The sequence below is a fragment of the Zoogloea sp. genome (assembly GCF_028693495.1).
GTDB lineage: Bacteria > Pseudomonadota > Gammaproteobacteria > Burkholderiales > Rhodocyclaceae > Zoogloea.
This window is the reverse complement of sequence record NZ_JAQUVG010000010.1, coordinates 1-53929: the sequence shown is the minus strand read 5'-3', so window position 1 is coordinate 53929 and position 53929 is coordinate 1. Positions and strand designations below refer to the sequence as shown.

Sequence of the window (53929 nt, the reverse complement as noted above, 5' to 3'; positions counted from 1 at the left end):
ACGAAGAACTGCAACGCGAGCGCAGCATCGCTGCACTCAAACGCCGAGCCACCGCGCTCGGGTTCCAGATCAACCCCATCGGGGCAGCCGCATGAAAACCGCCCAGGCTAGTTTTGTTTCTTGAGAGACATGGGCAGGGTCCATGCCGGCAATTCGCCACCCTGCACGTACCTGGAGCCAAGGTAGACATGCTGAGTGGAAGCCCTGCCTCCGTCAAGTTCGTATGTGGTGCCTGGTATGTGGCAAAAGTCATTGGTGGCTTGAGGTTGCCCCCCCAGGGAGGAATCAAGCCCCCGGGCTTCGAGGTGGCCGGGCGTGAGGAGCGCATGCGCCTGCACTGGCAGCTCAGTGCGTCAAGCGGATCCGCGCACCATTGACCGGCCCGGAACGAGCGGTGGAGGAGTGACGCAGTTCATAGAGCCTGTCCTGAACCATGCCATACCCTTAAGATTCGTGGGCTATGGCATGGTTCAGGACAGGCTCCAGGCGGGTATCGGTGACGAGCCCCTGGAGTGCGGGCAGATTTGGACGCTCAGCCCCGGGGGCCAGGATGAGCATGCCGGGTTGTTCCGGCTGGAAGTGACCGAAGGCCCGGGCAGCGGGGTCCGCGTGCTGAACAACCCCGTCCCGCCGGCGTTCAAGGAGTCAATCCGCTGCGCCGAGCAAAACCTGTACGCACGAGCCCCGCAACTGGTGGGCGACCGTGACCCCAGGGCCCATGAGTTCTCGGTGCAGCTGCGCGGCTTCGATGCGGCCAAGAGCGGCGCCAAGACTTCGGTAGCGTGCCTCATCGCGCTGGCCAGTGCGCTCCTCAGAAAGTCGGTGCGTGGCGGCCTCATCGTGGTGGGCGAAGTCACGCTCGGTGGAACCATCGAGCCGATACACAACGCGGTCACCCTGGCCGAGCAGGCCGTTGAGAAAGGGGCGAAGTCCTTGCTGCTGCCGGTTGCCTGTCGGCGCCAGCTCTTCGACCTCTCGGATGACATGGCCACGAAGCTCGATATCGAGTTCTACCAGGATGCACGCGATGCGCTCCTGAAGGCGCTGACAGAGTAAAAGGCCTACCCGATGACCTACTTTGTCGATGTGTTTTCTGTCGCCACCTGCGCGGAGGCCTCCTGCCCCGCCAGGGCCCAGGCGGGGCTGCTCCTTCCACCGGGCTGATGGAAGGGAGAGGGCGCAGGGGCGCCAGGATTTTTCAGAGCATCATGACCACGGACTTGGATTCGGTGTACAGGTCGAGCACGGCGCGGCCCATTTCGCGGCCGATGCCCGATTGCTTGTAGCCGCCAAAGGGCATGGCGTTGTCGAGGATGTTGTGGCAGTTGATCCACACGGTGCCGGCCTTGATCCTGGGGATGAGGCGGTGCACGCGGGAGAGATCGTTGGACCAGATGCTGGCGGCGAGGCCGTAGGGGGTGTCGTTGGCGCGGCGGGCGACTTCATCCAGGTCCTCGTAGGGGAGGGCGACCACGACGGGGCCGAAGATTTCCTCGCGCACCACGCGCATGTCGTCGTGGACATCCACGAGCACGGTGGGCCGGACGAAGTAGCCCTGGCCGTCGCCGGTGCTGCCGCCGGCGGCGGCACGGGCGCCTTGCTGGTAGCCGCTGTCAATGTAGCCCATGACCCGCTGCTGCTGGGCAGCCGAGACGAGGGGGCCGATCTGGGTGTCCGGGTGGATGCCAGGGCCCATCTGCATGCTGTTGGCGATACCGGCGAGCCCTTCCACCACCTGTTCGAAGCGGCTCTTGTGGATGAAGAGGCGGGAGCCGGCGGTGCACACCTGCCCTTGGTTGAAGAAAATGGCCTGGGCCGCGCCGGCAGCGGCCTGGGTGGGGTCCGCGTCGTCGAGGACGATCACCGGACTCTTGCCGCCCAGCTCCAGGGAGACCCGGGTCATGTTGTCCAGGGCGGCCTTGCCCACGAGCTTGCCCACTTCGGTGGAGCCGGTGAAGGCAACCTTCTCGATGCCCTTGTGGCCGGCCAGCGCGGCGCCGGCCGTGTGGCCTAGGCCGGTGATGACGTTGAGCACGCCGTTCGGGTAGCCGGCTTCCTGCACCAGCTCGGCCAGGCGCAGGGCGGAGAGGGGGGTTTCCTCGGCGGGTTTGAGGATCATGGTGCAGCCCGAGGCGAGGGCGGGGCCGAGCTTCCAGGCGGCCATCAGCAGGGGGAAGTTCCAGGGAATGATGGCGCCCACCACGCCCACCGGTTCCCGGCGGGTGAAGCCGAAGAATTCCCGGTCCCGTACCAGAGGAACCGAGACGTCCATGGTGGCGCCTTCGATCTTGGTGGCCCAGCCGGCCATGTAGCGCATGAAGTCGATGGAGAGGGCCACGTCCACGGCGCGGGCCATGCTCACCGGCTTGCCGTTGTCGATGGCTTCCAGCTCGGCCAGCTGCTGGGCGTTGGCTTCCATCAGGTCGGCCAGGCGCAGGAGCAGGCGTTCCCGGTCGATGGGGCGCATGCGGGCCCAGTCGCCCTGCTCGAAGGCCCGGCGGGCGGCCTGCACGGCCCGTTCGATGTCGGGAGCATCGCCGGCGGGGACGTGGCAGAAGACGTCGCCGCTGGCGGGGTCGGTGACGGGGAGGGTCTGACTGCTGGCGGCGTCCTGCCAGGCGCCGTCGATGAGCAGGCGGCGGGGCCGGGCCAGGAAGTCGGCGGTGCTGGCATGGAGGGCGATGCCGTGGAAGGTGTTCATGGGGTGTCTCCTGTTGTGATGGGTGTGGGGCATGAAAAGGGGGCTGGGGAAATCACTGTTCTCCCGGGGTGCCCCGGAGTACGCCGGCGCGGGCACTGGCGGTGGCCCGGGCATCGGCGATGGCGTGTTCGTCCAGCTCCAGCTGGTGGGCGATGCGGCTCATGAGACGGTCTTCCAGGCGTTCCAGCCCGTCGGCGTAGGCCACTTCCCAGAGCAGGGTGAGGATTTCCTGGCGTTCTGCCGGGCCGAAGCCGACCCGCACGGCTTCGGCGAATTCCCAGTCGTCGAGGGCTTCGGCGTAGCGCTGGTCTGCGATTGCGAGGAGGGCGGTCACCTCCTCGGGGGGCAGGTGGAAGTGGGCTGCCAGCAGGCGTCGGACGGCCTGGTGCTCCACCGGGGAGGCCACCCGGTCCACGTACATGGTTTCGAGGAGCAGCGCGGCCACGGCAATGAGGCGCCGCTCGAAGGGGCCCCGCTCGGTGGCTTCTGCCTGCAGTTCGCCCCGCAGCAGGTCTTTCAGTCGTTCCAGCATGGTGTCTCCCGGGTGGGCTCAGGGGGTGGGGGTGTCAGAGATGAGGCCGCTCTGGCCGAGCAGGATGCGCTGGCCGCCGGCCAGGGCCACGGCGGCGAGGTTCTGCCGGTCGTCGCGGATGCGGGTACGCAGCGTGTCGCCCTGGCCTTGCACGACGGTGCCGCCGCTGCCCACCAGGAGCAGCGCGCCGTCGGGGGTTTCGAGCCCGCCGGTGAGGGACTGGCTGGTGCCGCTCTCGAGCACCTTCCAGTGGGTACCGCCGTCGGCGCTTTCCAGAACCCGGCCGCTCATGCCGAGCAGCACGATGCGTCCGTCCTGGCGCGCCAGGCCGCTCCACAGGGAACCGCTCACCCCTGTGTCGAGGCGCGTCCAGTGCTCGCCCCCATCCCGGGAGCGGAAGGCGGCGCCTCCTTCTCCAGCGGCAAACAGGCTGCCGTCGGGGCCCTGGAACAGGTGGTTCAGGTGCAGATCCGCATCCCGGCCTTCGCCGACGGTCATGGGGGTCCAGGTCTGGCCGCCATCGTCGGTGCGCAGGGCGGAGCCGTAGGCGCCGACCGCGTAGCCGGTGGTGGCATTGCTGAAATGCACACCCAGCAGCACGGGTTTTTGCTCGGCCACGTGCTGGAGACGCCAGGTGTCGCCGCCATTGGTGGTGGCGAGGATCACGCCGCCGTGGCCCACGGCCCAGCCGTGCTGGGCGTCGATGAAGCTGACACCGGTGAGCAGGGTGCTCACGGGAACGCGCTGGGCCTGGGACCAGTGCCGGCCGCCGTCGGTGGAGCGGATCACGGTGCCGTAATCGCCGACGGCGATGAGGGCATCGCCGGCCTGGGCGACAGCCACCAGGCTGGCCTGGGTTGCCAGGCGGGCCTGCATGGCAGGCACTTCGCCCGGGGGATCGGCGGGGCGGGGGGTGGTGGCCACCGCGACCCCCACCATCAGGGTGGCGGCGGCGCAGGCCGCAGTCAGGGTAGGGAGTTTCATGGTCGGGGTCTCCGTCAGTGCATCATCAGGGGGGCCCGGACCGGGCCACGGCGGGGGATCAGCACGTCGATGGCGACGGCCAGGGCAGGCAGCAGGGTGATGGCCATGATCATGTTCACCATGAACATGAAGGTGAGCAGCATGCCCATGTCGGCCTGGAACTTGAGGGCCGAGAAGGACCAGGTGGCCACGCCGATGGACAGGGTCACGGCGGTGAACACGGTGGCCACCCCCACCTCGCGCAGGGCCTGCTTGAAGGCGGTGACGATGTCCTCCCCGTGAGAGAGGTGCATCTGCAGGCGGTTGTAGATGTAGAAGGCGTAATCCACGCCGATGCCCACGGCCAGCACCATCACCGGCAGGGTGGCCACGGTGAGGCCGATGTCCAGCGCTTTCATGAACCAGTAGCCCAGGAAGGTGGCCAGGGTGAGGGGCACGCAGCAGGCGATCATGGCCCGCCAGTCCCGATACACCAGGAACACCAGCACCAGGATGGTGGCGTACACATAGAGCATCATCGGCAGCTCTGAGTGCTCCACCACTTCGTTGGTGGCAGCCTGCACGCCGGCGTTGCCGCTGGCCAGGCGCACCGTGACCCCGGGGAAGGGATTGCTTTCGCGGTAGACCTTCACCGCTTCGACCACCTGCTTGATGGTGCTGGCCTTGTGATCCGTCAGGTAGAGATTGACCGGCAGCAGGGTGCAGTCGGCGTTGTAGAGGCGCAGGCCTTCGGGCACCTGGCGTACCGCTTCGCCGAGGGTCAGCTCCTCCTGGGGCAGGGAGGCCCACTTGGGGTTGCCTTCATTCACGCCGGAGGCGGCGAGCTTGGTGAGGGTGGGCAGGGACTGGGCCGAGAGCACCCCGGGCACGTTGCCCAGATACCAGGTGAGTCGATCTGCATAAGCCATCACCTCGTGCTGGTAGCAGCCGTCCCTGGGGGTTTCCACCACCACCGTGAGCAGGTCCAGACCCAGCCCGAAGCGGCTCACCACGGCCTCCACGTCCTGATTGTAGCGGGCGTCGTCGTGGAGCTCCGGCGCGCCGGGGAGCACGTGGCCCACATGGCGGCCCTGGCTCTGCCAGACCGCCACGCCCAGCAGCGCCAGGCCGATGAGGGTGCCCAGGAGGGCATTGCGGGGGTTGGCGATATGCACCCCGAGACCCGCCATCATGCGGTTGCGCATGGCTTCCATCCTGCCGGCGCGGGCCACGAAGCGGGCGTCGAAGGAGAAGTAGCTGGCCAGCACGGGCAGCATGATCAGGTTGGTGACGATCTTGTAGGCCACGCCCACCGAGGCGGTGATGGCCAGCTCGCGGATCATCGGGATGGGAACCAGCACCAGGGTGGCGAAGCCCACGAAGGCGGTGATCAGGGCCAGGGTGCCGGGCACCAGCAGGCCGGTGAAGCTGCGGGTGGCGGCGGTGAAGCCGTCGGCCCCGTTGATGACCTCCTTGGCGATGTAATTCACCTGCTGGATGCCGTGGGAGACGCCGATGGCAAACACCAGGAAGGGCACCAGCACGGCCAGGGGGTCGAGCCCGAAGCCGAGCAGGGTGATGGTGCCGAACTGCCACACCACCGAGACCAGGGAGCAGGCCATGGGCAGGAAGGTGAGCACCCAGGAGCGGGTGTACCAGTACACCGCGGCGGCGGTGAGCAGGAAGGCCAGGGCGAAGAACTCGACGACGCTGGTGGCGCCTTCGGAGATGTCGCCCATCTGCTTGGCAAAGCCGATGATGCGGATCTGGGTGTCTCCGTCGGCAAAGGCGTCACGCAGTTCCCGTTCCAGCTTCTGGCTGAACTCGAAGTAGTCCAGACGCTGGCCGGTGGCCGGGTCCGGGTCGGCCAGTTCGGCCAGGACCATGGCGCCGGAGCTGTCGTTGGCCACCAGGTTGCCGATGAAGCCGCCGATCACCGTGCGCTCCCGGATGGCGGCGATGTTGTCGGGGGTGAGGGACTTGACGGTGACGTCGCCGCCAATTACGTCCTCGGCCTTCATGCCTTCTTCGGTGATCTGCACCGCGCGGGTGTTGGGCGTCCACAGGGAGGTGACGGTGCGCCGGTCCACCCCGGGCAGGAAGAACAGGGCCTGGGTGACGTCGTGGAGCTTGGTGAGGGTCTTTTCGTTCCAGATGTCGCCCTTCCGGGCCTCCACCACCACGATGATGCGGTTGGCGCCGAAGAGCACGTCCCGGTACTGGTTGAAGGTCTGGACGTATTCGTGGTCCTGGGGGAGCTGCTTGTCGAAGCCCGCCGACATCCGCAGCTGGGCGGCAAACACGCCCATCAGGGCGGTGAAGGCGAGCAGCACGGCCAGGGTGAGAAGCCGGTGGCGGAAGAAGAAGCGCTGCAGGCCGGTGACCAGTTTCTCGATCATGATCGGTTTCCTGTCCGGGCCCGGATGCGCAGGGGCATCCGGGCCATGGGGGGTCAGAAGGAGTAGGAAATGCTGGCGGCCAGGAAGTCCCGGTCGCGCATGAGGTTGTTGTCGCCGCCGCCGGAGAAGTTGGCGTACTGCAGGGCGCCTTTCCAGCGGTCCCGGTAGTTGGCGAAGAGGGACAGGGTCACCGCCTTGCGGCCTTCCACGAAGGGCAGGGCGTTGGGGGCGGTTCCCTTTACGTCGTGGGCGAAGTCGATCTGGGGGGTGAGGGTGATGCCGCTGCCCCCCACGTTGGGGTAGTTGAGCCCCAGTTCGGCCACGTAGCCCCAGGAAGTGCGGTTGGGGATGCCGTAGTTGGGCAGGAAGTAGGGGATCGCGCCGCTGCGGTCCAGGTCGGGGTAGTGGGCCACGGCAGCTTCGGCCAGGATGAAGCCGTCGGTGGCGCCCACGGCGGTGGCCAGGCCGCCCAGGGGGTCGTTGCGGGAGAAGGTGTAGAAGGCGGTGGCGTGGTACTGCCACTTCTTGTGCTCGACGAAGCCCGGGTGGCGGCCCATGTCGTAGACGCTGTTCTTGTCAAAGCGCCCGGCCAGGGAGCCGAAGGGGACGGTGGGATCCACGCCGACGCTGTCCCGGGGGCGGTAGGAGAGCTCCATGCCCACTGCCACGTCGCCCAGCTTGGTGTTGGCGGACACGGCAAACAGGTCCCGGTCTTCCCCGTAGGCGAGGAAGTAGCCGGTCACCGCACCGGCAGCGTTGCCGGTGTAGCCCAGGAAGGGCAGCTTGTCGTGGTAGCGCTGGTAGGTGAAGGCGAACTCGGTGTCGATGGCGTCGGCGTTGTAGCGGAAGTTCACCCCGTACTGGCCGCCCTGCTTGGGTTTTTCCTGGCCCAGGTAGGGTACGGCGGTGCCGTTGGCAATCCGCTGCCGGTCGCTCAGGCCGCTGCGGTCGCCGCAGGGCAGGGGCAGGGCGAAGTCGCGGCAGATGGAGGTGGGGTAGTAGGCCGGACGGGCGCCCTGCCCGAGGACGTCGGCCCCCGAGAAGAAGGTGCCCACCGGGTCGAACTTGAAGCTGTTCCAGGCGAACTGGTAGTAGGCCTCCATGCCCAGGTTTTCGTTGAGGCTGCCCGACCAGGACGCCATGGGGGCAGGGATGAAGACTTCCTTGATCTGGGTGCCGGGAACGTGGAACTTCTGCAGGTCGATGGCGTTGATCTGGTTGACCCCCCCCAGGATGAAGATGTCCTCCCCCCAGGAGATCACCTGGTTGCCCAGCTTGAGCTTGCCGCGCTGCTCCCCGATGCGGAATTCCTTGGCCACCCAGGCGTCGAGCAGGTTGGCCCGGGCAGTGGCGGAGGATTCGGTGATCTCGGTGCGGCGCCCCTGGTCGGCCCGCAGGTCGTGCATCCAGTAGAAGCGGGCCAGCGCGCTCCAGCCGTCCGGTGCCTTGAGGGCCAGATCGTGGGTGCCCTTGAGGGCCATGGAGACGATGTCGCCCTTCTTGAAGTTGAGGTTGCCGTCGTCGAAGTTGGTGTAGTTGAAGTCGGCGTTGGCGTAGCCGCTGCCGCCCTGGGCCGCGTGCAGGGCGGTGTTGGTGCCCCGGTTGCTGCCGCCGCTGTCGTTGCCGATGATGCGTGCGTCTGGCGAGGACATGCGGCGGATCACGCCGAAAGACACGATCGAGTCGAAGCTGCCGGAGAGGCCTTCCTCGCTGCCGAAGCGGAAGGCGTGGGAGGGGTCGGACCAGGCGGTGAGGGCCGCTGCAACCGCCAGGGTGGCCGGCGCCAGGCCGAACACGGCCCGGCGACGGGAAGTCGCCATTGTCTTCATGATGGGAATCTCCTGGGAAGGAACGGGCGGATCAGCGCTCGCCGCGGCGGCGCAGTTCGTCCTGGCTGAAGGTGCCGGCGTTGACGCGGCCTTCCTTGCCGGCGGTGAGGTCGAGCACCTCGCCTTCGGCGGTCCAGTTGTCGGTCACGTAGCGACGGGCCACCAGGTCATAGCTCTGGTATTCGTAGGACATGCAGGCACCCACTTCGGGGGCGGCCCACAGGCTGCCTTCCTGCACCCGCCAGAGATTGCCCTTGGCGTCGTACATGTCTACATGCAGCAGGGCCCAGGAGTCCTCGTCGATGTGGAAGACCCGCTTGGCAAAGCTGTGGCGCTTGTCGCCCTTGACCGTGGCTTCGACCACCCAGACCCGGTGGTTCTCGTAGCGCAGGTAGTCACGCTTGACGTACTCGGGGCCGAGCATGTCCTTGAACTTGTTCTTCTTGTCGATGAGCTTGTAGGAGTTGTAGGGGACGAGCATCTCCTTCTTGCCCACCAGCTTGAAGTCGTAGCGGTCGGGGGCGCCGGTGAACATGTTGATCTGGTCCACGAAGTACAGGTTGTCGAAGCCGGCGATGGGGTTGTCGTAGGCGAAGGTGGGGGAGCGGCGGACCCGGCGCTGGCCGGGGAAATAGATCCAGGCGTCCTGGGGCTTGTCCAGATAGGCGTGGATCAGGTAGCCCTCGCCGACGCGGGAGGCCGGGCTGAGCACGTCGAAGAGGAGCTTGGCGTCGACGCCTTCGATGTCCTTGAGGGTGCTGGTCTTGGGGTCGTTGTAGGGGTAGAGCTCGAAGGACCACTGGCGCAGCTCGACCAGGCCGCCGTCCTTCTCCGGCATCAGTCCGGCAATCTGGGCGCGACGGCCCAGGCCGGTGTAGCGGGTCTTGTAGTTCCAGATCACCTCGATGCCGCTCTTGGGGATCGGGAAGGGCACGCCGGCGGTGTGGGCTTCGGCCAGGCGCCAGCCGTCTTCGCCGATCCTGGCGGAGGTGGCGTTTTTCCGGGTGCGCTCGGCCACCAGATCGGGCACCGGACAGCTGCGGCGGGTGGGGTAGACGTCGAGCCGGTAGCCTTTGTAGGCCTTGATCAGGGCGACCTGGCCGGCGGGGAGCTTGTCGGCGTATTTGTCCACGTTGCTGGCGTCCACCGAGTAGAGGGGCTTGTCGGCGGCGTAGGGGTCGAGCCGGCCGGGTTTCCAGCCGGCGGGGGCCTTGGTGAGGCCGCCGTCCCAGGCGGGAATGCTGCTGTCCTTGCTGGCGGCCTTCTCGGCGCCGATGGGGGTGAGGTCCTTGCCCAGGCGCGCGGCGTCCTGATCGCTGACGGCGGCCTGGGCGGCAACGCTGAAGGCCAGGGTGAGGGCGCAGCCGAGCAGGCTCGGGCGCAGGCGGAGGTGGGGCGTGTTCTTCATGGTGTGCGACTCCCTGTCGAGGTGGATTGGATCGGTGTTACTGGACCGGCAGGCCCTGGGCCTGGAGGCGCTGGATCACCGAGGCCCGGGTGGCGGCCACGTCGTCCAGGGGGGCCGCGCGCAGGCGCGTCACTTCAGCTTCAGTGAAGGGGGCGAACTCTGCCGGGAGGGTGGCTGCAGAAAAGCTCCGCAGCATCCAGTTGAGCAGCCGGGCCGTGTCGGCGTGGTTGAGGGCCGAGTTGGAGACCCCGGGCACCTTGACCAGATAGGCACGGCCCTCCGGATCGTGGGCCATGTAGCCGATGAGGCTGCGCATGTCGGGCACGTCGGAGCTGGGTGCGCCCCGGCCGTCGGCCTGATGGCAGCCGGTGCAGTGGAGCAGGTATTGCCGGCGGGCGGAGCGCTCGCCGTCGGCCAGGACATTGCTGGCCAGGAGCAGGCCGGCAAGGGCAAGGGTGGAGGGCAGGCGGGTCATGATCCGCTTCCTGCCCTGGGGGGGCCGTCCCGCAGCTTGCGGACGGCGTGGGGTGCCAGCCGGGTTTCCCGGGCCTCCGCCAGTTCGGCGGGGGTGTAGGCCTGGTGGCCCTCCGGCAGGGTGCCGGCGTTGAAGCCCTCCAGCACATGGTTGAGCACGGCAGCGAGGGCCTCGTCCGGCAACTGGGTGCCGAACGGCGGCATGGCGCCGGTGTAGCGGGCCCCCTGGACGGTGATGGGGCCGGTCATGCCATGCATCACCACCCGGGGCAGGTAGCCCCGGCCGGCGATCTTCAGGCGTTCCCCCAGGGTGCCGGCGAGGGGAGGCGCCAGGCCGGGCAGGCCGACCCCGCCCGGCTGGTGGCAGGCCGCACAATGCTGTGCAAACAGCGCGGCGCCATCGGCCGCCACTGCCGGGAGGGCAGCGGCGCACAGGAGTGTGGCGAGCAGGGTACGCATGGCCGCTCGTCCTCAGCTTTGCCCGTCGGCCAGACCGACGACGGCGGCCAGGGTGCAGTGGAACATGGTGGAGTCGTTGGACATGCACCAGTTGATGTCGTTATGCACGCCCATCCGGTAGGCCGGACGTTCCCGCTCGTTGGTGTTGCACAGGCAGCGGCCACAGGCGGTCTTGCCGCAGCAGTCGTTGTAGCTGATCAGGTAGTCCTTGCCGTCGTCCGGGTTGCGGCAGGTGCCGATCCAGGCCACCTTGGACGCCTCGGTGCCCGGCGGGCAGGTGTTGGCATCCCCGCCGCAGCAGTTGCACAGGTAGCCGTCCTGGGCGCAGTAGCGCCAGTATTCACAGTCGGTCTCGCCGGGCTTGGCGTTGGCGGCCTTGCGTGCCGCACCGGCGGCGGCCTGGGCGGTACGGTCGAAGGGCAGGACCGGCAGCACGAAGGCGGTGCCGACCATCAGCTTGCCGATCCGGATGAGTGCGCCGCGGCGGGAGCTGTGCTGCGCCACCTGGCGGGTCTTCCGCTCGAACAGGGCATCAAGCCATTTCATGGGTGTTTCTCCTTGGGGTGGGGGAAGGTCAGGCGTGCTGGTGTTCGATGTAGTCCTGCACCGAGGCGACGCCCATTTCCTTGGCGGTGAACAGGCTTTCCAGCTGCTCGCGGGAATTCACCAGGCCCTTGGCGACGATGCGGCCGTGCTCGTCCAGCAGGACGGCGTAGGGCAGCTTGGCCACGCGGTAGGCCATGCCCGGTTCGCTGGACAGGAGGTAGGGGAATTCCTTGAGGTCGGCCTTCTCGTAGAAGGCCAGGTGTTCCGGCTGTTCGCCGTCGGAGGTGAGGACGACCCGCAGCCAGTCCCTTTCGGTGGTGTTGACCGAGCGGAGGATGGGCAGCAGCTTCTTGCACACCGGGCAGGTGGGGGACAGGAAGAACAGCAGGGTGCTCTTGTCGCCCGGCCGGCCGATGGTCACGCGGGTGTTGCCGACCAGGTTGGGGAGTTCGAACACCGGTGAGGGCTCGCCGACCTTGGGGCCGGTGTCCATCATCAGGGCGCCCATGGGGGCGACCCGTTCGTAGAGCACGCCGATCTGGCGGGCGAGTGCAAACAGTCCGACGAGGGCGGCCAGGACCGCAACCCAGAGCAGGACGTTCGAGATGAGCAGGGCATCGTTCATGATCAGTTCCTCAGTTGAATCAGGCGGGGGTGGTTGGCAATGAGCTGGTTGGCAGTGGCGTAGAGGCCGAAGAGGGCCAGGGTGCCGCCGGCCACCGAGAGGGTGTCGATCCACATCAGCTCGCGGCCGCTGCCGTCCTGGCTGCCCACCACGGCCAGCAGCATCAGCACGGTGTTGCGGGCAGGCAGGGCCCAGGAGAGGGTGGTGTGGCCTTCTGCGCCGCCACAGCCACAGTCGATTTCGGTGTGGCCCCGGAGCAGGTTGATGAAGACACCTCCGGTGGCCACGCCGAGCACGGCGAGGGCCAGGAGCAGACCGATCCCCCGGGTACCGTCGAAGAGCAGGGCCGCGCCGGCCAGGGCCTCGAGCACGGGGAAGGCCCGGGCAAAGAGGGGGACCAGGCTTTCCGGCAGCAGGCGGTAGAGCTCCACCGAGGCCTCGAAGACCGCGAGGTCGCGGAGCTTCTGCCAGGCCCCGGTCAGCAGCACCACCGCCAGCGCGGCGCCGCAACTGCGGGCCAGTACGGGGTCTAGGGCGAGGACGTCCATCAGTGCAGCTCCATCTGGGTGGGCGTCTCGCCGACCGCTTCCAGGCGCTTGGCCAGGGTCAGCTTGCGGTCGGCCTTGAAGCCCTGGAGGGCCAGCTTGATCCCGTCGTAGGCGAACAGCCGGGGGCTGTCGCCCTGGCTGACCGCGAGGGCGATGGCGTTATGGCCGGGGGTCCGGTCGATGCGCTTGCGGGCCTTGAGGTCGATGGTCCAGATCTCCTTGGCAGGCGTCTTGTGGCTGCCTTCGGCGCCCTTGTCATGCATGCCCACGAAGAGACGGCCGCTGGCGTTGTGCTGGGCAATGATCTGGTAGCCGCCGGGCCGCCAGCCCTGCTTGCGGTCTGCCGGTGTGAGGAAGGACCAGGTGGGTTCGAAGCGGGCGCTCTCGCCGTCCAGATGGGCGGTATGGACCTCCCCGTGGAAGGAGATGAAGCGGTAGCTGTCGCCGTCCTGTTCCCCGTGGATGAAGATCGGATCCTTGTCCGGGTCGAAGAACCGGGCGCTGCGCTTCTGGGTGGCGACCTTGCCGCTGTCGTCGAGGGTGACGGTGAGCAGGGTGCCGTCCCCGCAGACGGTGGAGAGGCGGCCGCCGACGCTGGCCGAGGGCAGGATCGCCCAGCAGCCCGGTGTCGCCACCTCATTGACTGCCTGGCGTGTCTTGAGGTCGATGATGCCGATGGAGGTGGCAGGGGTGGCGTACTGGACGAACAGCCAGCGCCCGTCGGCGGAGGGGCGGATGGTGCCCTTGTAGTGGAGGGACTGGGCATGCCGCGGCGGGATGGGAATTTCGCCGGTCTTGGTCAGGGTGTTGGCGTCATGAACGTCCACCACGTCGGTCCGGGTGCCGTGGTTGAGGCGGGTGTAGTAGGTGGTCGCCACGAAGATTTCCTGCCGGTCGGCAGACAGGGCCGCCTGGCCGGTGAAGCCGGTGGCGAGCATGCCCCGGTACTCCATCCGCTCTCCGTCGACGACGTGCAGACGCCCATCGACGATGTGGCTGATGGAGACGTCGTGCAGGTAGATCCGGTAAGGGGTGGCCGGCGGCAGCTTGCCGGTGGTGATCGTTTCGGGAGCCAGCTCCGCCAGCGCGCCGGCACTCGTTCCGAGCGCAAGGGCGGTGGTCAGCAGGCTGCCCGCAATGGTTTTTCGAAGCACGCTTTCCTCCTGTCTGTTGCGGTGCCCGATCCAGCCATTTTTCTCTGCAGGGGCACCTGCCAATCGTTCCCTGGCCGGGTTCGGCCGCAGGGGTTCCGCAGGTCCGGCGGGAAGGGCCGGAGAGCGGATGGCTGGATCTTGCGGCCGGCGTAAGGAGTTCCGTTATCCGAAATTGGCAATGCTGTTTTGGTGCAAGCCATTGTCCAAAAAGGGGAATTTTGTGTGCGGCGCACCATTTTTGTGCGCTGCGGGAAATAGGATCCAAAGCTCTTGCACAGCTGCCCGTAATGGGATTACCGTAAAAAAAGAGAGCCGTAAGGCCGATGTGCCCACACCGGAACCGAAGGAAAAACATGACCGATGCCGCCCTGCCCGGTGCAGAGACAGCAGGATGTTCGTATGCCCAGGCCTTGAGTGATGACGCGGATGAGCACGCCCGTGCGCTCATGCGCTGGACCCAGCGTTACGAGCAGCTGTCCGCCGGCCGCTTCAGCGGTGAGCTCGAGGAGATCTGGCTGGGGGATGTGCAGGTCTTCCGGGAATGCACCAACCAGATCGTCCACGAGGGGGGACTGGCCTGGCAGGGCTCCCTGACTTTCGGCATCCCCCTGGAGACGGAGGGCCAGGGCTGGTACTGCGGCGAGATCTTCGACCAGCGCTCCATGCTGACCCTGAAGGGGGGTGAGGAGCTGGATTTCCGGACTCCGAAACGTCTCGACATCCTGGGGGTGACGGCCAATGAGGCGGCTTTCCGGATGTATGCCAAACGGGTCGAGGGGCGTGACATCGAGGCGGAGATCGCCGGCCAGCGCGTGCTCCGTGGCGATCCGGCGCAGGCCCAGGAGCTGCGCGCCTTCCTGCTCACGGCGATCAATACGGTGAAGGCCAGCCCCCAGCTGCTCGGCCATGCGGCCATGCGGAAGGCATTGGAGCAGGCGATCTACGGCAGCCTGCTGGCGGCCATCGGGAATCCCAACGAGTGTCCCCGCCCCCCCTCCACCAGCGAGACCCGCCGCCAGATCGTCAACCGGGCCCGGGACTACATGCGTCAGCATGTGGAGGAGCCGATCACCATTGCCGACCTGTGTGCCGAGCTCAACGTTTCCCGGCGTACATTGCAGTACAGCTTCCAGGATGTCCTCGACCTGAACCCGGTGGGTTTTCTGCGGGCCCTGCGGCTCAACGGGGTGCGCCGGGCCCTGCGCCGGGCCGAGGAAAGCAGCTCCGTGGCCGATATTGCGGCGAGCTGGGGCTTCTGGCATCTGTCCCACTTTGCTGCCGATTATCGTGCCATGTTCGGTGAGCTGCCCTCCGAAACCTTGCGTGCCAGCCTGAGCCGGCGTGGCGAACGGCCTTTCTGAGGTCCCCATGCCGGTGCATCGCACCCGGTATGTCCCTCCCCTCCCTGCTCCGATTGCGTCTTCAGATGCCCTCAAGGGGGGCACGCAGCGCCATAAGCGTGCCTGAGGCGTCCCGCCATGGCGCATACCGGACCTTCCCTGGCAGGGGGGTCTTGCCGATTCAGGCTGCCCGACCCGCGGATTGGCCCATTTTGGCAACCGGCAACAACCGTGCCCTGAAAACTTCTGCCCCTGATACCAGGCGCACACGGCGTGAGCCCCTGTTTTCGGGCTGCCGGCTGCAATCTGACTGAATTCTGTTTGTTATCGGTGTGTCACACGGGCCGTCTATTCTCGGCGGGCTATGCCTGCCCCGAACGCCCTTTCTTCCTGTCCGTCTTCCCGTCCCCGCCGCCCTGCCGGCTTCACGCTCCTTGAGCTGCTGGTGGTGATGACCATCATCGGTCTCCTGGCGGGCTATGTGGGGCCCAAGTTCTTTGCCCATGTGGGCAAGTCCGAGATCAAGGCGGCCCGGGCCCAGATCGACGGGATCGAAAAGGCCCTGGACCAGTTCCGTCTGGATGTGGGCCGCTACCCGAGCACCGAAGAAGGCCTCAAGGCCCTCACCGAGAAGCCGGCCGATCTGGCCCGCTGGTCGGGGCCCTATCTCAAGAAGGCGGTGCCGGAGGATCCCTGGGGCAAGCCCTATCAGTACCTCCAGCCGGGGGCCCACGGGGAGTTCGATCTGCTCTCCTTCGGCCGGGATGGCCAGCCCGGTGGCAGCGGTGACGCAGCCGATATCGTCAGCTGGTAGGCCCTTCCCATGAGCATGCGATTCCGGGTGCGGGCCCTGGGGGCCGGTTCCGTCGTTCAGGAGCTGGATGTACACGCCATCGACGCCGCGGCGGCCCGGGAGCAGGCCCTGGCCCATGGGCTGGCGGTACTGTCGGTGACGGCCCATGGGGGAGGGGCGCCCCGGGCGCTGCGTTTTCCCCTGCTGCTCTTCAATCAGGAGCTGCTGGCCCTGTTGCGGGCCGGGATCCCCCTGGCCGAGGCCCTGGCGGCCCTGGCCGAGAAGGAGCTCCGTCCGCCGGTCCGGGCGGTCCTGCAGGCCTTGCTTGGCGGCCTGCGGGAGGGGCGGACCCTCTCCGATGCCCTGGCGGCGTGGCCGAACTGCTTTCCGCCCCTTTACGTGGCGACCCTGCGGGCGGCCGAGCGGACCAGTGACCTGGGGCCGGCCCTGGCCCGCTACATCGACTACCAGCGCCAGCTGGAGGGGGTGCGCAGCAAGCTGGTGTCCGCTGCCGTCTATCCTGCCCTGCTGTTGCTGGTGGGCGCTGCGGTCATGCTGTTCCTGCTGCTCTTCGTGGTGCCGCGCTTTGCCCAGGTGTTCGAGACGGTGGGTGGGGAGTTGCCGTGGATGTCCCGGCTGCTGCTCGGCTGGGGGCAGCTGATGGCCAGCCACGGCAGTTTCGTGGTGGCCAGTCTGGTCACGGCCCTCGTGGGCGCCGGGCTGGTGCTGACGCGGCCGGAGCTCCGCCGCGCGGGGGCGGCGCTGGTCTGGCGCCTGCCGCGTGTGGGGGCCCGTCTCCGGGTTTTCGAGCTGGCCCGTTTCTACCGCACCCTGGGCATGTTGCTGCGGGGGGGGATTCCTGCGGTGCCTTCCCTGGGCATGGTCTCTGGCCTGCTGTCCGAGGCGCTGCGGCCGGGCCTGGTGGCGGCCGTCGGACGAATCCGGGAAGGGCAGGGCTTTGCGGCGTCCCTCCAGGCCCATGGCCTGGCGACGCCGGTGGCCCTGCGCATGCTCGCCGTGGGCGAGCGGGCGGGCAACCTGGGGGAGATGCTGGAGCGGGCCGCCGAGTTCCACGAGGAGGACAACGCCCGCTGGCTGGAGATCCTGACCCGCCTGGCAGGGCCGTTGCTGATGCTGGTGATTGCGGTGCTGGTGGGGCTGGTGCTGGTGATGCTCTACCTGCCCATCTTCCAGGTGGCGGAGAGCATCCAGTGAGTCTGCCTTCCCTGTCGGCGGCGGAGCTGTTTGCCCTGGCCCCCGATTTTGCCCTGTTTTCCTTCGAGGAGGCCCTGCGCCGGGAGGCGCTGCTGGCACGGGACCCAGGAGGCGGGTTGATTCTGGCGCTGGTCCATCCGGGCGACGCGGACCTGCTGGACGGCCTGGGGGCCCGGCTTGCCGAGCCCCATGGGCTGTGCCGGGTGGACCGGGATGATCTGGCGGCCTGCCTGGCCCGCCATGGGGAGCGCCGGCAGATCCTGGATCAGGCCTCCGTGCCGGAGATCCCCGACGGTATCGAGGCGGACCTGTCCCTGCGCAGCATCGCCGAGGATGCCAGCCCGGTGGTGAAGCTGGTCAACGCCACCCTCTTCGATGCGGTGCGCCAGGGGGCGAGCGACATCCACCTGGAGTCCCAGCCGGGCGGGCTGGTCATCAAGTATCGGGTGGATGGCGTGCTGAGCCGGGCCGGGGGCATGAACGGCAGCACCCTGGCGGAGCAGGCCATTTCCCGCCTCAAGGTGATGGCCGAACTCGACATCGCCGAGCGGCGGGTTCCCCAGGATGGCCGTTTCAAGGTGCAGGCGGGCGGGCGGGCGATCGACTTCCGGGTCTCCATCATGCCCAGCATTCATGGGGAAGATGCGGTGCTGCGGCTGCTCGACAAGGAGCACCTCACCCGGGAAATGAGCGGCCTTTCCCTGGAAACCCTCGGGTTCGATCCTGCCACCCGGACGACCCTGCGCCGCTTGGCGGCGGAGCCCTATGGCATGGTGCTGGTGACCGGACCCACCGGTTCGGGCAAGACCACCAGCCTGTATGCCCTGCTTTCCGAAACCCAGACGGGGCAGGAAAAGATCGTCACCATCGAGGATCCGGTGGAGTACCAGCTCCCCGGCGTCCTGCAGATTCCGGTCAATGAAAAGAAGGGCCTGGGCTTTGCCCGTGGGCTGCGTTCGATCCTGCGCCACGATCCGGACAAGATCATGGTCGGCGAGATCCGCGACCCGGAAACGGCCGAGATCGCCATTCAGGCGGCCCTGACCGGCCACCTGGTGTTCACCACCGTCCATGCCAACAATGCCTTCGACGTGATCGGCCGCTTCATGCACATGGGGATCGATCCCTACAACCTGGTGGCGGCCCTCAACGGCGTGGTGGCCCAGCGGCTGATGCGGGTCAATTGTCTGGCCTGTGCCGGGCCGGTGATCCCGGACGCAGCGCTGCTGGCGGCCTCCGGTCTGGCGGCCGGGATGGTGTCCGGCTGGCGGCTGCAGGCGGGCAGCGGTTGCGGTCAGTGCCGGGGCAGCGGCTACCGGGGACGTCAGGCGATTGCCGAGGTGCTGGTCCTGGACGACGAGCTGCGGGACCTGATCGTTGGCCGGGCGCCCTTGCGGCAGTTGAAGGAGGCTGCCCGACGGCAGGCCTTTGCCAGTCTGCGGGAGGCGGGGCTGGCGCTGGTGTGCTGCGGACGAACCACCCTGCAGGAGCTGAACCGTGTCACTTTTGTGGCCTGAGCAGGTTTCCCTCCATCTGGGAGGAGACGGGATTGCCCTGGCAAGGCCGGCGCAGGCCGTGCTGCGGCTGCCCCTGGCGGAGGCGTGGCCGGCCAGTCTGGCCGCCGTCCCCGGGTTGCCCCGTGGCGCGCGCCTGAGGGTGACGGTGGCCGATCATCACGCCCGTTACCTGCGTCTGGTCTGGCCGGAGGGTGTGTACGGGAGAGAGCGGCAGGCCTTCGTCGAGCACCGCTTCACGACGGTCTTCGGGCCGGGGCCCTGGATCATCCGGAGGGATGAGGACAGCCGGGGGAAGGTGTGTCTCGCTGCCGCCCTGCCAGCGGCGCTGGCGGAGGCGCTGATGTCCTGGGCCCGTGACCGCCGGGTGAGCGTCATCCAGGCCGAGCCGGCCTTTGTCCATGCCTACAACCGGCTGGCGGGATGGTGCCGGGGGGATGGGGCGCTGGCCCGTCTGGAGGCTGGACGGCTGACCATCGGCCTCTGGAAGGGAGGCCTGTGGCAGGCGGTGCGCAGCCAGCCGGTAGCCGCTTCAGGTGAGCGGAATTGGGGGTGCGTCGTCAGTGAGGGGCTGGCGGGGTTGCTGGCGACCCTGCCGGACGGCGGCCGGCCGGAGCAGGCCTCCCTGTACCTGGATGCGCTGGAGGCGGTGCCCGTCGGGGATCTGCCTGCCGGCTGGTCCTGGGTGGAGAGGCCACATCCATGAGCTGGCGTGTCCCACCGCCCCTGGCCATCGATTTTTCCGGCCGCCGCCGTTGGCCCAGTGTGCCGGGATGGGGGCTGCTGGTCTTCGGCCTGCTGGCCGTGGCGGGCGTTCTTCATGAATACGACACCCTGGAAACCCAGCGCGCGGAGGAGGAGCGGGCCCTTGCACGCCTGCGCCGGCAGGCGGACCTGCGTCCGGCAAGTCGGGCCCAGGTTGCGGTGAGCGATACGGAAGCCCGTCCGGCCCTGGCCCTGGCCTCTGCCCTGGGACGGCCCTGGCCCGTCGTTCTCGATCATCTGGCCCGGGCTGCGGATGACCCGGGTGTGGCCATCCTGGAGGTGGATCTGGACGGGGCCAGGGGGCAGGTACGGATTACGGGCGAGGCCCGCAACCTGCCCGAGGTCTTTGCCCTCGTCCGGCGTCTGGAAAACGCTGGACCTCTGGCCGGCGTCAGGCTCGTCAGCTATGCCTTTCGCACGGAGGGGAGCGTGCCGGTGGTGGGGTTCAGCCTGCACGCCCGCTGGCCGGTGCCGTCATGATGGATTCATGGCAGGCGTGGCTGGACGGGCTCCGGGTCACCGTGCGCCGGGCGGGTTGGGCCGGCGTGGTGGGGCTGGCCCTGGGCGGCTTTGCCCTGTCTTTCGATCTGGGCGGCAACCGTTTGCTCGCCGGGGAGGCGGAGTCCCTGCGTCAGCAGGCCCGCCAGCTGTCCCGACAGCTGCGTCGGGCCACGCCTCCGGAGACCACCCCCCGGGACCGGCTGGAGACCTTCCTGCAGGGATTCCCCGCCGCTGCTGAGTTGCCGGACCTGCTGGTACGCCTCCATGGCCATGCGCTGGTCCGGGGGGTGTTGGTGGACAAGGCCGACTACCGGGCGTCGCCCCTGGCGGGCAGTCCGCTGGAGCAGGTGACACTGGAGCTGCCCCTGCGGGGCGCTTACCCGGCGATACGCCTGTGGCTGGCCGATCTGCTGGCAGCCATGCCGGAACTGGCGGTGGACAGCCTTCAGGTACGCCGGGGGAGCATCGAGGCGGGCGACGTGGAAGGCCGGGTGCGGCTGGTGCTTTACCTGCGGAGAGCGGAATGAAACGTTCGCACCTGTTGCTCCTCGCCCTGGCGGCCAGCCTGGGGGCCGCCGGGTGGGTGGCGGGACTGGATGCCGGGGATGAGGTGATCGCGCCTGTCCCCGGGCGGGCCGCCCCTCGAACGCCCGGTCCGGTTGCGGTGGATCTGACCGGACTGGCGCGGGTCGAGCGGCTCGGGTACGGCGCGCCCACCGACCCGCCCGCCAACCTGTTTGCCGAGCGCAGCTTCCAGCCGGAACCCCCTCCGCCCCCGCCGGCGCAGCCCCCCAGCGCCCCGCCCTTGCCGTTCCGCTATGGCGGGATGCTCGAGGACGGTGGCCCGCCGGCGGCGTTTCTGGTGGAGGGCGGTCACCTGCGTGCGGTGCGGGCCGGTGACCTTGTGGAGGGCCGCTACCGGGTGGTGGCGGTCAGCCGTAGCCGCATCGATTTTGTGTATCTGCCCCTCAACCAGACCCAGAGCCTCCTGACTGGGGCCATCCCATGAGCGCTTCCCTGATTGCCCGCCTCCTCCTTTCCCTGTGTTTCCTGCTGTTGGCGGCCTGTGCCGCGAATCCGGCCCTGGAGGAGAGCCGCAAGGCCTTTGCCAACGGCGCGGCGGAGGCCGCCCTGCGGGATCTCCAGGCGCGGGTGGAGGCCGATCCGCGCAACCTGGAGCTGCGCAGCTACTGGCTGCGTCAACGGGACGGGCTGACCCTTCGTCAGCTGGCCCTGGCCGACCAGGCCCGCAGCGCCGGCCGGTTCGATGAAGCCGAGGCGGCATTGACCCTGGCCCGCCAGTTCGACCCCCGTCACCCCCGGGTCGTGGCGGGTCTGGCCCAGGTGGAGGCCCAGCGCCGCCGTCAGCAGCAGGCCCAGGCCGCCGGGCAGGCGCTGGCCCGGGGGGACAGGGTCGGCGCGGAAGCGGCCGCGCGCAGCGTCCTCGCGGGGGATCCGGCCCATCCCGTGGCCCGCGCCGTGATACGCCAGCTGGAGGAGCAGGCGGCAGCCCGGGATCCCTTGCCCCAGGCCCTCCGCGGTCCCCTGGCCCGGGTAGTGACCCTGGAGTTCCGGGATGCCCCCCTGCGCAGCGTGCTGGAGGTGCTGGCCCGGGAGTCGGGGCTGAATTTCGTGCTCGACAAGGATGTGCGCCCGGAGGCCAAGGTCTCCCTGTTCGTGCGCAAGAGCCCCATCGATGAGGTGCTCCGCCTGCTGCTCCTGACCCAGCAGCTCGAGCGCAAGCTCCTCAACGAGAACTCGGTACTGGTCTATCCCAATACCCCGGCCAAGCAGAAGGACTACCAGGAGCTGGTGACCCGCAGCTTCTACCTCGCCAATGCCGACCCCCGGCAGGCAATGGCGATGATCAAGCAGATGGTCAAGACCAAGGACCTCTTCGTGGAGGAAAAGCTCAACCTGCTGGTGATGAAGGACACTCCGGAGGCGGTGCGCCTGGCCGAGCGCCTGATCGCAGGGCTCGACCTGGCCGAGCCGGAGGTGATGCTGGAGGTGGAGGTCATGGAGATCAGCCGCAACAAGCTGCTGGAGCTGGGCCTGCGTTTCCCCGATCAGGTGGGGTATGGCCTGCTGCAGCCCACCACCACCAGCGCGGTGACCACCACCACCGGGACCACCATCAGCCAGAACCTGGGGGGGCAGCTGCTGCCGGGCAACATCAACCTGCGGGAGACCGGGGCAATGCTGCCCTACGTGGCCAATCCAGGCCTGCTCCTCAACCTCAAGGATCAGGATGGAAGCGCCAACCTGCTGGCCAACCCCCGCATCCGGGTACGCAACCGGGACAAGGCGCGCATCCATATCGGCGAGAAGCTGCCGGTGTTCACCACCACCTCCACCGCCAACGTGGGGGTGTCCGCCTCGGTGAATTACCTGGACGTGGGCCTCAAGCTTGAGGTGGAGCCCTCGGTGCATCTGGACGAGGAGGTGGCCATCAAGGTCAATCTGGAGGTCAGCAGCATCGTCAAGGAGGTGCTGGGTCCCTCCAGCTCCCTGGCCTATCAGGTGGGCACCCGCAGCGCGGCCACCTCCCTGCGCCTCAAGGACGGGGAGACCCAGGTGCTGGCAGGGCTGATCAGCGACGAGGAGCGCAGCTCTGCCAACCGCCTCCCGGGGCTGGGGTCGATGCCCGGTCTGGGACGGCTTTTCAGCAGTCAGAAGGATGTGGAGAACAAGACCGAGATCGTTCTGCTGATCACGCCGCGGGTGGTCCGGAACGTGGTGCAGCCGAGCCTGGCCAGTGCCACCCAGCCCGCCGGCACGGAGGGCGCGGTGGGGGCCATGCCCCTGCTGCTCGGATCGGCTGGGGCGGCCGCGGTGCCCCTGGGGGCAGGAGGGGGAGGGCGGGTGCTAGCCCTGGCGGGCGCAGGCGGGCCGGCGGCGCCAGCCCCAGCCCCAGCCCCAGCCCCGGGCGGAGAGCTTGCGCCGCCCGCCCTGGAGCTGAGCACTCCGGAGCGGGTGGCGCCCGGCGAGCCCTTCGCGGTGACCCTGCGCCTGTCCGGTCCGGCAGGCGAGGGTGGGCCTGTGCTGCTGGCTTACGATACCCGTCAGGTGGAACCGCTGGATCAGCCGGGGGAAGGGGGGGATGCCCTGGCCCTGCGCCTGCCGGCTGGGGATTCGGGGGTCCTGACGGCCCGCTTCCGGGCCCGCCCGGGGGCTGCGGGTGAAGCGCCGTTCAGTGTGCTGTCGGCTCAGGTCCGTCTGGGAGGGCAGCCCGTGTCCCCGCTGCTGCCGGCGCCGGTCCACCTGCAGATCGTTCCCTGAGCCATGGGCATGCGGGGCTTCACCCTGATTGAGATGGTCGTCACCGTGGCGGTGGTGGCCGTGCTTGCCGCGATGGCCGTGCCCGTGGCGGAGCTGACCGCCCAGCGCGCCCGGGAGAGCGAGCTGCGCCTTGCCCTGCGGCAGATCCGGGGGGCCATCGACGACTACAAGCGCCTGGCCGACGAAGGGCGGATTGCCCGGGCCGCGGATGGCAGCGGCTATCCGCCTCGCCTGGCCGAACTGGTGCATGGGGTGCCAGATGCCCGTTCGGCGGATGGGCGCCGGATCTACCTGCTGCGCCGGATTCCCCGGGACCCTTTCGTCACCGATCCGGAGATCGATCCGGTGGATACCTGGGGCCTGCGCAGCTATGCCAGTCCGCCGGATGCCCCCCGGGCCGGCGCAGATGTCTTCGATGTGCATTCCCGGGCCCCGGGGCGGGGGCTCAACGGGGTTCCCTACCAGGAGTGGTGATGACCCGTCGTCCCTGCCGGGGGTTTACCCTGCTCGAACTGCTGGTGGTGATGGCCATTGTGGCCCTGCTGCTGTCCATCGCCGCGCCCCGTTACTTCGTCCACCTGGAGCGGGCCCGCGAGGCCGCCCTGCGGGAAACCCTGGCGGTGACCCGGGATGCCATCGATCGGTTTTACGGGGATACCGGCCGTTACCCCCGGGATCTGGACGAACTGGTCTCGGCCCGCTACCTGCGTAGCCTGCCGGTGGATCCGGTACTGGAGCGCCGGGATGGGTGGACCCTGCTGGCGCCTCCGGACGGGCGCAGCGAGGGCGTCTGGGATCTGCGCAGCGCTGCGCCCGGTACGGCCCGCGACGGTCAGCCCCTGGGGGAGTTATGAGAGTTGGCGGGCGCCAGCGGGGCGCAAGCTACCTGCTCACCTTGTTTGTGGTGGCGGCCATGGGGTTCGGTCTGGCCCACTTCGGTACGCTCTGGTCCACTGCGGCCCGCAAGGAGCGGGAGACGGAGTTGCTGTTCGTGGGGGGGGAGTTTGCCCGCGCCCTGGCCAGCTACCGCAGCGCCGTACCCGGGGAGACGGTGCCCGGACCGCGGCGCCTCGAAGAGCTCCTGGAGGATCCGCGTTTCCCCTTTCCCCGGCGTCATCTGCGCCGTCTCTACCGGGACCCCGTGACCGGAGCGGCCGACTGGGTGCTGGAGCGCCGTGAGGGATACATCGTGGGCCTGCGCAGCCGCTCCGCTGCTCCCGCCCTGCAGAGCGCGGGACTTCCTCCCTGGGTGGTGGCCCCCGCCGGCCCGCTGCGCCATCGGGACTGGCTGTTCCAGCCGGTGACCCCATGAACGACTTTGCGGCGGGAACCCTGGGTGCCCGGGATCTGGAGCGCCTCCTGGGGACCCTCGAGGGGGCTGTCCAGGTGCGCCGCCGGAGCGATTTCTACCTGTGGTCCCAGGGGGCGCTGCAGAGCTTCCTGCCCCACGAAACCCTGCTCTGCCTGAGCGGCCGCGGGGGGGGCGTGGAGGTGTTTTCGCGGGGGGTGGTCGCTCCGGAATGGGAGGGTTACCGCCCGGGCCAGGAACTGGAGTGGGCGGTCGCCCTGCGTCGTCACTGGCAGCACGGAGGTGGCCGTCCCTGTCGGGAGTTGCCGTCGCTGCTGCGCCTCGCCCTGGCCTGCCTGCCAGGCGCCGGGGGGCCTGCGCTGGTGCATGGCCACGGGGATTCCGGCGCCCGGGCGGGGGTGCTGTTCGTCTTCCTGGGGCTGCCCCGGGAAGGGGGGGCCCGGGAGTGTTATTTCGCAGAGCTGCTGCTGCCCCATCTGCGTCATGCCCTGGAACGGATCCAGGGTGCGCAGGAGACAGTGGATAACCGGATCCGCCTGTCCGCCCGTCAGGCGGAGATCCTGGCGGGCATCCGCAGCGGCAAGACCAATGTCCAGATCGCTGACGACCTGGGCCTCAGCCCCCTGACCGTGAAGCATCACGTCCAGGAGTTGCTGCGCAAACTGAAGGTGAGCAACCGCACCGAGGCCGCCTTGAGCCGTGTGGGCTGAAGGCCGGATGCGCGCAGGCCGGCATCTGCCGGGTTTCAAAACCAACAGTATGGCGTCACGGCTGTAGGGAATGCAGCAGCCGGTACTCCCGTGCCGGCGCCAGGGACACCCCCGGGGAGGTCCGCCAGGCTGGACTGGATGGGTCGAATCCTCTTGCAAATCAGGGACTTTTCAGCCTGCCGCCGCTCCTCCATGAGAACGGCGCCTGAAGGTGGCACGGGGCATGCTGCAGGGGAAGGGAAAACCTGCACTGGATCCGAACACTCTTTCCCATCGAACCCCATGCCCCCTATCAAAATTGCGCCCTGCGCCCTGAGCCTCGTCGCCGCATCCCTCCTCGGCTCCTGGAGTCTGGCCCACGCCCAGCAAGCGGTGACCCCCGGGATTGCTGGCGTCGTCCAGGCCGGTACCCCTATCGAACTGATTCAGGAGGGTTTCAAGGGCACCGAAGGCCCCATCGCCGCGCCGGATGGCGGCTTGTTGTTCACCGAAAACCAGAACGACCGGATCATTCACATTGCCCCCGATGGCCGCAGCTCCGTTTACCTGGAAGGGGCCAACGGTTCCAACGCCCTGGCCTTTGCCCCCAATGGGGAGCTGATCAGCGTCCAGACCCGGGAACCCAGGGTCGGCGTGATCCAGCCCAAGGGCCATGCCCGCACCCTGGTGGGCAAGGTGGATGGCAAGTTCAACCTGGGCCGCCCCAATGATCTGGTGGTGGATCGCAAGGGGACGGTCTATTTCACCGACTCGGGTGTCAATCCCGCCGCCACGCCCCAGCCGGATCCGGCCATCACCGCGAAACCGGCGGTCTACCGGGTGTCGCCGGAATATGCCATCGAGCGCCTGGCCGCTGACATTACCCGGCCCAACGGCATCCAGCTGAGCCCCGACGAAAAGACCCTGTACGTGGCCAATACCGCCGGCGAGCACGTGCTGGCCTACGACATCGCCGCCAATGGCAAGCTGGGGCCGAAGCGCGAGTTTGCCCGGCTGGAGGGCTTCCGCCAGACTGACAACGGCCCGACCAGTGGCGCGGATGGCCTGGCCGTGGATGCGGAAGGGCGCCTGTATGTGGCTTCCAATGCGGGGGTCCAGGTGTTCTCCAGCCAGGGCCAGGCCCTGGGCATCATCCCGTTGCCCAAGCGGCCTCAGAACCTGGCCTTCGCCGGCCCCGGCAAGAAGACCCTGTATGTGGTGGGAAGCGGCTCTGCCTGGCATTTCCCCGTCCTGACCGCCGGCCACCCTGGCCGCGTTAAATAACCACGGAGATACCCATCATGCCCCGCCAGACGGCCGCCGACTTCCAGCCGGAAGTCCTCAAGCTCTTCGATCAGTTCGTCCATGGCCTGATCCCACGCCGGGAGTTCCTGAAGAGCGCTGCCCGCTATGCCGCCGCAGGCATCACCGCCGAAGGGCTCCTGAACGCCCTGAGCCCACGTTTCGCCGAGGCCCAGGAGCTTGCCCCCGGTGACGCCCGAATCCAGGGGCGCTACCTGGAAATACCTTCGCCCCAGGGCTACGGCACCCTCCGCGGCTATCTGGTCGGTCCGGCCTCCGCCCGCGGCAAACTCCCGACGGTGCTGGTCGTCCATGAGAACCGCGGCCTCAATCCCCACATCGAGGACATCGCCCGCCGTCTGGCCCTGGAGGGGTTCGTGGCCTTTGCGCCGGATGCGCTGTTTCCCCTGGGCGGTTATCCGGGGGATGAGGACAAGGCCCGGGAGCTCTTCCCCAAGCTGGACCAGGGTAAGACCCGCGAGGATTTCGTGACTGCCGCAGCCTTTCTGAAGGGTTTGCCCGAAGGCAACGGCAAGGTCGGGGTCACCGGCTTCTGCTACGGAGGCAGCATTTCCAACCTGCTGGCCACCCGCATCCCCGATCTGGCGGCTGCGGTCCCCTTTTACGGCAGTCAACCTCCCGTCGAGGACGTGGCCCGGATCAAGGCGCCGCTGCTGATCCACTATGCCGAGAACGACGAACGCATCAACGCCGGCTGGCCCAGGTACGAGGAGGCCCTCAAGGCTGCGGGGGTGAAGTACGAAGCCCATATCTACCCGGGCACCCAGCACGGCTTCAACAACACCACCACGCCCCGCTATGACGCCCAGGCCGCCCAACTGGCCTGGCAACGCACCGTGGCCTTTTTCAAGACCCATCTCAAGGCCTGACCGCCTTCGAACCCGCCACTTTCCTACGGAGAAAACATGCATAAAATCCTCAAAACCTTGCTTGCCGCCCTGATTGTGTCGGCCACCAGCTCCGCCGCCCTGGCCCAGCAGGCCCCCAAGCCGGAGCAGATCATCAAGTGGCGCCAGTCGGCCTATCAGGTGCTGGCCTGGAACACCGGGCGTATCAAGAACAACGTGGAAGGCACCTACAACAAGGATGAGGTGATCCGTGCGGCCAACACCATCGCGGCCATTGCCAATTCCGGCCTCGGTGCGCTCTACCCTGCCGGTACCGAAACCGGCAAGGGCTGGCGCGAAACCACCGTCAGGCCCGAGCTGTTCACCGACGGCGCCAGGGCGGGCGAAGCGGCCCGCAAGTTCAACGTCGAGGCCAACGAACTGGCGAAGCTTGCCGCCAGTGGTGATGCCGCCGCGGTGAAGACCCAGTTTGGCAAACTCAACCAGACCTGCAAGGGCTGCCACGACGACTTCCGCAAGAAGGACTGAAGGGGAGTCGGCCACGCCTGTGCGGATGCGCCGCCGCCAGGGGAGGGAGGGGCGCCGGGAGTGATCCTGGCGCCCCTCCGCGCTTTGTCATGGGTCCAGGCGGATCTCAAGGCTGGGGGGCGGAGTAGCGCTCACGGGCACCTCGAAGGACCCGGTCTCCGCTCTGCAGCAGAGGGGCATGGTTTCAATTGGCGGCCGCGCGGGGTGCGGGCGGGGTGATGCGGGCCACCTTGCCGCCCTGGTCCTCGTAATCCAGGGAGCCCGCCGCCCCGGCCACCTTGAAGCCGCGGGCGGTCAGTTTGTCGCCTACGGCGCCGGCACGGTGGGCACGGTTGGACACGGTGATGAGGGTGCGCTCCTTGGGGATGTATTCCGCCAGCTTGTCCACGTCGGCGGTCTGGACGCTCAGGAAGACTGGAAAGCTGCCCTTGGTGATGAGTTCATCCGGCCGGCGCACGTCCAGCACCAGCACCTGGCCTGGCTTGGCCAGCAGGGCATCGATTTCGGCACGGTTGAGCTGCTTGGTCTTGTAGGTCCAGGGGGGCGCCACATAGGGCTTGGCCGGTTCGGCCTGCTGGGCCAGGGCGACAGGGCTGCCCGCAATCAGGGCAAGGGCAAGGATCAGGGGTGTTTTCATGGTCTGTTGCGTTAACTTCAGGGAGAGGGAAAAATCAGGTACCGCAGGCTGACCGGCGGCCATGATGGGGCCGGGAGGGCAGAAGGGTTGTCAGCAAAAGCTGCCAATACTGCTTGAGCAGGAGACGCGGAGCCCGCGCGGGCGGAGGAAAGGGCATGGGGTAGGCATCCTGGATGTTGAAAAAGGGGCTGCCGTGCAGCACGGGAGATCCATTGCAAATCCGGGGCCAGCCGTCGCTCCCCCCAGGAAAAAATAAAATTCATATAAATCAGTATTTTGCGGATTTGATTTGAGCTGTCTGGGGTGGCCTTCCTGCCTGCGCTGCTGGATTTCACACAGCCCGGCAACGCAAGATTGTCATTTTCAACATCAGGGCCTGCGGCCCATGGACAGGCAGCCCCCTACAGGAACAGGCAATGAAACCCATAAAATCCGGCCTGCTGGCCCTCCTCCTTGTCCTGCTGGGACTTTGGCTGCACGCCGATACGCTGCTGCCACACCCTTTCACCTACTTCTCGTTCCGCTCCGCCTTCGTCCAGCTCACCGGCGTCATCGCGATCGGTGCCATGAGCGTGGCCCTGTTGCTGGCAGTGCGTCCGCAGTGGCTGGAGCGACCCCTCGACGGACTCGACAAGATGTACCGCCTCCACAAGTGGCTGGGCATCGTGGCCCTGGTTGCCGGCGTACTGCACTGGTGGTGGGCCCAGGGTACGAAGTGGATGGTTGGCTGGGGCTGGCTGACCAAGCCTGCCCGCCGGCCAGCGGCGGAAGAGACCCTGGGAATGCTGGAGGGCTGGTTGCGCGGGCAGCGGGGAAGCGCCGAATTCCTTGGCGAATGGGCCTTCTATGGGGTGGTAATCCTGCTGCTGCTGGCCCTGATCAAGCGCTTTCCTTACCACCTGTTCGCGCGCACCCATGGGTGGCTGGCAGGGCTCTACCTCGTCCTGGTCTACCATTCGGTGGTGCTGACCCGAACCGCTTACTGGTCCCAGCCCATCGGCTGGACCAGCGGAGTCCTCATGGGCATTGGCGTGTGGGCGGCACTGGTCGCCCTCTCCGGGCGGATCGGAGCCCACCGGCGCACCCGGGCGCAGATTGAAAGCCTGACCTACTACCCGGAGCTTCGGGTGCTCGAGGCCGGGCTTCGCCTGGCGCCAGGGTGGGCCGGCCACCGGGCCGGGCAATTTGCCTTCGTTACTTCCGATCCCCGCGAAGGTGCCCACCCCTACACCATCGCGTCGGCCTGGGATCCTCTGGATCGGCGCATGGTGTTCATCGCCAAAGCCCTCGGTGACCATACCCGCCGGCTGCGTGAGCGGCTGCAAACGGGGATGGAGGTGACGGTAGAGGGGCCCTACGGCTGCTTCGATTTCGAGGATGGCGCACCCCGTCAGATCTGGATCGGTGCTGGAATCGGCATCACGCCCTTCGTCGCACGCATGAAACAGCTTGCCCAAACGCCGGGCGCGCCCCAGGTGGACCTGTTCCATCCCACCGCTGATTATGAGCAGGCAGCCATCGACAGGCTGACGGCTGACGCAGGGGCTGCACAGGTCCGGCTGCATCTGCACGTCTCCGGCAGGGATGGCCGTCTGGATGGAGCCTACATCCGTTCCGTCGTCCCGGAGTGGGCCTCCGCCAGCATCTGGTTCTGCGGCCCCGCCAGCTTCGGGGATGTGCTGAGGAGGGACTTCGTTGCCCACGGGCTGGCGCCCGGACGTTTCCATCAGGAATTGTTCGCGATGAGGTGACCCGCGTCAGCGGGGCCGGTGTGCCTGGGGCGCCCGGGGCCCACTGTCCTGCTTGCAACACTCCTGTAATGCGGCGTACCTACTCTCGCGGCCAGTTTCCACTCCCGATGAGCAGGCCATGACCTCCACGCGTTTTACTCCCCTTGCCCTGGCCTTTGCGGCCCTGGTCCCCGCCATTGCCGCCGCCGACCAGACGTTCAACGCCACGCTGGCGGGCCATGCCCTGCTGCCGGCGGCGAGTTTCATTGCTCCGCCCAAGGACGCGCCCGCCAGCCTGGGCACGTCGGGCAAATACACCGGGCCGGACAGTCGCCGGGTGGACACCCTGGGCAGCCTCCCCGGGCACTCCTACCTCTCCGACAAGGCCGCCCCGCGTCCGACCCAGGTCTCCCTGCCCTTCCGCAACCAGCCCATTCAAGGTTTTTCGGGCATCAAGCACCTGGGCAAGGGGCAGTACTGGGTGCTGCAGGACAACGGCTACGGAGCTCGCAACAACAGTGCCGATGCCTTGCTGATGGCCCACCGGATCAAGCCGGACTGGCAGAAGGGTGGAGTCAGGCTGGAGCAGACCGCCTTCCTCCATGATCCCGACCGCAAGGTGCCCTTCCTGATCGTCCATGAAGGTACCCAGAAACGTTACCTCACCGGGGCCGATTTCGACATCGAATCGATCCAGCCCATCGGTGACGCCCTCTGGTTTGGCGACGAACTGGGCCCCTATCTGATCAAGACGGATCTGAAAGGCAGGGTCCTGGCCGTGTTCGACACCAAAGTGGACGGCAAGACCCTGAAGTCGCCGGATCACTACAGTGTGACCACCCCGTCCACTTCCGGCACCTTCTCCACCATTGCCCGCCGCTCGCGTGGCTACGAAGGGATGGCCGCCTCCAGGGACGGCCAGTTCCTGTATCCGGTGCTGGAGGGGCCCCTGTGGAATCCCGAGGAGAAGAAATGGGAGCACAAGGACGGTCGGGAGTATCTGCGGATCCTGGAGTTCAGCGTGGCCAAGGGTGAATGGACCGGCCGCTCGTGGAAATACGCCCTGGAGCAGAATGGCAACAACATCGGCGACTTCAACATGATCGACGCCGATACCGGGCTCATGATCGAGCGTGACAATGGCGAAGGCCTCCCGGAACATGCCTGTAACGGCCCGGCCCGGCCCGATTGCCAGAACGTACCGGCCAGGTTCAAGCGGGTTTACAAGATCAGCCTGAAGGACACTGACAGCGAGGGTTTCGTGAAGAAGGTGGGCCACATCGACCTGCTCAACATTCAGGACCCGAAAGCCCTGGCGCGTCGTGGTGGCAAGGATGGCACGTTCACCTTCCCCTTTGTGACCATCGAGGATGTGGATGTGGTGGACGATGAACACATCATCGTCGCCAACGACAACAACCTCCCTTATTCGGCTGCCCGCCAGCCCAACCTGCAGGATGACAACGAATTCATCCTGCTCCATGTGCCCGAACTGCTCAAGGCCCGCTGAGGAGATGTCATCCATGGTCCGAACGCTGCTCACCCTGGCCGGCGCCCTCACCCTGGCGACCGGCAGCCTGACTGCCCAGGCTGCCGACGCCGTGCTGGACATCTACCTGGCCCGTCACGGCCAGACCGCCTGGAATCTGGAAAAGCGCCTTCAGGGCGCGACGGATAACGTTCTCAACGACACCGGTAAAAGCCAGGCCAGGCAGCTGGGTGACACCCTGAAGGGGGTCCGCTTCACCGCGGTATATACCAGCAGCCTGGTCCGCGCCCGGGAAACCGCTGCCATCGCCTTGCCCAAGGTCCCCGCCAAAGCGCTGCCGGCGCTGGCGGAACGCAGCTTTGGCAAGTTTGAAGGGATGTTCGAAGATGAACGCAGCGGCGAACTTGGCCCCGAGTTCAAGGCCCGTGCCACCACTCCGGCCGACAGCCTGGATGGCGGCGAATCCCTCGACAGCCAGGCTCAGCGGGTCGCTCAGGCGGTGGATCAGATCCGCACCCGTCATTCCGCTGGTAACGTCCTGGTCGTCAGCCACGGCGGCGTCACGCCCTTGATCCTCGCTCGTCTGCTGCAGCTCCCCACCCTGGAGGCCGTCAGCCGCATCAAGCAGGCCAACGACGAGGTTTACCTGGTCCGCCTGCGAAGCGGACAGGCACCGGCGCTCTGGAAGCTGATCGGCCAGGAGAATCTGGAGCAGCTCTGATGACCGGCCGCCCGGGGCAGGGGGCACTGCCCGTGCCGGACCCTGCGCCGCGCCGGGCGGCTGACTTACCAGCCCGGTGAGGCGGCCGGCGGGGTTTGCGCGGGGGGCGGGGGCGGGTTCAGGCCTCCGGCCGCGGCATAGGCGACGCCCGCCGACAGGGCTACGGTCACCAGGAAGGCCACCACACCGCCGCCGCGCCGGGTTTCGCTGGGCGGAGCGGGGTGGCTAGGGGTGTGGCTCCACCCGGTGATCATGGGCTTGACGAGGTTCTCCTTCCTTACGTGGGCGTAGAACAGGATGGCAGCAACGTGCACTGCCACCAGTACCAGCAGGCCGTTCTGGATCCAGGCGTGCCAGCTGTGGAAGCGGTCGGAGAGTGTCTTGCCCACCCAGGCGGCCAGGGGGCCTTCAAAGGCGATGTCGTCGTTGGTGAACAGGCCGGTGGCCGCCTGGAGGGCCACCAGGCCCAGCAGGGCCAGCACCGAGAGGGCCCCAAGCGGGTTGTGGCCGATGCCTCGCCATTCGCCCCGCAGGTAGGCGGCAATGGCCGTCGGGCCGCGCACGAAGCTGGCGAAGCGGGCAGTGGGTGTGCCCACGAGGCCCCACAGGAGGCGGAACACCACCAGGCCGACAATGAAGTAGCCGGTCCGGGCGTGCCATTCGATCAGGTTGCCGCCGAGCTGGCCGGATGCGTAGGCAAAGACGATGCTGGCGACGAGCAGCCAGTGGAAGAGGCGGATGGGCAGGTCCCAGACCCGTTGGCGTTGCATGATGGCTCCTGGAAAGGTCAATGGAAAGGAGGGGCGCTCCGGGCTCACGACGGGTTGCCGCCGACGGCCTTGAACAGAGCCACGCTGCCGGTCAGGCGGCGCACCAGGATGTCGAGGCGGGCCCGTTCGGCGTTGAGGGCGACGGTCTGCGCGTTGGTGACGTTGAGGTAGCTCACCGTGCCGGCCAGGTACTGATTGTTCACCAGCGCCAGGGTTTCGGTGGCCGCGGCCAGGGCTTCGGCCTGGGCCTGGGCCTCAGCCTCCAGGATGCGCAGGGCGGCCAGGTTGTCTTCGACCTCCTGAAAGGCGGTGAGCACGGTCTGGCGGTAGGCGGCCACGCTCTCGTCCCAGGCGGCGATGGCCTGGGCCTTGCGGGCCGAGCGGGCGCCGGCATCGAACACGCTGAGGGCCAGGTTGGGGCCGAGGGACCAGAACTGATTGGGCAGGGACAGCACCCGGGCCAGGGCGCTGGCCTGGGTGCCTGCGGTGGCGCCCAGGGTCAGGGTCGGGAAGAAGGCGGCCTGGGCCACGCCGATCTGGGCATTGGCGGCGGCCACCCGGCGTTCGGCTGCGGCGATGTCGGGGCGCCGTTCCAGCAGCGTCGAGGGCAGCAGGCCGGGCACCGCCGGCAGGGCGGGCAGGGTGCTGGCCGGGGCCAGGGCCAGGTCAGCGGGTGGCCGGCCGGTGAGCACGGCGATGGCGTGCTCCAGCTGGCGGCGCTGGATGCCCAGGTCGATGAGCTGGGCCTGGGCCGTTTTCAGCTGGGCCTGGGCCTGGGTGACGTCGGCACGGGCGGCGACGCCGGCATCGAAGCGGTTGCGGGTGATCTCGGCCGAGCGCGTGTAGGCGTCCACCGTGCGCGCCAAGAGGGCGTGCTGGGCATCGTTGATGCGCAGCTGGAGATAGGCCTGGGTAACGGCGGCCTGGGCCGACAGGCGGGCCGCCTGCAGGTCGGCACCCACGGCGGCGGCGCTGGCGCCGGCCGCTTCGCTGCTGCGGGCGATGCGGCCCCACAGGTCGGGCTCCCAGCTGGCGGTGAGGGACAGGCGGCTGGTGTTGCGGATGGGGGCGCCGGCGCTGGCGGTGGTGCCGCCGGTGGTGGTGGTGGTGACCCCCTGGTTGCGGGTGACCCCTGCGGTGGCGTTGAGGGTCGGGAAGTAGGCGGCCTGGGCGGCATCGAGCAGCGCGCTGGCCTGGCGATAGCGAGCCTCTGCCCCGCGGATGTTCTGGTTGGACAGCTCCACCTGTTCCACCAGGCTGTCCAGCTGCGGGTCGGCGAAGTGTTTCCACCAGGCGTTGCTGGCCTGGGCATCGGTGGTGTGAGTGGCCGCGGTGGTGGCAGATGCATCGGCGGCGGCCAGCTTCCCGCCGTCGGCCTCGCGGAACTGGGTGGGGACCGGCGCTTCCGGGCGGCGGTAGTCGGGGCCGACGGCACAGCCCGCGAGAAGCAGGGCGGCCGAGAGCAGGGCAAGGCGAGGTTTCATGGCGTCGATTGAGTGAATGGCGTGAGGCGTCATGGGGCCAGCGCCGGAGGCTCTGCCGGGGTACGGCGGCTGCGCAGGCGGACGAGGCTAAGGCGCAGGCGATCCAGCTGCAGATAGACCACCGGCGTGGTGTACAGGGTGAGGATCTGGCTGAGGATCAGGCCACCGACGATGGTGATCCCCAGGGGCTGACGCAGCTCGGCGCCGTCACCCACGCCGAAGGCCAGGGGCAGGGCTGCGAACAGGGCTGCCACGGTGGTCATCATGATCGGGCGGAAGCGCAGCAGGCAGGCTTCGAAGATGGCGTCCCGGGGGGACAGGCCGCGGCTGCGTTCGGCCGCGATGGCGAAGTCGATCATCATGATGGCGTTCTTCATGACGATGCCGATGAGCAGGATCACCCCGATCAGGGCGATCACCCCGAACTCGGTCTTGAACAGCAGCAGCGCCAGGATCGCTCCGACCCCGGCCGAGGGCAGCGTGGACAGGATGGTGATGGGGTGGGTCAGGTTCTCGTAGAGCATGCCCAGGATCAGGTACACCGCGACGATGGCGGCCAGGATCAGCAGGGGCTGGCTCTTCAGGGAGGCCTGGAAGGCCTTGGCGTTGCCTTCGAAGCTGCCGTGCACCGAGCTGGGCACCCCGATCCGGGCCATCTCCAGGCGCACCGCATCGGTGGCTTCCGACAGGGATACGCCCAGAGCCAGGTTGAAGGAAATGGTGGTGGCCACGCTGCCGCCCTGGTGCTGTACCGACAGGGGCATGGTGCCGGACTCCCAGCGGGCAAAGGCGCCCAGGGGCACCCGGTTGCCGTCCGGCCCGACGATGAACAGGTCGTTGAGGGATTCGGGGCTCTGCAGGTAGCGCTGCCCGGCTTCCAGTACCACCCGGTACTGGTTGAGGGGGCCGTAGATGGTGGACACCAGGCGCTGGCCGAAGAGGTCGTTGAGGGTGGCGTTGATCAGGCGCTGGTTGAGGCCGAGGCGTGCTACCGCGTCCCGGTCCACCGACAGGTAGGTCTGCTCGCCCTTGTCCTGGCGGTCGGAGCTGACATCCTCCAGCTGGGGCAGCTTGCGCATGACATCGCGGATGCGCGGCTCCCAGGTCTTCAGCTCCTGCAGGGAGTCCGATTGCAGGGTGAACTCGTACTGGGCGCCAGACATCCGCCCACCGATGCGGATGTCCTGGGCGGCGACGAGGAACAGGCTGGCGCCGGGCTCCCGGGAGACCTTTCCGCGCAGGCGGGCGATCACCTGGTCGGCGCTCACGTCGCGCTCGGAGAGGGGCTTGAGGGTGACGAACATCATGCCGCCCCCTCCCCGCGGGCCGCCGCCTCCCCCTCCGCCGGCGTAGCCGACCACGTTGTCCACGGCGGGGTCGCTCTGCACGATGGAGACGAAGCGGCTCAGCTTGGCCTGCATGGACTGGAAGGAGGTGCGCTGGTCGGCGTCGATGAAGCCCATGATGCGGCCGGTGTCCTGCTGGGGGAAGAAGCCCTTGGGGACGATGCCGTACAGGTGGATGTTGAAGGCGATGGTGCCCAGCAGCAGCGCCAGAGTCACCCACGGGTGGCGCAGCACCAGGGCCAGGCTGCGGCCGTAGCCGGCAATCAGCGCATCGAGGGCGCGGGTGGAGAGGGCCGGACGGCGCCGGCCAGTGTCGGGCGGCGGGGGGCGCAGCAGGTGGGCGCACATCATCGGGGTGAGGGTCAGGGACACCACCAGGGACACCAGGATGGCCGCCGACAGGGTGATGGCGAACTCCCGGAACAGGCGCCCGACGATGCCCCCCATCATCAGGATGGGGATGAACACGGCGATCAGCGACAGGCTCATGGAGAGCACGGTGAAGCCGACTTCCCGTGCGCCCTGGATGGCGGCATCGAAGGGGCGCATGCCGGCCTCCATGTGGCGGGAGACGTTCTCCAGCACCACCACCGCGTCATCCACCACGAAGCCGGTGACGATGACCAGGGCCATCAGGGAGAAGTTGTTGAGGGAGAAGCCGCACAGATACATCACCCCGAAGGTGCCGAGCAGGGACACCGGTACGGCCACGCTGGGGATGAGGGCGGCCCGCGCGTTGCGCAGGAACAGGAAGACCACCATGATCACCAGGGCCACCGACAGCAGCAGGGTGTGCTGTACCTCGCGCAGGGAGGCGCGGATGGTGACGGTGCGGTCGGCCACCACCTCGAGCGTGATGCCCGGCGGCAGTTCCTCGCGCAGCATGGGCAGGATGGCCATGGTGCGGTCGACGGTGTCGATCACGTTGGCGTCGGGCTGGCGGTTGATCAGCAGGATCACCGCCGGCTTGCCGTTGGCGAGGCCGATGTTGCGGGTGTCCTGCTCGCCGTCGACAACCCGGGCCACGTCGCCCAGGCGCACGGCGGCGTTGTTCTTCCAGGAGACGATGGTGGGCACGTAGTCGGCGGCCTTGCTGGCCTCGTCGCTGGCGCCCAGTTGCCAGTGGCGCTCGCCGTTCGCCAGGCTGCCCTTGGGGCGGCTGACATTGGCGGCGTCGATGGCCTTGCGCACCTCCTCCACGCCGATACCGGCGGCAGCCAGGGTGGCCGGCTCCACTTCCACCCGCACCGCGGGCAGGGAACCGCCCCCCAGGTTCACCTGGCCGACGCCCTTCACCTGGGCCAGGCGCTGGGCCAGCACCGTCGAGGCGAAGTCGTACATCTCGGCCCGGGAGAGGGTGTCGGAGGTCAGTGACAGGATCAGCACCGGCATGTCGGAGGGGTTGATCTTGCGGTAGCTGGGGTTGCCGGCCATGCCGCTGGGCAGCTGGGCGCGGGTGGCATTGATGGCCGCCTGCACGCTCTTGGCGGCGCTCTCGATGTTCTGGTCCAGGTCGAGCTGAAGGGTGATGCGGGTGCTGCCCAGGGAGCTGGAGGAGGTCAGCTCGGTGACCCCGGCGATGGTGCCGAGGGCCCGCTCAAGGGGCGTCGCCACCGTCGCCGCCATGGTCTCCGGGCTGGCCCCGGGGAGGCTGGCCGAGACGGTGAGGGTCGGGAAGTCCACCTGGGGCAGGGCCGCCACCGGCAACAGCCGGTAAGCCACCAGCCCCACCAGGGCCAGTGCCAGGGCCAGCAGGGAGGTGGCTACCGGGCGGCGGATGAAGAGGGCCGACAGATTCATGGCCGCAGCCCTTTCCCCGGGCAGAGGCCGGATGAACTGGACCCCGCGGGATGGGGACGGCAGGGTTGGGCTGGGGGCGCTCATGCGAAGGCCGTCTTCCAGCGCCGGGCTGTCCGGTCGAAGGCCAGATAGATCACCGGGGTGGTGAAGATGGTGAGCACCTGGCTGACCAGCAGGCCGCCGACCATGGTGATGCCCAGGGGCTGGCGCAGCTCGGAACCGACGCCGCTGCCCAGCATCAGGGGGAGGGCGCCCAGCAGGGCGGCCAGGGTGGTCATCAGGATGGGCCGGAAGCGCAGCAGGCAGGCTTCGCGGATCGCCTCGTGGGGTGACTTGCCCTGCTCCCGCTCCGCCTCCAGGGCGAAGTCGATCATCATGATGGCGTTCTTCTTGACGATGCCGATGAGCAGGATGATCCCGATGATGCCGATCATGCCCAGCTCATGGCCCGACACCAGCAGGGCCAGCAGGGCGCCGACCCCGGCCGAGGGCAGGGTGGACAGGATGGTGACCGGATGGACGGTGCTCTCGTAGAGCACTCCCAGCACGATGTACATGGTCACCACTGCAGCGAGGATCAGCAGCAGGGTGTTGTCCAGGGAGGCCTGGAAGGCCAGGGCGGCGCCCTGGAAGCTGCTGCGCATGCCCCGGGGCAGACCGAGCCCGGCTTCGGCGGCGCGGATGGCCTTGACCGCATCGCCCAGGGCCACGCCCGGCGCCAGGTTGAAGGACAGGGTGACCGCCGGAAACTGGCCGATGTGCTGGATGGCCAGGGTGCTGCGCCGCTCGCTGATGCGCGCCACCGACGACAGGGGCACGCTGCGCCCGCCCGCAGCGGGGACGTGGATGTGCTCCAGCGCCGCCGGGCTGGTCTGGAACTCGGGGGCCACTTCCAGCACCACCCGGTAGAGGGCCGACTGGGTGAAGATGTTGGACACCTGGCGCTGGCCGAAGGCGCTGTAGAGGGCGTTGTCGATGGCCGCCGGGGTGATGCCCAGGCGGCCGGCGCTGTCCCGGTCGATGTCGATGTAGGCCAGGGCGCCCTGGTCCTGCAGGTCGCTGGCCACGTCGGCCAGCTCCGGCGCGCTGCGCAGCCGTTCGAGCAGGCGGCCCGTCCACTCGGCGAGCTGGGCCGCGTTGGCGCTCTCCACGCTGAACTGGTACTGGGTGCGGCTGGCCCGGGCCTCGATGGAGAGGTCCTGCACCGGCTGCATGTACAGCCGGGTGTCGAAGCGCCGCTCGGCCAGGCGGGCCTGCAGGCGCCGGATGACCTCGGTGGCGTCGGCGTCCCGTTCATCATGGGGCTTGAGCTTTATGAGCATGCGCCCGCTGTTGAGGGTGGTGTTGGTGCCGTCCACGCCGATGAAGGAGGACAGGCTGTCCACCGCCGGGTCTTCCAGCACCACGTCGGCCAGGGCGCGCTGGCGTCCCACCATGGCGTTGAAGGAGATGTCCTGGGGGGCGTCGGAGATGGCCTGGATGAGGCCGGTGTCCTGTACCGGGAAGAAGCCCTTGGGAATCAGCACATACAGCAGCGCGGTGAGGGCCAGGGTGCCGATGGAGACCAGCAGGGTCAGGCGCTGGCGCGCCAGCACCCAGTCGAGCATCACCGCGTAGCGGTCCACGATGGCCTGGAAGAAGGCGCCGTTGTGGTCGTGATGCCGGCCGGTGGGCTTGAGCAGGCGGGCCGACATCATCGGGGTAAGGGTCAGGGACACCAGCGCCGAGATCAGGATGGACACCGCCAGGGTGATGGCGAACTCCCGGAACAGGCGTCCCACCACGTCCTGCATGAAGATCAGCGGGATCAGCACGGCGATCAGCGAGACGGTGAGGGAGATGATGGTGAAGCCGATCTGCTTCGCCCCCTTGAGGGCGGCCTCCAGGGGCGTTTCGCCGTCCTCCACGTGACGGCTGATGTTCTCGATCATCACGATGGCGTCGTCCACCACGAAGCCGGTGGCGATGGTGAGGGCCATCAGGGTGAGGTTGTTGATGGAGAAACCGGCGGCGTACATGACGGCAAAGGTGCCCACCAGGGACAGGGGCACGGCCACCGCCGGGATGAGGGTGGCGGTGAAGCTGCGCAGGAACAGGAAGATCACCCCCACCACCAGGGCCACCGCCAGCACCAGCTCGAACTGCACGTCGCGCACCGAGGCACGGATCGAGAGGGTGCGGTCGGTGAGGAGGCGCAGGTCCACCGAGGTGGGCAGGTCGTCTTCGAGCTGGGGGAGCAGGGCGCGTACCCGCTCGGCGGTGTCGATGACGTTGGCACCGGGCTGGCGATGGATGTTGATGATGACCGCCGGGCTCTTGTCGGCCCAGGCGGCGAGGCGGGTGTTCTCGACCCCTTCCACCGCCTCGGCCACGTCGCCCAGGCGGATGGGGGCGCCGTTGCGCCAGGCGATGGTGAGGCGGCGGTAGTCCTCGGCGGATTTGAGCTGGTCGTTGGAATCCAGGGTGGTGGCCTTCACCGGGCCGTCGAAGCTGCCTTTGGCCATGTTCACGTTGGCGTTGGCAATGGCCGTGCGCACGTCCTCCAGGCTGAGGCCGGCCGAGGCCAGGGCCTGGGGATTGACCTGCACCCGTACGGCCGGACGCAGCCCGCCACCGATGGTGACCAGCCCGATGCCCGGCAGCTGGGAGATCTTCATGGCGATGCGCGTATCCACCAGGTCGGCCAGGCGGGCCATGGGCAGGCTGCCGGAGCTGACCGCCAGGGTCAGGATGGGGGCGTCGGCGGGGTTGATCTTGCTGTACACCGGCGGCATCGGCAGGTCCTGGGGCAGGAAGCTGCCGGTGGTACTGATGGCCGCCTGCACCTGCTGCTCGGCCACGTCCATCTTCAGGCTCAGATCGAACTGCAGGGTGATGACGGAGATGCCCTCGCCGCTGGTGGACGACATGCGCTTGAGGCCGGGCATCTGGCCGAACTGGCGCTCCAGCGGGGCGGTGATGGCCGAGGTGGTGACGTCCGGGCTGGCCCCCGGGTAGCGGGTGGCGATCTGGATGGTGGGGTATTCGACCTCCGGCAGGGCGGAGACGGGCAGCAGGCGCAGGGCGATCAGACCGACGAGGAGGATCGCCAGCATCAGCAGCGAGGTCGCCACCGGCCGCAGGATGAAGGGGCGGGAGGGGTTCATGCCGGCTTCTTGCGCTCGCGGCGCTCACCCTCCGGACCACCCGCGCCCTGGGGACGGGGCGCCGGCGCGCTGATGTCCACGGGAGCCCCATCCCGCAGGCGGTCCACCCCTTCAATGACCACTTTCTCTCCGGCCTTGAGGCCGGATTCGATGGACACCGTCTCCGCCGTGGAGGGCCCCAGCACCACCGGACGCATGCTGGCCTTCTGCGCAGTCTCATCCACCACATAGACAAAATTGCCCTGGGCTCCCTTCAGGATGGCCGCGGACGGCACCAGCACCTGTGCGTCACGGGTTTCCAGGCGCAGCCGGGTGCTCACGAACTGGTTGGGGAAGAGGCTGCCGTCCGGATTGTCGAACTGGGCCTTGAGGCGGACGGTGCCGGTGCTGGTGTCGATCAGGTTGTCGGTGCTGAGCAGCCGGCCGGTGGCCAGCCGGCGCCGTCCGTCCCGGTCCCAGGCTTCCACGGCCAGGGGCTTGCCGGCCCGGGCCTGGAGAGCCGGCAGATGGGTGGCGGGAACGGCGAACAGCACCGAGATGGGCTGGGTCTGGGTCAGTACCACCAAGCCCGTGGCGTCGGCAGCCCGCACCATGTTGCCCGCATCCACCTGGCGCAGCCCCAGGGTGCCGGCCAGCGGCGCGGTCACCCGGGTGAAGCTCAGGTTGAGGCGTGCCGTTTCCACCTGGGCCCGATCGGTCTCGACCGTTCCTTCCAGTTGCCGCACCTGGGCTTCCTGGGCGTCCACCTGCTGGTGGGCGATGGAGTCCTTGGCCAGCAGGCCTCGGTAGCGTTCCAGGTCCAGGCGGGCATGGGCCAGCAGGGCTTCATCGCGGGTGAGCTGTCCCGAGGCCTGGGCCAGCGTGGCGGCGTAAGGGCGTGGATCTATCTCGGCCAGCAGCGCGCCTGCCTGGACCATCTGGCCCTCCCGGAACGCGACGCGTACCAGTTGCCCGTCTACCCGGGGTTTGATGACCACCGTATTGAAGGCCGTCACAGTCCCGATGGCATTGACCGAGATCTCGATCTCACCAGTCCGGCTCGCTGCCGTGCGGACGGGCACCGGCCGGTTGGCCGTGTCCCGGTTGCGTCCCCCCGGGCCTGGCTTCGCTGCGCTCACCACGGGCTCCTTGCCAACGGCACTCTGCTGCTGCCACAGACCTGCAGCACCGGCTGCACTCAACAGGACGACAGCTGTCCAGATATGACTCTTCTTCATGGGATGGGGAGAAAGGAATGCGTCAGATGTACGGCGGAGCAGACCCGGAGCGGGGCCGCTCCCTTTGAGCGCTGAATAGCAGGAACCATGCCGCCCTGCTGGAAGAAGGCCAGGTCATTGATCTGATACGATTTTTTTCCGGAATGGAGCAGTTTCTCCGGGGGTTCCTGGTGGCGCCGCTGCAACATCGGTGCTGAGCTTCTGCTGCATGGGCAGCACAAGCTGCTGGTCAGGCCTCGGGGCGGAAACTCCATTTAGGGTTCAGGAGCAGTACCAGGACGGATCCCAGGCTCAAGACCAGGGCCAGTCCCAGGATCGGGGTATGGGCTCCGATCCTCTCGGGATAGATGCTGAGTCCGGCCGCCAGCCCAAGACCATTGCCGCCGATGACCAGGACGGCTGCTGCAAAATCGTGAAACCGCCGCGCCTGGTTGGCTCCGGCGGCCCAGTGGGGATCGGTGTTGTAGCTGGGCAGACCATGAACTTCCTTGTCCAGTCTTTCCAGGGTGGACAGGAAGCGACGCAGATTGGTGATGGCCCGCTCGGCCTTGTAATTGAGAAAGGCCAGGCAGGTGGACGCTACGGGAAAGCCCAGCACCAGCCATTCGGCAGGGATCTGGCCGCCTGTGGCGCCCGGCTTGAGCGCCACCAGTGCGGCGAGAATGCTGACCACCAGCGTCACATACAGGCCCAGCGCCTGCTGGCGCTGGGCAATCCGTGCATTGATTTCCTGATAGGCCGCAATGAAACGGTAATTGGCATCAACCCAGGATTTGCCGGCCATGCTGGTCTCAGTCGATCAACTGCATGCGCTTCAGGTGGGTACGCAGCACATTGCGCGAAACGCCCAGCAAGCGGGCCGTGCGCACCTGGTTCAGATGTTCCCATTGATAGGCGGTGTGGATGGTGTGATCGACGATGTGGTCGAAAATGCCTTCCTTGCCCTCTTCGAAAAGCTGCTTGAGATAGCGGGTGAGGCAATCCCCCAGCTCCGCCTGTGCCGGTTCATCGTCCTTGGCTTCGGGATGGATGCGGGTGGGGAGCAGGTGCAGATCCCCGACCTCGATCTGGCGGCCGTGATAAACCAGCAGGGCCCGGTGCAATACGTTTTCCAGCTCGCGGATATTCCCTGGCCAGGGATAGTCCAGCAAGGCCCGCTCTGCCGCGGTGGAAAGGGAGGGTTCGATGATGTCGAGACGCTGGGCATATTTGTTGATGAAATGCCGGGCCAGCGGCAGGATATCCCTCGGGCGATCCCGCAAGATAGGCAGGTCGAGGGCCACCACTTTCAGGCGGTAATACAGATCTTCCCGGAAACGCCCTTCCGCCACGGCCTTTTCCAGGTCCACGTTGGTGGCTGCAATCAGGCGGACATCCACCTTCACCGGCCGGCGTGCTCCGATCCGGACCACTTCTCCTTCCTGCAGGACGCGCAGCAGCTTGACCTGCATGGGCAGGGGCAGGTCGCCGATCTCATCCAGAAAAAGGGTGCCGCCATTGGCGGCTTCAAACCAGCCCGCCTTGGAATTGAGGGCGCCAGTAAACGCGCCCTTTTCAAAACCGAACAGCTCGCTTTCGAATAGCGTTTCCGAGAATGCGCCGCAATTGATGGCCAGAAAGGGTTGGGCCGCCCGCAGGCTGGACAGGTGCACCTGCCGGGCCACCAGCTCCTTGCCGGTGCCGGTTTCCCCGATGATCAGGATGTTGGCATTGCTGGGGGCGACCCGGTCAATCAGGGACAGTAATTGAAGTGATTTGGGATCGGCAAATACGACCGCACTGGCCCGGATTGAAAGGGAGACCGATCTTGGATCGGGGAACGTAATCAGATGGGGCGAGTGATTCATTTTCAGTCATTCCGGGACGCTCAGTGAGCGAATACTATTTGCAACGTTCCCGCGGTCGAACCAAGAATTTCTGATTAACTTATCTCGTGTTCTGTCCTGCCCTCATCAGCGCTGTTGAAAAATCACCATATTTGATGCATTCAAAGCATCAAGAGCGCCGCTTCTCTTCCCGCAGAAAAAATCATCCTCCTGTTTTATAAAAGATTTTCCTGTCTGGCACGGGCCATGCGTAGGCAATGCCACGAGCGCAAGGGAATACCCTGGTGCGCCGGCATTCACGCCCCTCTGTGTTTTCCGGGTCGTCCTGCCGGTTCTGCCGGCAGTTTCCTTTTCGCGTGCAGGTCGATCATTTCAAGAAATCCTCAATCAATTGGAGAAGCAAGCATGTTCCATTTCAACCCAGGCCGGCAGCGTTCCCGTCTTTCTTCCCTGCTGTCCTATGTGGCTGCAGGGGTAGTCGGCATGGCCCAGGTAGGCAGCAGTTTTGCCCAGGCGGCGGCGACCACCGTGGTGGAGAACCCCTACGGCATCGAAGCCCTGTGGAAGGGCAGTGATGCGGTGGCCAAGACCGTGCTGCTGCTCCTGCTGATCATGAGCGTGGGCAGCTGGTACGTGATCATCGTCAAGCTGCTGGAGCAGTCCAAGATCGCCCGCCAGTCCAAGAAGACCGCCACCCAGTTCTGGGCCGCCAGCTCCGTCCAGCAGGGCACCGAAAACCTGGAAGGCTCCAGCCCCTTCCGCTTCATCGCCGAGGCCGGCATCGAGGCCACCAAGAAGCATGACGGCCTGCTCCAGCATGTGGGCTTCAACGAATGGGTGACCCTCTCGATCCAGCGCGCCATCGAGCGCATCCAGAGCCGCCTCCAGGGCGGGCTGGCCTTCCTGGCGACGGTCGGCTCCACGGCGCCCTTCGTTGGCCTGTTCGGCACCGTGTGGGGGATCTACCACGCCCTCACCGCGATCGGCGTGGCCGGTCAGGCCTCCATCGACAAGGTAGCCGGTCCCGTGGGTGAGGCCTTGATCATGACCGCCATCGGGCTGGCCGTCGCGGTGCCTGCCGTGCTCGGTTACAACTGGCTGGTCCGCCGCAACAAGGGTGTGCTGGACGAAGTTCGCGCCTTCGGCTCCGACCTGCATTCGGTGATCCTGGCCTCCGCCAGCAAAGCCTGACCTGCCGGAGCAACCATCATGGCCATCAGCGCAGCGCCCGCCGAGGGCGATGACGAGGTGATGTCGGCGATCAACACCACCCCTCTGGTGGATGTGATGCTGGTTCTCCTGATCATTTTCCTCATCACCATTCCCGTGGTGAACACCTCGGTGCAGGTGGAACTGCCCAAGGAAACCGTAGAGGTCCGTGAGTCCAAACCCGAGAACCTGGTGATCTCGGTGGACAGCGACAACGGGATCTATCTCCAGGATGCCCGGGTGGCCAGCACCCGGGCCCTGGTGGAGCACCTCAAGAAGGTCTCCGTGAAGGAGCCGCAACCTGAAGTACAGATCCGGGGCGATCTCACGGCCCGGTATGAGGGGGTCGGCAAGATCCTCTACGCGTGCCAGCTCGCCGGGATCGGCAAGGTGGCCTTCATCACCGAACCGCCGGCCCGCGGCGGTTAAGGGGAGAGCAGTCATGGGTATGAACGTGGGGAGCGGCACTGCCAGCTCCGAACCGGAAGTGATGATGGACATCAACACCACGCCGCTGATCGACGTGATGCTGGTGCTGCTGGTGATGCTCATCATCACCATCCCGATCCAGCTTCACTCGGTCAACCTCAACCTGCCGGTCGGCACGCCGCCGCCCAGTACGGTTCAGCCGGAGGTGGTGAAGATCGACGTGGACGCCAACAGCGTCGTGCACTGGCAGGGCGTGCCCGTGGCCGGCGGCGCCGAGCTGGAGCAGAAGATGAAGGACGTGGCGGCCTTGGCCGAGCAGCCGGAGGTGCACCTGCGCCCTGACCGGCAGGCTCGTTACGAAGTGGTGGCGAGTATCCTGGCGGCAACCAAGCGCTCGGGGCTCACCAAGATTGGCGTCATTGGAAGCGAGCAATTCATAGAATGAGCACAATTACCGCAAACTACCATTTCCAGCCCAAGGACCCGTCCCGCAGCGCCACCGGACTGATCGTGGTGGTCGGGCTCCACGTCGTGATCGGCTATGCGCTGGTGTCGGGCCTGGCCCGGGATATCGTCAAGGTCATCAAGAAGCCGCTGGATGCGGCGGTGATCCAGGAGGTCAAGCTGCCTCCGCCGCCGCCTCCCCCGCCCAAGGTGGCCAAGCTGGAGCAGGCGCCCAAGCCCAAGGCGCCGCCGCCCCCCGCCTACGTGCCGCCCCCCGAGATTGCGCCCCCCGCAGCGGCCCCGGTGATCGCTGCCTCAAGCCCGACCCCGCCGCCCGAGCCGGCTCGGATCGAGCCGCCTGCGCCCCCTGCGCCTCCGGCAGCGGCGCCCAGGCCCGTTCGTCAGGACATCGCGGCAAGCTGCCCCGGGCAGGTCCGTCCTGAAGTGCCCCGGGGGGCCGAAGGCGTCGGTGGCGTGATCCGTGCCCAGGCCCTCATCCGGGAAGGGGCCGTGCGGGAGGTCACCATCCTGTCCGGGCCCAAGGTCTTCCACTCCGCCGTACGCAGCGCCATGCTGCAGTACAAGTGCGTCTCCGGCGACAATGAAATCGTCGCCACCCAGCAGTTCGTCTTCGAGGCGGGCTGATCCCCGCGGCAGCTGCCGCTCCCCCCGCGCCGGTGGCCATCCTGTCTGCCGGGCCACCGGCGCACCCTGACCCATCGTCGAGTCCGCTTAGCATTTAATCTGCAATCTATTGCAGGTGTCGTCTGCAAGGCTTCTGAATTCTTCTTGGTTCATCCTGTCCAGTCCCCTCGGTAATGTTCTCCCATCGGTTGCGCATACGGCGCGCAGCTCCACCTTTCCGGGAGAACCTCCATGCTCGATTCCAGCCTCGCCTCTGCTGCCAACGCGATCCCGCCGGCGGGCGGTAGTGCGGATATCGCCGAAACGATTCTCGAGAACGCCCGCGAGCGTGCCCGCGGCGAGGGCCTGGCTTATGCCGGCGGGCTGTCTCCCGGTGATGCCTGGGCCCTCGTCAGTCACGGTCGCGCCACCCTGGTGGATGTGCGTACCGCCGAGGAGCGCAAGTTCGTCGGCCAGGTGCCGGCTGGCCTGCATGTGGCCTGGGCCACCGGCACGGCCATGACGCGCAACCCGCGCTTCGTCAAGGAACTGGACGCCAAGCTCGCCAAGGATCAGGTCATCGTCTTCCTGTGCCGTAGCGGCAAGCGCTCGGTCCTGGCCGCCGAAGCCGCTGCCAGGGCAGGCTTTACCAGCGCCTTCAACATTCTCGAAGGGTTTGAAGGCGAGATCGACGCGCAGCAGCGCCGCGGCAGCCTGGGAGGCTGGCGTCACCACGGCCTGCCCTGGATCCAGGACTGAGCCGGCGCGGCCCCATTTCCCCCGCCATACCGGGTTGAGCAGCAGTCGGCCCGGCACGACACTTGTATATTCAATTTATTCATAACGTTTTTACTTTAAGCGATAAGGAATTTCCATGGCCGAGCATCATGACGTCCCGACTGCCCTTGGCGACAACGCCGCACGGCAGCTGGCCAACGCCACCAAGACCGTTCCCCAGCTGTCCACCATTTCGCCGCGCTGGCTGGTGCACCTGCTCCAGTGGTTGCCCGTCGAGGCCGGCATCTACCGTCTGAACCAGGTCAAGAACCCCCGTGACGTGCGTGTGGCCTGCTCCCAGCGCGACGAGTCCGAGCTGCCCCAGACCTATGTGGACTACGACGAGCAGCCCCGGGAGTACTTCCTCAACGCGGTCACCACCATCCTCGACGTGCACACCCGCGTCTCGGATCTCTACAGCAGCCCCCACGACCAGATCAAGGAACAGCTCCGTCTCACCATCGAGATCATCAAGGAGCGCCAGGAAAGCGAGCTCATCAACAACCCGGACTATGGCCTGCTCGCCAACGTCCACGATGACCAGCGCATTTCCACGCTCACCGGTGCGCCGACTCCGGACGACTTGGATGACCTGATCACCAAGGTCTGGAAGGAGCCGGGTTTCTTCCTCACCCATCCCCTTGCCATCGCCGCCTTCGGCCGTGAGTGCACCCGCCGCGGCGTGCCGCCCCCCACCGTCAGCCTGTTCGGCTCCCAGTTCCTTACCTGGCGCGGCATCCCGCTGATCCCGTCGGACAAGGTGCCGATCGAGGATGGCAAGACCAAGATCATCCTGCTGCGCACCGGCGAGAAGCGTCAGGGCGTAGTGGGGCTGTTCCAGCCCGGGGTGGCCGGCGAGCAGAGCCCGGGCCTCTCCGTGCGCTTCATGGGCATCAACCGCAACGCCATCGCGTCCTACCTGATTTCCCTTTACTGCTCCCTGGCCGTGCTGACCGACGATGCACTGGCTGTCCTTGATGATGTGGAGATCGGCAAGTACCATGAGTATCCCGACACCTACAAGTGAGGGTGTGGCCGGACTGAGCGCCGCGCCTGCGGGACTGCCGGATGAACTGACCCTGGCCCGCCTGGCCGGGGAGTTCTTCGCGGCACTTCCCAACGGCGCCGGCGCCGGCGCTTACCCCGTCCCGGCCGCGCTCCCCGCAGACCCTGAGATCCGCCTCGGCGAGCCCGGGCCGCGGATTGCCCCCGTGCAGGCCCCGCCGCGTCCGTCTCCGTCCGTCTCCGCAGATCCCGCAGGCCTCTCCAGCCAGGCCGGCGCCCCGGCGCCAGGCGTGCCGGAGGCCTATGCTGCGGCCCTGCCTACCCTCAGCCCGCCAGCTTCATCGCCGCAGCTGGCCCCGTCCACGCCCTATTATTTTCTCGGGGAGGCCAGCGCCTATCCGTCGTCGGCAGGCAACGCCCTGCCACTGGCGGAAAACCGGGTGGTGCCCCAGAGCTTTGGCCTGCCCGGCGAAGGGGAGCTGCACGCCCTGCTGGCTGAAATCGCCAGTGACCGGCGTGCCGCCACGGCCCCTGCCACCCCGCAGGCGGGGCACTTCTACTTTCTGGACAGCGCCAGCGTGCCCGACCGGAAAGCCGACCTGCCCCTGGCCCAGCCCTCGGCCTCTCCCGTTTTCGACGTGAATGCGGTGCGGCGGGATTTCCCGATCCTGCAGGAGCGGGTCAATGGCAAGCCGCTGATCTGGTTCGACAATGCGGCCACCACCCACAAGCCCCAGGCAGTCATTGACCGGCTGGCGTGGTTCTACCAGCACGAAAACTCCAACATCCACCGGGCCGCCCACGAGCTGGCAGCGCGGGCCACGGATGCCTACGAAGGCGCGCGCAGCAAGGTCGCCCGCTTCTTGGGCGCCAGTTCGGTGGATGAGATCATCTTCGTGCGCGGGGCTACCGAAGGCATCAACCTGATCGCCAAGACCTGGGGTTGGCAGAATGTGGGAGAGGGGGACGAGATCATCGTCTCCCACCTGGAGCACCACGCCAACATCGTGCCCTGGCAGCAGCTCGCCGCTGCCAAGGGCGCCCGGATCAAGGTGATCCCGGTGGACGACACGGGCCAGGTGATTCTGGAGGAATACCGCAGGCTGCTCACCGCCCGCACCCGGATCGTCTCGGTGACCCAGGTCTCCAACGCCCTCGGCACCGTGGTGCCGGTGAAGGAGATCGTGGCCCTGGCCCACCAGGCCGGCGCGGTGGCGGTGGTGGACGGCGCCCAGTCGGTCTCCCACATGCGGGTCAACGTCCAGGAAATCGGCGCAGACTTCTTCGTCTTCTCCGGCCACAAGGTGTTCGCGCCCACCGGCATCGGTGCGGTGTACGGCAGGAAGGCCCTCCTCGACGACATGCCTCCCTGGCAGGGCGGCGGCAACATGATTGCCGACGTCACCTTCGAGAAGACCCTCTACCACGGCGCCCCCACTCGCTTCGAGGCGGGCACCGGCAACATCGCCGACGCCGTTGGCCTGGGTGCGGCCATCGACTACGTGGAACGGCTCGGCATGGACAACATCGCCCGCTACGAGCATGACCTGCTGGTCTATGCTACCCGCGGGGTGCTCAGCGTGCCCGGCCTCAAGCTGATCGGCACCGCCCGGGACAAGGCCAGCGTGCTGTCCTTCGTGCTGGACGGCTACCGTCCGGAAGAAGTGGGCCGCGCCCTCAACGAGGAAGGCATCGCGGTGCGCTCCGGCCACCACTGCGCCCAGCCCATCCTGCGCCGCTTCGGCCAGGAGGCCACGGTCCGCCCGTCTCTGGCCTTCTACAACACCTGTGAAGAGATCGACCATCTCGTCGCGGTGCTCCACCGGCTGGCCCGGGGCAAGGGCCGGATTGGCCGCTGAAGTGCAATGCCTGTCAGGAGTTACGCCCGGATACGCCCGTGTCCGGGCGTTTTTTTACCTTGATGGCCAGGGCGGTCCTGCTGCTCCACCGCATCCAGCGGGGGAAGCTGCATGAATTTGCGCGTCCTCCTGTCCATGTACGTGTCGATATCGCGGGCGATGAGGTTACCGCCCCAGGGCTGATCGTGGTACCTGTCGATTTCAGGACAGACAAGCCACAGGAGGTTGAGCTTGCACTCGTCAAACTGATAACTCGTCAGCGTCCAGAGCGTCGGCTCCTTGAAGGGGTAGAACTTGTAGTCGGTATCGATGCGGGTCAGTCGGGTCGTCATTCTTTCTCCTGGAGAAACGGACCGGCCCTACCGTGAGCTTTCCGAGTTCCAGCGGAACCAGGGGCATGTGCCTTTTCGGGCATGTCATGATGATCCATGCTGTCCATGAATGCTTCGCGCAAGCCCTCCGGCGGGCCTGATTGTCAACCCTATCCACAAGGCGTCACCCCATGCATCCGCTCACTCCAGACTCCGCTGCCGGTCCCGTCCGCTCACCGCCCGCGGCGGTGGGTTTCTGGGAGGCGTTCCGTTTCTGGCTCAAGCTCGGTTTCATCAGCTTCGGGGGGCCGGCCGGGCAGATCGCCATCATGCACCAGGAGCTGGTGGACAAGCGGCGCTGGATCTCGGAGCGGCGCTTTCTCCATGCGCTCAACTACTGCATGGTCCTGCCCGGACCGGAGGCCCAGCAGCTGGCCACCTACATGGGCTGGCTGATGCACCGGACCTGGGGGGGCATCGTGGCAGGGACGCTGTTCGTATTGCCTTCCCTGCTGATCCTGATCGGGCTCTCCTGGGTCTACCTCGCCTGGGGCGAAAAGCCTCTGGTGGCGGGCCTGTTTTACGGCATCAAGCCGGCGGTCACCGCCATCGTGCTCCAGGCTACCCACCGCATCGGCTCCCGGGCCTTGAAGAACCCTGCCCTGTGGGCGGTGGCCGCCGCGTCCTTCCTGGCGATCTTTGCCCTGGACCTGCCCTTTCCGGCCATCGTGCTGGGCGCGGCCCTGATCGGCTATCTGGGCGGCCGCTGGGCCCCAGACCGCTTCAGCAGCGGCGGTGGCCACGCTCAGGCCAGCTCATCCCTCCCTGCCCTGATCGATGACCACACGCCCCTGCCGGAACACGCACGTTTCCGGCCCCGGCGCCTGGCCGCCATCCTGCTGGCGGGCAGCCTGCTGTGGCTGGTGCCCATGGGCTTGCTGACGGCGCTGGGCGGGTGGGACCACACCCTCACCCGGATGGGCTGGTTCTTCACCAAGGCGGCCCTGCTCACCTTCGGGGGGGCCTATGCGGTGCTGCCTTATGTGTATCAGGGCGCGGTGGAGCACTTTGGCTGGCTGACCGGGACCCAGATGATCGACGGGCTGGCCCTGGGGGAGACCACGCCGGGGCCGCTGATCATGGTGGTGAGTTTCGTGGGCTTCGTGGGGGGCTACGGGCAGGCGCTGCTGGGGCCGGACCACCTGCTCCTGGCGGGAGTGGCGGCGGCCGTCCTGGTGACCTGGTTTACCTTCCTGCCGTCCTTCCTGTTCATTCTGGCGGGGGGGCCGCTGATCGAGCGCACCCACGGGGACCTCAAGTTCACCGCTCCCCTCACGGCCATTACCGCGGCGGTGGTGGGGGTGATCCTCAATCTGGCCCTGTTCTTTGCCTACCATGTCCTGTGGCCCCAGGGCTTCGGGGGGCACTTCGACGGGGGCGCGGCGCTCATCGCCCTGGGGGCCGCCCTTGCGCTGTTCGGCTTCCGCCTGAATGTCATCCCGGTCATCGGGGCGAGCGCCGTCGTGGGACTGCTGGGTACAACCCTGTTTTGAGCTTGCCGGCCCGGACAGGTGTCCGGGCCGGGTGCAGCGCTGGCGCTGGCTCAGAACGGGCTGCCGAAGCCGCCACCGTGGTGATCCGAGGGGGGGCTGGCCGGTTTGTCTTCCGGCAATTCGGCCACGATCGCGTCGGTGCTCAGGATCAGGGAGGCGACCGAGGCGGCATTCTGGAGGGCCGAGCGGGTGACCTTGGCCGGGTCCAGCACACCCTGTTCCACCAGGTCACCGTAGCTGCCGTTGGCCGCGTTGTAGCCGAAGTTGCCTTCGCCTTCGATGACCCGGTTCACCACCACCGAGGCTTCATCGCCGGCATTGGTGACGATCTGGCGCAGGGGCTCCTCGATGGCCCGCAGCACGATCCTGATCCCGGCATCCTGGTCGTGGTTGTCGCCCTTCAGGTGGACGATCGCCTTGCGGGCCCGCAGCAGGGCCACGCCGCCGCCCGGGACGATGCCTTCTTCCACCGCGGCGCGGGTGGCGTGGAGGGCATCATCCACCCGGTCCTTCTTTTCCTTCAGTTCCACCTCGGTGGCGGCGCCCACCTTGATCACCGCCACGCCTCCGGCCAGCTTGGCCTTGCGCTCCTGGAGCTTTTCCCGGTCGTAGTCGGAGGTGGTCTCGGCCAGCTGGGCGTCGATGGTGGCCACCCGGGCCCGGATGGCGTCGGCGCTGCCCAGGCCATCCACCACCGTGGTGCTTTCCTTGCCCACCTCGATGCGCTTGGCCTGACCCAGGTCTTCCAAGGTGACCTTCTCCAGGCTGAGGCCTACTTCCTCTGCCACCACCTGGCCGCCGGTGAGCACGGCGATGTCCTCGAGGATGGCCTTGCGCCGGTCGCCGAAGCCGGGGGCCTTCACCGCCACCACCTTGAGGATGCCGCGGAGGGTGTTGACCACCAGGGTCGCCAGGGCTTCGCCTTCCACGTCTTCGGCGATGATCAGCAGCGGGCGGTTGGCCTTGGCCACCTGCTCCAGCACCGGCAGCAGGTCGCGGATGCTGGAAATTTTCCTGTCGAAGAGCAGGATGAAGGGATCGTCCAGCACTGCGATCTGCTTGTCCGGGTTGTTGATGAAGTAGGGGGACAGATAGCCCCGGTCGAACTGCAGGCCTTCCACCACTTCCAGTTCGTTGTGCAGGGACTTGCCGTCTTCCACGGTGATCACCCCGGACTTGCCGACCCGGTCGATGGCGTCGGCGATGATCTGACCCACATCCGCGTCGGAGTTGGCGGAGAGGGCACCCACCTGGGCGATTTCCCTGCTGGTGGTGGTGGGGCGGGCGATGCGGCGGATCTCGTCCACCAGCGCGGCCACCGCCTTGTCGATGCCGCGCTTGAGGTCGGTGGGGTTGTAGCCGGCGGCCACATACTTGAAGCCTTCACGCACGATGGCCTGGGCCAGCACGGTGGCGGTGGTGGTGCCGTCGCCGGCATTGTCGGAGGTCCTGGAGGCGACTTCCTTGACGAGCTGGGCGCCAATGTTCTCGTACTTGTCCTGGAGTTCGATCTCCTTGGCCACGGAGACGCCATCCTTGGTCACGGAGGGGGTGCCGAAGCTGCGTTCCAGCACCACGTTGCGGCCTTTCGGGCCGAGGGTCACCTTGACCGCGTCGGCCAGGATGTTCACGCCTTTCACAATGCGGACGCGGGCGTCGTCACCAAACAGCACTTTCTTGGCAGGGCGCGCTCTAGACTGAAGTGCAACACCCCGATTTGTTAGGGTGTAGGCATGGGAAATCACTACAGTCAGTTGTCGATGGACGAACGTAATCAGATTCATCGGTGCAGCAATGAGGGATTGAG

The 53929-nt window shown here is 67.3% G+C and carries 50 protein-coding genes; 28 read left to right on the top strand and 22 right to left on the bottom strand.

Features of this window, described 5'->3' with window-relative positions:
• Window positions 1-402 precede the first annotated feature (402 nt).
• A complete protein-coding gene (locus PHD22_RS03360) occupies window positions 403-1056 on the top strand; it encodes a S16 family serine protease (RefSeq protein ID WP_299862277.1) in 654 nt (217 codons plus the stop codon).
• 142 nt (window positions 1057-1198) lie between these two features.
• Here PHD22_RS03360 and PHD22_RS03355 read toward each other — a convergent pair whose 3' ends face one another.
• The 12 genes from PHD22_RS03355 to PHD22_RS03300 are packed head-to-tail and all read right to left on the bottom strand — an operon-like array spanning window position 1199 to window position 13638.
• A complete protein-coding gene (locus PHD22_RS03355; protein WP_299862275.1) occupies window positions 1199-2701 on the bottom strand; it encodes an aldehyde dehydrogenase family protein in 1503 nt (500 codons plus the stop codon).
• A gap of 52 nt (window positions 2702-2753) precedes the next feature.
• Window positions 2754-3233, bottom strand: a complete 480-nt coding sequence (locus PHD22_RS03350; protein WP_299862273.1) for a TerB family tellurite resistance protein — start codon at window positions 3231-3233, stop codon at window positions 2754-2756.
• A gap of 18 nt (window positions 3234-3251) precedes the next feature.
• Window positions 3252-4217 carry a YCF48-related protein gene (locus PHD22_RS03345; protein ID WP_299862270.1) on the bottom strand — a complete coding sequence of 322 codons (966 nt, stop codon included), beginning with the start codon at window positions 4215-4217 and terminating at the stop codon, window positions 3252-3254.
• 14 nt (window positions 4218-4231) lie between these two features.
• Entirely contained in the window at window positions 4232-6595 is a 2364-nt protein-coding gene (locus PHD22_RS03340; protein ID WP_299862267.1) for an efflux RND transporter permease subunit, read from the bottom strand.
• A gap of 53 nt (window positions 6596-6648) precedes the next feature.
• Window positions 6649-8424 carry a DUF1302 domain-containing protein gene (locus PHD22_RS03335; RefSeq protein WP_299862264.1) on the bottom strand — a complete coding sequence of 592 codons (1776 nt, stop codon included), beginning with the start codon at window positions 8422-8424 and terminating at the stop codon, window positions 6649-6651.
• 31 nt (window positions 8425-8455) lie between these two features.
• Complete coding sequence (locus PHD22_RS03330) at window positions 8456-9832, bottom strand: DUF1329 domain-containing protein (protein WP_299862261.1); 1377 nt, start codon at window positions 9830-9832, stop codon at window positions 8456-8458.
• Window positions 9833-9869: 37 nt separating this feature from the next.
• The gene (locus PHD22_RS03325) at window positions 9870-10307 is read right to left on the bottom strand and encodes a hypothetical protein (protein ID WP_299862258.1); all 438 of its coding nucleotides are present in this window, start codon (window positions 10305-10307) and stop codon (window positions 9870-9872) included.
• The gene (locus tag PHD22_RS03320) at window positions 10304-10765 is read right to left on the bottom strand and encodes a cytochrome c (RefSeq protein WP_299862255.1); all 462 of its coding nucleotides are present in this window, start codon (window positions 10763-10765) and stop codon (window positions 10304-10306) included. Before PHD22_RS03320 ends, PHD22_RS03325 begins: the two co-directional genes overlap by 4 nt.
• Window positions 10766-10777: 12 nt before the next feature.
• A complete protein-coding gene (locus tag PHD22_RS03315; RefSeq protein ID WP_299862252.1) occupies window positions 10778-11311 on the bottom strand; it encodes a methylamine dehydrogenase light chain in 534 nt (177 codons plus the stop codon).
• A gap of 28 nt (window positions 11312-11339) precedes the next feature.
• Window positions 11340-11936: a methylamine dehydrogenase accessory protein MauD gene (mauD, locus tag PHD22_RS03310; protein ID WP_299862249.1), complete on the bottom strand. Its 597-nt coding sequence runs from the start codon at window positions 11934-11936 to the stop codon at window positions 11340-11342.
• A 2-nt stretch (window positions 11937-11938) separates the two neighbouring features.
• Window positions 11939-12484, bottom strand: coding sequence for a MauE/DoxX family redox-associated membrane protein (locus PHD22_RS03305; RefSeq protein ID WP_299862246.1), 546 nt, complete (start codon window positions 12482-12484; stop codon window positions 11939-11941).
• Window positions 12484-13638, bottom strand: coding sequence for an amine dehydrogenase large subunit (locus PHD22_RS03300; RefSeq protein ID WP_299862243.1), 1155 nt, complete (start codon window positions 13636-13638; stop codon window positions 12484-12486). The genes PHD22_RS03305 and PHD22_RS03300 overlap by 1 nt, the downstream gene beginning before the upstream one ends.
• A 353-nt stretch (window positions 13639-13991) precedes the next feature.
• Here PHD22_RS03300 and PHD22_RS03295 point away from each other — a divergent pair, with 353 nt between their 5' ends.
• The 16 genes from PHD22_RS03295 (at window position 13992) to PHD22_RS03220 (ending at window position 27745) form a co-directional block, all read left to right on the top strand.
• Window positions 13992-14999: a helix-turn-helix domain-containing protein gene (locus PHD22_RS03295; RefSeq protein WP_299862240.1), complete on the top strand. Its 1008-nt coding sequence runs from the start codon at window positions 13992-13994 to the stop codon at window positions 14997-14999.
• A gap of 343 nt (window positions 15000-15342) precedes the next feature.
• Window positions 15343-15792: a type II secretion system major pseudopilin GspG gene (gene gspG, locus PHD22_RS03290; RefSeq protein WP_299862237.1), complete on the top strand. Its 450-nt coding sequence runs from the start codon at window positions 15343-15345 to the stop codon at window positions 15790-15792.
• Window positions 15793-15801: 9 nt separating this feature from the next.
• Window positions 15802-16986 (top strand): type II secretion system F family protein, encoded by a 1185-nt coding sequence (locus PHD22_RS03285; protein WP_299862235.1) that lies wholly within the window; start codon window positions 15802-15804, stop codon window positions 16984-16986.
• On the top strand, window positions 16983-18503 hold the full coding sequence (locus tag PHD22_RS03280) for a GspE/PulE family protein (protein WP_299862231.1): 1521 nt from the start codon (window positions 16983-16985) through the stop codon (window positions 18501-18503). The genes PHD22_RS03285 and PHD22_RS03280 overlap by 4 nt, the downstream gene beginning before the upstream one ends.
• Window positions 18484-19206: a hypothetical protein gene (locus PHD22_RS03275; RefSeq protein ID WP_299862228.1), complete on the top strand. Its 723-nt coding sequence runs from the start codon at window positions 18484-18486 to the stop codon at window positions 19204-19206. The genes PHD22_RS03280 and PHD22_RS03275 overlap by 20 nt, the downstream gene beginning before the upstream one ends.
• Complete coding sequence (locus tag PHD22_RS03270) at window positions 19203-19745, top strand: PilN domain-containing protein (RefSeq protein WP_299862227.1); 543 nt, start codon at window positions 19203-19205, stop codon at window positions 19743-19745. Before PHD22_RS03275 ends, PHD22_RS03270 begins: the two co-directional genes overlap by 4 nt.
• On the top strand, window positions 19742-20293 hold the full coding sequence (locus tag PHD22_RS03265; protein ID WP_299862224.1) for a GspMb/PilO family protein: 552 nt from the start codon (window positions 19742-19744) through the stop codon (window positions 20291-20293). The genes PHD22_RS03270 and PHD22_RS03265 overlap by 4 nt, the downstream gene beginning before the upstream one ends.
• Window positions 20290-20775 (top strand): hypothetical protein, encoded by a 486-nt coding sequence (locus PHD22_RS03260; protein WP_299862221.1) that lies wholly within the window; start codon window positions 20290-20292, stop codon window positions 20773-20775. The genes PHD22_RS03265 and PHD22_RS03260 overlap by 4 nt, the downstream gene beginning before the upstream one ends.
• Window positions 20772-23048 carry a secretin N-terminal domain-containing protein gene (locus PHD22_RS03255; RefSeq protein WP_299862218.1) on the top strand — a complete coding sequence of 759 codons (2277 nt, stop codon included), beginning with the start codon at window positions 20772-20774 and terminating at the stop codon, window positions 23046-23048. The genes PHD22_RS03260 and PHD22_RS03255 overlap by 4 nt, the downstream gene beginning before the upstream one ends.
• A 3-nt stretch (window positions 23049-23051) precedes the next feature.
• A complete protein-coding gene (locus tag PHD22_RS03250; RefSeq protein WP_299862215.1) occupies window positions 23052-23522 on the top strand; it encodes a type II secretion system protein in 471 nt (156 codons plus the stop codon).
• Window positions 23522-23902 carry a prepilin-type N-terminal cleavage/methylation domain-containing protein gene (locus tag PHD22_RS03245; protein WP_299862212.1) on the top strand — a complete coding sequence of 127 codons (381 nt, stop codon included), beginning with the start codon at window positions 23522-23524 and terminating at the stop codon, window positions 23900-23902. Before PHD22_RS03250 ends, PHD22_RS03245 begins: the two co-directional genes overlap by 1 nt.
• The gene (locus PHD22_RS03240; RefSeq protein WP_299862210.1) at window positions 23899-24360 is read left to right on the top strand and encodes a type II secretion system protein; all 462 of its coding nucleotides are present in this window, start codon (window positions 23899-23901) and stop codon (window positions 24358-24360) included. Before PHD22_RS03245 ends, PHD22_RS03240 begins: the two co-directional genes overlap by 4 nt.
• A complete protein-coding gene (locus PHD22_RS03235; protein WP_299862207.1) occupies window positions 24357-25067 on the top strand; it encodes a LuxR C-terminal-related transcriptional regulator in 711 nt (236 codons plus the stop codon). The genes PHD22_RS03240 and PHD22_RS03235 overlap by 4 nt, the downstream gene beginning before the upstream one ends.
• Before the next feature lie 282 nt (window positions 25068-25349).
• Window positions 25350-26330: an SMP-30/gluconolactonase/LRE family protein gene (locus PHD22_RS03230; protein ID WP_299862204.1), complete on the top strand. Its 981-nt coding sequence runs from the start codon at window positions 25350-25352 to the stop codon at window positions 26328-26330.
• Between the two features lie 17 nt (window positions 26331-26347).
• Window positions 26348-27238: a dienelactone hydrolase family protein gene (locus PHD22_RS03225; RefSeq protein WP_299862202.1), complete on the top strand. Its 891-nt coding sequence runs from the start codon at window positions 26348-26350 to the stop codon at window positions 27236-27238.
• A 36-nt stretch (window positions 27239-27274) separates the two neighbouring features.
• A complete protein-coding gene (locus PHD22_RS03220; RefSeq protein ID WP_299862200.1) occupies window positions 27275-27745 on the top strand; it encodes a cytochrome c in 471 nt (156 codons plus the stop codon).
• Window positions 27746-27929: 184 nt separating this feature from the next.
• Here the strand turns inward: PHD22_RS03220 and PHD22_RS03215 are convergent, their stop codons facing one another.
• Window positions 27930-28382 carry a rhodanese-like domain-containing protein gene (locus tag PHD22_RS03215; protein WP_299862197.1) on the bottom strand — a complete coding sequence of 151 codons (453 nt, stop codon included), beginning with the start codon at window positions 28380-28382 and terminating at the stop codon, window positions 27930-27932.
• A 416-nt stretch (window positions 28383-28798) separates the two neighbouring features.
• Here PHD22_RS03215 and PHD22_RS03210 point away from each other — a divergent pair, with 416 nt between their 5' ends.
• From PHD22_RS03210 to PHD22_RS03200, 3 genes are all read left to right on the top strand, one after another.
• On the top strand, window positions 28799-30133 hold the full coding sequence (locus PHD22_RS03210) for a ferric reductase-like transmembrane domain-containing protein (RefSeq protein WP_299862194.1): 1335 nt from the start codon (window positions 28799-28801) through the stop codon (window positions 30131-30133).
• Window positions 30134-30251: 118 nt separating this feature from the next.
• On the top strand, window positions 30252-31622 hold the full coding sequence (locus PHD22_RS03205; protein WP_299862191.1) for an esterase-like activity of phytase family protein: 1371 nt from the start codon (window positions 30252-30254) through the stop codon (window positions 31620-31622).
• 13 nt (window positions 31623-31635) lie between these two features.
• Entirely contained in the window at window positions 31636-32322 is a 687-nt protein-coding gene (locus tag PHD22_RS03200) for a histidine phosphatase family protein (protein ID WP_299862189.1), read from the top strand.
• Between the two features lie 65 nt (window positions 32323-32387).
• Here the strand turns inward: PHD22_RS03200 and PHD22_RS03195 are convergent, their stop codons facing one another.
• The 7 genes from PHD22_RS03195 to PHD22_RS03165 form a co-directional block, all read right to left on the bottom strand.
• On the bottom strand, window positions 32388-33092 hold the full coding sequence (locus PHD22_RS03195) for a cytochrome b/b6 domain-containing protein (RefSeq protein WP_299862186.1): 705 nt from the start codon (window positions 33090-33092) through the stop codon (window positions 32388-32390).
• Window positions 33093-33136: 44 nt separating this feature from the next.
• Window positions 33137-34576, bottom strand: a complete 1440-nt coding sequence (locus PHD22_RS03190; RefSeq protein ID WP_299862183.1) for an efflux transporter outer membrane subunit — start codon at window positions 34574-34576, stop codon at window positions 33137-33139.
• 29 nt (window positions 34577-34605) lie between these two features.
• Entirely contained in the window at window positions 34606-37806 is a 3201-nt protein-coding gene (locus PHD22_RS03185) for a multidrug efflux RND transporter permease subunit (RefSeq protein WP_299862180.1), read from the bottom strand.
• Window positions 37803-40868, bottom strand: coding sequence for an MdtB/MuxB family multidrug efflux RND transporter permease subunit (locus tag PHD22_RS03180; protein WP_299862177.1), 3066 nt, complete (start codon window positions 40866-40868; stop codon window positions 37803-37805). The genes PHD22_RS03185 and PHD22_RS03180 overlap by 4 nt, the downstream gene beginning before the upstream one ends.
• Window positions 40865-42085, bottom strand: coding sequence for an MdtA/MuxA family multidrug efflux RND transporter periplasmic adaptor subunit (locus tag PHD22_RS03175; RefSeq protein ID WP_299862174.1), 1221 nt, complete (start codon window positions 42083-42085; stop codon window positions 40865-40867). Before PHD22_RS03175 ends, PHD22_RS03180 begins: the two co-directional genes overlap by 4 nt.
• Before the next feature lie 229 nt (window positions 42086-42314).
• Window positions 42315-42869 (bottom strand): hypothetical protein, encoded by a 555-nt coding sequence (locus PHD22_RS03170; protein WP_299862171.1) that lies wholly within the window; start codon window positions 42867-42869, stop codon window positions 42315-42317.
• Window positions 42870-42876: 7 nt separating this feature from the next.
• Window positions 42877-43932 (bottom strand): sigma-54 dependent transcriptional regulator, encoded by a 1056-nt coding sequence (locus PHD22_RS03165; protein WP_299862169.1) that lies wholly within the window; start codon window positions 43930-43932, stop codon window positions 42877-42879.
• A gap of 384 nt (window positions 43933-44316) precedes the next feature.
• On the opposite strand from PHD22_RS03165, the gene PHD22_RS03160 reads away from it, so the two are divergent.
• The 7 genes from PHD22_RS03160 (at window position 44317) to PHD22_RS03130 (ending at window position 50258) form a co-directional block, all read left to right on the top strand.
• On the top strand, window positions 44317-45102 hold the full coding sequence (locus PHD22_RS03160) for a MotA/TolQ/ExbB proton channel family protein (RefSeq protein ID WP_299862166.1): 786 nt from the start codon (window positions 44317-44319) through the stop codon (window positions 45100-45102).
• Between the two features lie 18 nt (window positions 45103-45120).
• Complete coding sequence (locus PHD22_RS03155; protein ID WP_299862163.1) at window positions 45121-45549, top strand: biopolymer transporter ExbD; 429 nt, start codon at window positions 45121-45123, stop codon at window positions 45547-45549.
• Window positions 45550-45562: 13 nt separating this feature from the next.
• On the top strand, window positions 45563-45994 hold the full coding sequence (locus PHD22_RS03150; protein ID WP_299862160.1) for a biopolymer transporter ExbD: 432 nt from the start codon (window positions 45563-45565) through the stop codon (window positions 45992-45994).
• Entirely contained in the window at window positions 45991-46638 is a 648-nt protein-coding gene (locus PHD22_RS03145) for an energy transducer TonB (RefSeq protein WP_299862157.1), read from the top strand. Before PHD22_RS03150 ends, PHD22_RS03145 begins: the two co-directional genes overlap by 4 nt.
• Window positions 46639-46869: 231 nt before the next feature.
• A complete protein-coding gene (locus tag PHD22_RS03140; RefSeq protein ID WP_299862154.1) occupies window positions 46870-47376 on the top strand; it encodes a rhodanese-like domain-containing protein in 507 nt (168 codons plus the stop codon).
• 115 nt (window positions 47377-47491) lie between these two features.
• Window positions 47492-48421 carry a family 2A encapsulin nanocompartment shell protein gene (locus tag PHD22_RS03135; protein WP_299862149.1) on the top strand — a complete coding sequence of 310 codons (930 nt, stop codon included), beginning with the start codon at window positions 47492-47494 and terminating at the stop codon, window positions 48419-48421.
• Window positions 48396-50258, top strand: a complete 1863-nt coding sequence (locus tag PHD22_RS03130; RefSeq protein ID WP_299862146.1) for a family 2A encapsulin nanocompartment cargo protein cysteine desulfurase — start codon at window positions 48396-48398, stop codon at window positions 50256-50258. The genes PHD22_RS03135 and PHD22_RS03130 overlap by 26 nt, the downstream gene beginning before the upstream one ends.
• A gap of 20 nt (window positions 50259-50278) precedes the next feature.
• Here PHD22_RS03130 and PHD22_RS03125 read toward each other — a convergent pair whose 3' ends face one another.
• Window positions 50279-50590, bottom strand: coding sequence for a hypothetical protein (locus PHD22_RS03125; RefSeq protein ID WP_299862143.1), 312 nt, complete (start codon window positions 50588-50590; stop codon window positions 50279-50281).
• Window positions 50591-50760: 170 nt separating this feature from the next.
• Here PHD22_RS03125 and chrA point away from each other — a divergent pair, with 170 nt between their 5' ends.
• Complete coding sequence (gene chrA, locus PHD22_RS03120) at window positions 50761-52122, top strand: chromate efflux transporter (protein WP_299862140.1); 1362 nt, start codon at window positions 50761-50763, stop codon at window positions 52120-52122.
• Window positions 52123-52172: 50 nt separating this feature from the next.
• Here chrA and groL read toward each other — a convergent pair whose 3' ends face one another.
• Entirely contained in the window at window positions 52173-53906 is a 1734-nt protein-coding gene (groL, locus tag PHD22_RS03115; protein WP_299862279.1) for a chaperonin GroEL, read from the bottom strand.
• Between the last annotated feature and the right edge of the window lie 23 nt (window positions 53907-53929).

Excerpts from the sequence above, each read along its gene's own strand:
- PHD22_RS03355 (WP_299862275.1), bottom strand. The coding sequence starts at position 2,701 with ATGAACACCTTCCACGGCATCGCCCTCCATGCCAGCACCGCCGACTTC.
- PHD22_RS03350 (WP_299862273.1), bottom strand. The coding sequence starts at position 3,233 with ATGCTGGAACGACTGAAAGACCTGCTGCGGGGCGAACTGCAGGCAGAA.
- PHD22_RS03345 (WP_299862270.1), bottom strand. The coding sequence starts at position 4,217 with ATGAAACTCCCTACCCTGACTGCGGCCTGCGCCGCCGCCACCCTGATG.
- PHD22_RS03340 (WP_299862267.1), bottom strand. The coding sequence starts at position 6,595 with ATGATCGAGAAACTGGTCACCGGCCTGCAGCGCTTCTTCTTCCGCCAC.
- PHD22_RS03335 (WP_299862264.1), bottom strand. The coding sequence starts at position 8,424 with ATGAAGACAATGGCGACTTCCCGTCGCCGGGCCGTGTTCGGCCTGGCG.
- PHD22_RS03330 (WP_299862261.1), bottom strand. The coding sequence starts at position 9,832 with ATGAAGAACACGCCCCACCTCCGCCTGCGCCCGAGCCTGCTCGGCTGC.
- PHD22_RS03325 (WP_299862258.1), bottom strand. The coding sequence starts at position 10,307 with ATGACCCGCCTGCCCTCCACCCTTGCCCTTGCCGGCCTGCTCCTGGCC.
- PHD22_RS03320 (WP_299862255.1), bottom strand. The coding sequence starts at position 10,765 with ATGCGTACCCTGCTCGCCACACTCCTGTGCGCCGCTGCCCTCCCGGCA.
- PHD22_RS03315 (WP_299862252.1), bottom strand. The coding sequence starts at position 11,311 with ATGAAATGGCTTGATGCCCTGTTCGAGCGGAAGACCCGCCAGGTGGCG.
- mauD (WP_299862249.1), bottom strand. The coding sequence starts at position 11,936 with ATGAACGATGCCCTGCTCATCTCGAACGTCCTGCTCTGGGTTGCGGTC.
- PHD22_RS03305 (WP_299862246.1), bottom strand. The coding sequence starts at position 12,484 with ATGGACGTCCTCGCCCTAGACCCCGTACTGGCCCGCAGTTGCGGCGCC.
- PHD22_RS03295 (WP_299862240.1), top strand. The coding sequence starts at position 13,992 with ATGACCGATGCCGCCCTGCCCGGTGCAGAGACAGCAGGATGTTCGTAT.
- gspG (WP_299862237.1), top strand. The coding sequence starts at position 15,343 with ATGCCTGCCCCGAACGCCCTTTCTTCCTGTCCGTCTTCCCGTCCCCGC.
- PHD22_RS03285 (WP_299862235.1), top strand. The coding sequence starts at position 15,802 with ATGAGCATGCGATTCCGGGTGCGGGCCCTGGGGGCCGGTTCCGTCGTT.
- PHD22_RS03270 (WP_299862227.1), top strand. The coding sequence starts at position 19,203 with ATGAGCTGGCGTGTCCCACCGCCCCTGGCCATCGATTTTTCCGGCCGC.
- PHD22_RS03265 (WP_299862224.1), top strand. The coding sequence starts at position 19,742 with ATGATGGATTCATGGCAGGCGTGGCTGGACGGGCTCCGGGTCACCGTG.
- PHD22_RS03260 (WP_299862221.1), top strand. The coding sequence starts at position 20,290 with ATGAAACGTTCGCACCTGTTGCTCCTCGCCCTGGCGGCCAGCCTGGGG.
- PHD22_RS03255 (WP_299862218.1), top strand. The coding sequence starts at position 20,772 with ATGAGCGCTTCCCTGATTGCCCGCCTCCTCCTTTCCCTGTGTTTCCTG.
- PHD22_RS03250 (WP_299862215.1), top strand. The coding sequence starts at position 23,052 with ATGGGCATGCGGGGCTTCACCCTGATTGAGATGGTCGTCACCGTGGCG.
- PHD22_RS03245 (WP_299862212.1), top strand. The coding sequence starts at position 23,522 with ATGACCCGTCGTCCCTGCCGGGGGTTTACCCTGCTCGAACTGCTGGTG.
- PHD22_RS03240 (WP_299862210.1), top strand. The coding sequence starts at position 23,899 with ATGAGAGTTGGCGGGCGCCAGCGGGGCGCAAGCTACCTGCTCACCTTG.
- PHD22_RS03235 (WP_299862207.1), top strand. The coding sequence starts at position 24,357 with ATGAACGACTTTGCGGCGGGAACCCTGGGTGCCCGGGATCTGGAGCGC.
- PHD22_RS03230 (WP_299862204.1), top strand. The coding sequence starts at position 25,350 with ATGCCCCCTATCAAAATTGCGCCCTGCGCCCTGAGCCTCGTCGCCGCA.
- PHD22_RS03225 (WP_299862202.1), top strand. The coding sequence starts at position 26,348 with ATGCCCCGCCAGACGGCCGCCGACTTCCAGCCGGAAGTCCTCAAGCTC.
- PHD22_RS03220 (WP_299862200.1), top strand. The coding sequence starts at position 27,275 with ATGCATAAAATCCTCAAAACCTTGCTTGCCGCCCTGATTGTGTCGGCC.
- PHD22_RS03215 (WP_299862197.1), bottom strand. The coding sequence starts at position 28,382 with ATGAAAACACCCCTGATCCTTGCCCTTGCCCTGATTGCGGGCAGCCCT.
- PHD22_RS03210 (WP_299862194.1), top strand. The coding sequence starts at position 28,799 with ATGAAACCCATAAAATCCGGCCTGCTGGCCCTCCTCCTTGTCCTGCTG.
- PHD22_RS03205 (WP_299862191.1), top strand. The coding sequence starts at position 30,252 with ATGACCTCCACGCGTTTTACTCCCCTTGCCCTGGCCTTTGCGGCCCTG.
- PHD22_RS03200 (WP_299862189.1), top strand. The coding sequence starts at position 31,636 with ATGGTCCGAACGCTGCTCACCCTGGCCGGCGCCCTCACCCTGGCGACC.
- PHD22_RS03195 (WP_299862186.1), bottom strand. The coding sequence starts at position 33,092 with ATGCAACGCCAACGGGTCTGGGACCTGCCCATCCGCCTCTTCCACTGG.
- PHD22_RS03190 (WP_299862183.1), bottom strand. The coding sequence starts at position 34,576 with ATGAAACCTCGCCTTGCCCTGCTCTCGGCCGCCCTGCTTCTCGCGGGC.
- PHD22_RS03185 (WP_299862180.1), bottom strand. The coding sequence starts at position 37,806 with ATGAGCGCCCCCAGCCCAACCCTGCCGTCCCCATCCCGCGGGGTCCAG.
- PHD22_RS03180 (WP_299862177.1), bottom strand. The coding sequence starts at position 40,868 with ATGAACCCCTCCCGCCCCTTCATCCTGCGGCCGGTGGCGACCTCGCTG.
- PHD22_RS03175 (WP_299862174.1), bottom strand. The coding sequence starts at position 42,085 with ATGAAGAAGAGTCATATCTGGACAGCTGTCGTCCTGTTGAGTGCAGCC.
- PHD22_RS03170 (WP_299862171.1), bottom strand. The coding sequence starts at position 42,869 with ATGGCCGGCAAATCCTGGGTTGATGCCAATTACCGTTTCATTGCGGCC.
- PHD22_RS03165 (WP_299862169.1), bottom strand. The coding sequence starts at position 43,932 with ATGAATCACTCGCCCCATCTGATTACGTTCCCCGATCCAAGATCGGTC.
- PHD22_RS03160 (WP_299862166.1), top strand. The coding sequence starts at position 44,317 with ATGTTCCATTTCAACCCAGGCCGGCAGCGTTCCCGTCTTTCTTCCCTG.
- PHD22_RS03155 (WP_299862163.1), top strand. The coding sequence starts at position 45,121 with ATGGCCATCAGCGCAGCGCCCGCCGAGGGCGATGACGAGGTGATGTCG.
- PHD22_RS03150 (WP_299862160.1), top strand. The coding sequence starts at position 45,563 with ATGGGTATGAACGTGGGGAGCGGCACTGCCAGCTCCGAACCGGAAGTG.
- PHD22_RS03145 (WP_299862157.1), top strand. The coding sequence starts at position 45,991 with ATGAGCACAATTACCGCAAACTACCATTTCCAGCCCAAGGACCCGTCC.
- PHD22_RS03140 (WP_299862154.1), top strand. The coding sequence starts at position 46,870 with ATGCTCGATTCCAGCCTCGCCTCTGCTGCCAACGCGATCCCGCCGGCG.
- PHD22_RS03135 (WP_299862149.1), top strand. The coding sequence starts at position 47,492 with ATGGCCGAGCATCATGACGTCCCGACTGCCCTTGGCGACAACGCCGCA.
- PHD22_RS03130 (WP_299862146.1), top strand. The coding sequence starts at position 48,396 with ATGAGTATCCCGACACCTACAAGTGAGGGTGTGGCCGGACTGAGCGCC.
- PHD22_RS03125 (WP_299862143.1), bottom strand. The coding sequence starts at position 50,590 with ATGACGACCCGACTGACCCGCATCGATACCGACTACAAGTTCTACCCC.
- chrA (WP_299862140.1), top strand. The coding sequence starts at position 50,761 with ATGCATCCGCTCACTCCAGACTCCGCTGCCGGTCCCGTCCGCTCACCG.
- groL (WP_299862279.1), bottom strand. The coding sequence starts at position 53,906 with ATGAATCTGATTACGTTCGTCCATCGACAACTGACTGTAGTGATTTCC.